This is a genomic window from Selenihalanaerobacter shriftii (genome assembly GCF_900167185.1).
Classification (GTDB): Bacteria; Bacillota; Halanaerobiia; order Halobacteroidales; family Acetohalobiaceae; genus Selenihalanaerobacter; species Selenihalanaerobacter shriftii.
This window is the reverse complement of the sequence record NZ_FUWM01000007.1, coordinates 57,672-115,342: the sequence shown is the minus strand read 5'-3', so window position 1 is coordinate 115,342 and position 57,671 is coordinate 57,672. Positions and strand designations below refer to the sequence as shown.

The 57,671-nt window shown below is 32.7% G+C and carries 61 protein-coding genes (2 of these 61 cut by a window edge); 59 read left to right on the top strand and 2 right to left on the bottom strand.

All coding sequences use genetic code 11. The annotated features are described in order from the left end of the window. Nucleotides 1-925 carry the 3' portion of an ABC transporter permease gene (locus B5D41_RS04940; protein ID WP_078809506.1) on the top strand. It extends 233 nt beyond the left edge of the window, so the window shows 925 of its 1,158 coding nt (coding positions 234-1,158); its start codon lies off the left edge, out of view; the stop codon is at nt 923-925. 20 nt (nt 926-945) lie between these two features. Next, the gene (locus B5D41_RS04935; RefSeq protein ID WP_078809505.1) at nt 946-1,590 is read left to right on the top strand and encodes an ABC transporter ATP-binding protein; all 645 of its coding nucleotides are present in this window, start codon (nt 946-948) and stop codon (nt 1,588-1,590) included. A gap of 232 nt (nt 1,591-1,822) precedes the next feature. On the opposite strand, the gene B5D41_RS04930 is transcribed toward B5D41_RS04935, so the two are convergent. Then, nucleotides 1,823-3,010: a M24 family metallopeptidase gene (locus B5D41_RS04930; RefSeq protein ID WP_078809504.1), complete on the bottom strand. Its 1,188-nt coding sequence runs from the start codon at nt 3,008-3,010 to the stop codon at nt 1,823-1,825. A 129-nt stretch (nt 3,011-3,139) separates the two neighbouring features. Here B5D41_RS04930 and nadE point away from each other — a divergent pair, with 129 nt between their 5' ends. Further along, a complete protein-coding gene (nadE, locus tag B5D41_RS04925) occupies nt 3,140-3,868 on the top strand; it encodes an NAD(+) synthase (RefSeq protein WP_078809503.1) in 729 nt (242 codons plus the stop codon). Between the two features lie 56 nt (nt 3,869-3,924). Here the strand turns inward: nadE and B5D41_RS04920 are convergent, their stop codons facing one another. Continuing rightward, a complete protein-coding gene (locus B5D41_RS04920) occupies nt 3,925-4,266 on the bottom strand; it encodes a hypothetical protein (RefSeq protein ID WP_078809502.1) in 342 nt (113 codons plus the stop codon). A 204-nt stretch (nt 4,267-4,470) separates the two neighbouring features. Between B5D41_RS04920 and B5D41_RS04915 the strand changes: the two genes are divergently transcribed. The 56 genes from B5D41_RS04915 to B5D41_RS04640 form a co-directional block, all read left to right on the top strand. Then, nucleotides 4,471-5,919 carry a sensor histidine kinase gene (locus tag B5D41_RS04915; protein ID WP_078809501.1) on the top strand — a complete coding sequence of 483 codons (1,449 nt, stop codon included), beginning with the start codon at nt 4,471-4,473 and terminating at the stop codon, nt 5,917-5,919. Beyond that, the gene (locus B5D41_RS04910) at nt 5,891-6,556 is read left to right on the top strand and encodes a response regulator transcription factor (protein WP_078809500.1); all 666 of its coding nucleotides are present in this window, start codon (nt 5,891-5,893) and stop codon (nt 6,554-6,556) included. The genes B5D41_RS04915 and B5D41_RS04910 overlap by 29 nt, the downstream gene beginning before the upstream one ends. Nucleotides 6,557-6,691: 135 nt before the next feature. Further along, nucleotides 6,692-7,591 (top strand): alkaline phosphatase family protein, encoded by a 900-nt coding sequence (locus tag B5D41_RS04905; RefSeq protein ID WP_078809499.1) that lies wholly within the window; start codon nt 6,692-6,694, stop codon nt 7,589-7,591. Nucleotides 7,592-7,716: 125 nt separating this feature from the next. Beyond that, complete coding sequence (glnA, locus tag B5D41_RS04900) at nt 7,717-9,048, top strand: type I glutamate--ammonia ligase (protein ID WP_078809498.1); 1,332 nt, start codon at nt 7,717-7,719, stop codon at nt 9,046-9,048. Between the two features lie 257 nt (nt 9,049-9,305). Then, nucleotides 9,306-10,295 carry an acyl-CoA dehydratase activase-related protein gene (locus B5D41_RS04895; protein WP_078809497.1) on the top strand — a complete coding sequence of 330 codons (990 nt, stop codon included), beginning with the start codon at nt 9,306-9,308 and terminating at the stop codon, nt 10,293-10,295. Next, nucleotides 10,286-11,371 carry a CoA protein activase gene (locus tag B5D41_RS04890; RefSeq protein ID WP_078809496.1) on the top strand — a complete coding sequence of 362 codons (1,086 nt, stop codon included), beginning with the start codon at nt 10,286-10,288 and terminating at the stop codon, nt 11,369-11,371. Before B5D41_RS04895 ends, B5D41_RS04890 begins: the two co-directional genes overlap by 10 nt. Further along, nucleotides 11,368-12,324 carry an acyl-CoA dehydratase activase gene (locus B5D41_RS04885; protein ID WP_078809495.1) on the top strand — a complete coding sequence of 319 codons (957 nt, stop codon included), beginning with the start codon at nt 11,368-11,370 and terminating at the stop codon, nt 12,322-12,324. Before B5D41_RS04890 ends, B5D41_RS04885 begins: the two co-directional genes overlap by 4 nt. A 79-nt stretch (nt 12,325-12,403) precedes the next feature. Then, a complete protein-coding gene (locus B5D41_RS04880; RefSeq protein ID WP_078809494.1) occupies nt 12,404-13,489 on the top strand; it encodes a hypothetical protein in 1,086 nt (361 codons plus the stop codon). 47 nt (nt 13,490-13,536) lie between these two features. Continuing rightward, nucleotides 13,537-13,983 (top strand): DUF441 domain-containing protein, encoded by a 447-nt coding sequence (locus tag B5D41_RS04875; protein ID WP_078809493.1) that lies wholly within the window; start codon nt 13,537-13,539, stop codon nt 13,981-13,983. A gap of 108 nt (nt 13,984-14,091) precedes the next feature. After that, entirely contained in the window at nt 14,092-14,517 is a 426-nt protein-coding gene (locus B5D41_RS04870) for a YwiB family protein (protein WP_159442887.1), read from the top strand. Further along, the gene (gene argS / locus B5D41_RS04865; RefSeq protein WP_078809491.1) at nt 14,510-16,192 is read left to right on the top strand and encodes an arginine--tRNA ligase; all 1,683 of its coding nucleotides are present in this window, start codon (nt 14,510-14,512) and stop codon (nt 16,190-16,192) included. Before B5D41_RS04870 ends, argS begins: the two co-directional genes overlap by 8 nt. 115 nt (nt 16,193-16,307) lie before the next feature. Next, a complete protein-coding gene (locus B5D41_RS04860) occupies nt 16,308-16,463 on the top strand; it encodes a XapX domain-containing protein (RefSeq protein ID WP_078809490.1) in 156 nt (51 codons plus the stop codon). 115 nt (nt 16,464-16,578) lie between these two features. After that, on the top strand, nt 16,579-18,174 hold the full coding sequence (locus B5D41_RS04855; RefSeq protein ID WP_078809489.1) for a CTP synthase: 1,596 nt from the start codon (nt 16,579-16,581) through the stop codon (nt 18,172-18,174). A 16-nt stretch (nt 18,175-18,190) separates the two neighbouring features. Then, nucleotides 18,191-18,484 (top strand): c-type cytochrome, encoded by a 294-nt coding sequence (locus B5D41_RS04850; protein ID WP_159442886.1) that lies wholly within the window; start codon nt 18,191-18,193, stop codon nt 18,482-18,484. Nucleotides 18,485-18,568: 84 nt separating this feature from the next. Further along, on the top strand, nt 18,569-19,108 hold the full coding sequence (locus B5D41_RS04845) for a hypothetical protein (protein WP_078809487.1): 540 nt from the start codon (nt 18,569-18,571) through the stop codon (nt 19,106-19,108). A 91-nt stretch (nt 19,109-19,199) separates the two neighbouring features. Further along, entirely contained in the window at nt 19,200-19,838 is a 639-nt protein-coding gene (locus B5D41_RS04840; RefSeq protein ID WP_078809486.1) for a hypothetical protein, read from the top strand. A gap of 50 nt (nt 19,839-19,888) precedes the next feature. Beyond that, on the top strand, nt 19,889-20,740 hold the full coding sequence (locus tag B5D41_RS04835; protein WP_078809485.1) for a class II fructose-1,6-bisphosphate aldolase: 852 nt from the start codon (nt 19,889-19,891) through the stop codon (nt 20,738-20,740). A 187-nt stretch (nt 20,741-20,927) separates the two neighbouring features. Continuing rightward, complete coding sequence (locus tag B5D41_RS04830; protein ID WP_078809484.1) at nt 20,928-21,932, top strand: sodium:calcium antiporter; 1,005 nt, start codon at nt 20,928-20,930, stop codon at nt 21,930-21,932. A gap of 27 nt (nt 21,933-21,959) precedes the next feature. Beyond that, nucleotides 21,960-23,213: a transcription termination factor Rho gene (gene rho, locus B5D41_RS04825; protein WP_078809483.1), complete on the top strand. Its 1,254-nt coding sequence runs from the start codon at nt 21,960-21,962 to the stop codon at nt 23,211-23,213. Between the two features lie 98 nt (nt 23,214-23,311). Beyond that, nucleotides 23,312-23,512 carry a 50S ribosomal protein L31 gene (gene rpmE, locus B5D41_RS04820; protein ID WP_078809482.1) on the top strand — a complete coding sequence of 67 codons (201 nt, stop codon included), beginning with the start codon at nt 23,312-23,314 and terminating at the stop codon, nt 23,510-23,512. Nucleotides 23,513-23,581: 69 nt separating this feature from the next. Next, on the top strand, nt 23,582-24,469 hold the full coding sequence (locus B5D41_RS04815) for a DUF1385 domain-containing protein (RefSeq protein WP_078809481.1): 888 nt from the start codon (nt 23,582-23,584) through the stop codon (nt 24,467-24,469). A gap of 209 nt (nt 24,470-24,678) precedes the next feature. Continuing rightward, the gene (gene prfA, locus B5D41_RS04810) at nt 24,679-25,755 is read left to right on the top strand and encodes a peptide chain release factor 1 (protein ID WP_078809480.1); all 1,077 of its coding nucleotides are present in this window, start codon (nt 24,679-24,681) and stop codon (nt 25,753-25,755) included. A 21-nt stretch (nt 25,756-25,776) separates the two neighbouring features. After that, a complete protein-coding gene (gene prmC, locus B5D41_RS04805; protein ID WP_078809479.1) occupies nt 25,777-26,664 on the top strand; it encodes a peptide chain release factor N(5)-glutamine methyltransferase in 888 nt (295 codons plus the stop codon). A 37-nt stretch (nt 26,665-26,701) separates the two neighbouring features. Then, complete coding sequence (locus B5D41_RS04800; protein ID WP_078809478.1) at nt 26,702-27,145, top strand: CBS domain-containing protein; 444 nt, start codon at nt 26,702-26,704, stop codon at nt 27,143-27,145. A gap of 195 nt (nt 27,146-27,340) precedes the next feature. Further along, nucleotides 27,341-28,615 (top strand): ArsB/NhaD family transporter, encoded by a 1,275-nt coding sequence (locus B5D41_RS04795; protein WP_143555663.1) that lies wholly within the window; start codon nt 27,341-27,343, stop codon nt 28,613-28,615. A gap of 172 nt (nt 28,616-28,787) precedes the next feature. Further along, nucleotides 28,788-29,843: an L-threonylcarbamoyladenylate synthase gene (locus tag B5D41_RS04790; protein ID WP_078809476.1), complete on the top strand. Its 1,056-nt coding sequence runs from the start codon at nt 28,788-28,790 to the stop codon at nt 29,841-29,843. 20 nt (nt 29,844-29,863) lie between these two features. Further along, a complete protein-coding gene (locus B5D41_RS04785; RefSeq protein WP_078809475.1) occupies nt 29,864-30,550 on the top strand; it encodes a low molecular weight protein arginine phosphatase in 687 nt (228 codons plus the stop codon). A gap of 74 nt (nt 30,551-30,624) precedes the next feature. Beyond that, entirely contained in the window at nt 30,625-31,062 is a 438-nt protein-coding gene (rpiB, locus tag B5D41_RS04780) for a ribose 5-phosphate isomerase B (RefSeq protein ID WP_078809474.1), read from the top strand. A gap of 31 nt (nt 31,063-31,093) precedes the next feature. Beyond that, a complete protein-coding gene (gene glyA, locus B5D41_RS04775) occupies nt 31,094-32,332 on the top strand; it encodes a serine hydroxymethyltransferase (RefSeq protein ID WP_078809473.1) in 1,239 nt (412 codons plus the stop codon). A gap of 20 nt (nt 32,333-32,352) precedes the next feature. After that, nucleotides 32,353-32,982 (top strand): uracil phosphoribosyltransferase, encoded by a 630-nt coding sequence (upp, locus tag B5D41_RS04770; RefSeq protein ID WP_078809472.1) that lies wholly within the window; start codon nt 32,353-32,355, stop codon nt 32,980-32,982. Beyond that, entirely contained in the window at nt 32,969-33,448 is a 480-nt protein-coding gene (locus tag B5D41_RS04765; protein WP_078809471.1) for a deoxycytidylate deaminase, read from the top strand. The genes upp and B5D41_RS04765 overlap by 14 nt, the downstream gene beginning before the upstream one ends. 87 nt (nt 33,449-33,535) lie before the next feature. After that, entirely contained in the window at nt 33,536-34,576 is a 1,041-nt protein-coding gene (locus B5D41_RS04760) for a glycosyltransferase family 4 protein (RefSeq protein ID WP_078809540.1), read from the top strand. 113 nt (nt 34,577-34,689) lie between these two features. Next, nucleotides 34,690-35,802: a non-hydrolyzing UDP-N-acetylglucosamine 2-epimerase gene (gene wecB / locus B5D41_RS04755; protein WP_078809470.1), complete on the top strand. Its 1,113-nt coding sequence runs from the start codon at nt 34,690-34,692 to the stop codon at nt 35,800-35,802. Between the two features lie 260 nt (nt 35,803-36,062). Continuing rightward, nucleotides 36,063-36,290, top strand: coding sequence for an AtpZ/AtpI family protein (locus B5D41_RS04750; RefSeq protein WP_078809469.1), 228 nt, complete (start codon nt 36,063-36,065; stop codon nt 36,288-36,290). A gap of 5 nt (nt 36,291-36,295) precedes the next feature. Then, nucleotides 36,296-36,697 (top strand): ATP synthase subunit I, encoded by a 402-nt coding sequence (locus tag B5D41_RS04745; protein WP_078809468.1) that lies wholly within the window; start codon nt 36,296-36,298, stop codon nt 36,695-36,697. 15 nt (nt 36,698-36,712) lie between these two features. Next, nucleotides 36,713-37,360 carry a F0F1 ATP synthase subunit A gene (gene atpB / locus B5D41_RS04740; protein ID WP_143555662.1) on the top strand — a complete coding sequence of 216 codons (648 nt, stop codon included), beginning with the start codon at nt 36,713-36,715 and terminating at the stop codon, nt 37,358-37,360. Between the two features lie 94 nt (nt 37,361-37,454). After that, nucleotides 37,455-37,712, top strand: a complete 258-nt coding sequence (gene atpE, locus B5D41_RS04735; RefSeq protein WP_078809467.1) for an ATP synthase F0 subunit C — start codon at nt 37,455-37,457, stop codon at nt 37,710-37,712. Nucleotides 37,713-37,843: 131 nt separating this feature from the next. Further along, nucleotides 37,844-38,344 carry a F0F1 ATP synthase subunit B gene (atpF, locus tag B5D41_RS04730; protein WP_078809466.1) on the top strand — a complete coding sequence of 167 codons (501 nt, stop codon included), beginning with the start codon at nt 37,844-37,846 and terminating at the stop codon, nt 38,342-38,344. Next, complete coding sequence (locus B5D41_RS04725; protein WP_078809465.1) at nt 38,341-38,904, top strand: F0F1 ATP synthase subunit delta; 564 nt, start codon at nt 38,341-38,343, stop codon at nt 38,902-38,904. Before atpF ends, B5D41_RS04725 begins: the two co-directional genes overlap by 4 nt. 4 nt (nt 38,905-38,908) lie before the next feature. Next, nucleotides 38,909-40,441, top strand: a complete 1,533-nt coding sequence (gene atpA / locus B5D41_RS04720) for a F0F1 ATP synthase subunit alpha (RefSeq protein WP_078809464.1) — start codon at nt 38,909-38,911, stop codon at nt 40,439-40,441. 52 nt (nt 40,442-40,493) lie between these two features. Then, a complete protein-coding gene (atpG, locus tag B5D41_RS04715; RefSeq protein WP_078809463.1) occupies nt 40,494-41,360 on the top strand; it encodes an ATP synthase F1 subunit gamma in 867 nt (288 codons plus the stop codon). A 33-nt stretch (nt 41,361-41,393) separates the two neighbouring features. Next, complete coding sequence (gene atpD, locus B5D41_RS04710; RefSeq protein WP_078809462.1) at nt 41,394-42,860, top strand: F0F1 ATP synthase subunit beta; 1,467 nt, start codon at nt 41,394-41,396, stop codon at nt 42,858-42,860. Next, complete coding sequence (locus B5D41_RS04705; protein ID WP_078809461.1) at nt 42,860-43,264, top strand: F0F1 ATP synthase subunit epsilon; 405 nt, start codon at nt 42,860-42,862, stop codon at nt 43,262-43,264. The genes atpD and B5D41_RS04705 overlap by 1 nt, the downstream gene beginning before the upstream one ends. 78 nt (nt 43,265-43,342) lie before the next feature. Beyond that, nucleotides 43,343-43,927, top strand: a complete 585-nt coding sequence (locus tag B5D41_RS04700; RefSeq protein WP_078809460.1) for a YueI family protein — start codon at nt 43,343-43,345, stop codon at nt 43,925-43,927. A 152-nt stretch (nt 43,928-44,079) separates the two neighbouring features. Beyond that, nucleotides 44,080-45,327 carry a UDP-N-acetylglucosamine 1-carboxyvinyltransferase gene (locus B5D41_RS04695; protein ID WP_078809459.1) on the top strand — a complete coding sequence of 416 codons (1,248 nt, stop codon included), beginning with the start codon at nt 44,080-44,082 and terminating at the stop codon, nt 45,325-45,327. Between the two features lie 169 nt (nt 45,328-45,496). Further along, nucleotides 45,497-46,360, top strand: a complete 864-nt coding sequence (gene spoIID, locus B5D41_RS04690; protein WP_234983892.1) for a stage II sporulation protein D — start codon at nt 45,497-45,499, stop codon at nt 46,358-46,360. 89 nt (nt 46,361-46,449) lie between these two features. After that, complete coding sequence (locus B5D41_RS04685) at nt 46,450-47,274, top strand: M23 family metallopeptidase (RefSeq protein ID WP_078809457.1); 825 nt, start codon at nt 46,450-46,452, stop codon at nt 47,272-47,274. A 192-nt stretch (nt 47,275-47,466) separates the two neighbouring features. Further along, nucleotides 47,467-47,736 (top strand): sporulation transcriptional regulator SpoIIID, encoded by a 270-nt coding sequence (gene spoIIID / locus B5D41_RS04680; RefSeq protein WP_078809456.1) that lies wholly within the window; start codon nt 47,467-47,469, stop codon nt 47,734-47,736. Between the two features lie 103 nt (nt 47,737-47,839). Beyond that, the gene (gene flgF / locus B5D41_RS04675; RefSeq protein ID WP_078809455.1) at nt 47,840-48,577 is read left to right on the top strand and encodes a flagellar basal-body rod protein FlgF; all 738 of its coding nucleotides are present in this window, start codon (nt 47,840-47,842) and stop codon (nt 48,575-48,577) included. A 111-nt stretch (nt 48,578-48,688) separates the two neighbouring features. Beyond that, nucleotides 48,689-49,477 carry a flagellar basal-body rod protein FlgG gene (gene flgG, locus B5D41_RS04670; protein ID WP_078809454.1) on the top strand — a complete coding sequence of 263 codons (789 nt, stop codon included), beginning with the start codon at nt 48,689-48,691 and terminating at the stop codon, nt 49,475-49,477. 16 nt (nt 49,478-49,493) lie between these two features. Continuing rightward, entirely contained in the window at nt 49,494-50,483 is a 990-nt protein-coding gene (flgA, locus tag B5D41_RS04665; RefSeq protein ID WP_078809453.1) for a flagellar basal body P-ring formation chaperone FlgA, read from the top strand. Between the two features lie 20 nt (nt 50,484-50,503). Then, on the top strand, nt 50,504-51,094 hold the full coding sequence (locus B5D41_RS04660; RefSeq protein WP_078809452.1) for a flagellar basal body L-ring protein FlgH: 591 nt from the start codon (nt 50,504-50,506) through the stop codon (nt 51,092-51,094). Nucleotides 51,095-51,123: 29 nt separating this feature from the next. Beyond that, nucleotides 51,124-52,284: a flagellar basal body P-ring protein FlgI gene (locus B5D41_RS04655; RefSeq protein ID WP_078809451.1), complete on the top strand. Its 1,161-nt coding sequence runs from the start codon at nt 51,124-51,126 to the stop codon at nt 52,282-52,284. A 21-nt stretch (nt 52,285-52,305) separates the two neighbouring features. Then, nucleotides 52,306-52,668, top strand: coding sequence for a rod-binding protein (locus B5D41_RS04650; RefSeq protein ID WP_078809450.1), 363 nt, complete (start codon nt 52,306-52,308; stop codon nt 52,666-52,668). A gap of 112 nt (nt 52,669-52,780) precedes the next feature. Continuing rightward, complete coding sequence (locus B5D41_RS04645; protein WP_078809449.1) at nt 52,781-54,748, top strand: SpoIVB peptidase S55 domain-containing protein; 1,968 nt, start codon at nt 52,781-52,783, stop codon at nt 54,746-54,748. 191 nt (nt 54,749-54,939) lie between these two features. Next, nucleotides 54,940-57,671 carry the 5' portion of a translocation/assembly module TamB domain-containing protein gene (locus tag B5D41_RS04640; RefSeq protein WP_159442885.1) on the top strand. It continues 1,555 nt past the right edge of the window, so the window shows 2,732 of its 4,287 coding nt (coding positions 1-2,732); its start codon is at nt 54,940-54,942; its stop codon lies beyond the right edge, outside the window.

Here is a 57,671-nt window from a genome sequence, read left to right as displayed (position 1 = left end):
GTTAAATAAGGTAGTTAATAAATTTGATGAGGACAAGTTAGTAGGCTATAGACCTAATTTATATGGTATAGCAGAAGCTACTTCTAAGGGAGTTTTAGATGCTAAAAAACCGGTAGTTTTAGTTGGAACTTGGTTTGATCAGGTTAAGAAAGTCAATCCTTATTGGAAAGTGAAAGGGCAGTTATTGGCAAATAAAAAAATTAGTGATGAGATAGTAATGGGGAAAGAAGCAGCAAGGAAATTAGGCTATAATATTGGTGATCAAGTTACTATTTCAGTTGAGGAAACCGGTGAGAAGAAAGAGTTTATAGTGAGTGGAATCATTACTACTGGAAGTAAGGCAGATAGTCGAGTCTTTGTTAATTTGGAAGTGGCTCAAAGGTTATTAGATAAGCAGAATGAAATCGATATTGCTTATTATAGTCTATTAGGACAGAATTTAAATTCTAAGGTGACAAAGATTAATAAAACGCTAACGGGACTTGAGTTAAAAGCGATTAAAAAGATTGCTAGTTCAGAGGGTAAGATTCTAACTAAGATTAAATCGTTAATGTATTTAGTGGTTATGATTATACTCTTGTCAACTTTATTATGTGTTTCTACAACAATGATGACCATAGTTACTGAGCGTAAAGAAGAGATCGGACTTAAAAAAGCACTAGGAGCTGAAAATAGTAATGTAATTATTGAGTTCTTAACAGAGGCGGCTATTTTAGGAGGAATAGGTGGATTAGTAGGTTATGGCTTGGGTTTTCTAGGGGCTCAAGCTATTGGTCAGAGTGTCTTTGATTCATATATATCATTTAGATTTATGGTTGTTCCAGCCTCTTTCATTTTTGCAGTTTTAGTATCTTGTTTTGCTTCTATTATTCCAGTTAGAATGGTAGTTGATGTAGATCCGGCAGTCGTTTTAAAAGGTGAGTAATTAAAGGAGGTAGAATAAGAATGGGATTAATAACTTTAGAGAATGTTTCTAAAATATATGGTGAAGATGTTAGAGCGTTAGATAATGTTGATTTGGAGATTAAAGAAGGAGAGTGGGTGTCGGTTATGGGGCCTTCTGGCTCTGGGAAAAGCACAATGCTAAACCTGATTGGTTGTATGGACACTCCTAGCAAAGGGATTGTTAAGATAGATGATATAGATATTTCTGAACTGGATAAAAAAGAATTAACTAAGGTTAGAAGAGAGAAGATTGGCTTGGTATTCCAGCAATTTCATTTAGTACCGTATTTGACAGCTGTAGAGAACATAATGGTGGCTCAGTACTATCATAGTATGGCTGATGAAAAGGAAGCTAAACAAGCATTAGAAAAAGTGGGTTTAGGTCATCGCGCTAATCACTTGCCTAAAGAGTTATCTGGAGGAGAACAGCAGAGAGTCTGTGTAGCAAGAGCATTAATTAATTATCCTAAATTAATTTTAGCTGATGAGCCAACAGGAAACTTAGATAAAGAAAACGAGAATATAGTTTTAGATTTATTTGAAGAGTTACATACAAATGGTCATACGATTATGATGGTAACTCATGATCCAAAAGTTGGTAAATTAGCTGAACGACAGATAAATTTAGATCATGGTCAATTGTGATTGAGGTTAATGTAGATGGTTGAGGTACTTCAGCTTCCAATGAAGCAAAGACTAACTGTCATACTTTTGAGTCTAAATCTTAAATTTGATTTTAGTTTTAATAAACAAAGCTCCCTTATAGACAGGGGAGCTTTGTTTATTTCGGTTAAAAGTATACTTTACTAGCTCAATAAAGTTCATCCACTCTAACAAGATGATATATTATTACTATTTATCTAAAAAGGAGTTTTTATTAAACAATAATTAATTCTTCAGAAGATGTAGTTAGATTTTGAGGTCCATCTTCAGTAATTAGATATGTGTTTTCAATACCAATGGCGCCTAATTCTGGAATTAATAGTTTTGGTTCTAAGGCTATAGTCATTCCAGGTTCCAAATCAATGTCTAAACCATCGGCTAAGAAAGGAAATTCATTTAATTCTAAACCTACTCCATGACCTACAAATCTAACTTTATTCTCACCATGGCCCATAAAATAATCAGCTACATCTAATTCTTCAGCAAGCCTTTTTCCTTGCTCATAAATTTCCTGCCAGGTATGTTGAGGAAGCAAATACTCACTCAATTTATCTAGAAGTTCTACTGATTTTTCATAAGTTTCTTGCAAATATGCACTTGGTTCTCCTAATACAGCTAAACGAGTTTGATCAACATGATATCCATGATGGTTACTAACAAAGTCTATTACAATTGGTTCACCTTCGATAATTTTCTTTTTAGAAGAACCGATTCCAATACTAGCATGAATCCCTGGGCCTCCACATAAAGCATCAGTTTTAAGAGGAACTTCAGCATTATCACCACTAACACAAACACCTATCGGCATTTCGTTGGTTAAACCTCTCATTCTTATTCTACCAGGATGTCCTTGTAAGCGGAGGTGTTCTTCAATTATAGATGATAATTCTAATTCGCTCATGCCTTCTTGTAAGTTACTTTTTATTAAAGTAGGGATTTTCTTTAATTGATTGGCTGCTCTTTTCATTAATATAATTTCATAATCAGACTTAATCATTCTTGATTGTCGAATTACCGTTGTAATATTAACTAATTTATCAGCTTCTAATATATGTTGTAATTTAGTAGCAACCTGATATGATAATACATCTAATTCTAATCCTAATTCTTCTGGTAGCTCAATATCTTCTTGAGTTAAAATGTTTGGGATTTCCCGTGAGCTTTTGAATTCTATTATTTTTTTAAAACTAGATTCTGCTTGAGCTCGTTCACTACCGCGACGAACTAGTAATACTGGTTCACCTTCTTGTGGAATAAATAAGTATTCAGCTTGAATGGTTCCTGAAAAATAGTAGAGATCAGCATTTTGAATGATTACGGCTAGGTCTGTTCCTTTTTCTTTTAACTTCTCTTGAAAGCCTTCGATTCTATGAAACAACTCTTCTTGTGGTATTGTTTTCAAATTTTTCCCTCCTATGATAGAGATTTTAAGGTTAGTATACCATATTTGGTAGAATATTAAAATAATGATTTTCTTATCTTTAAGTTAAAATTATTTGTGATATAATAGAAAACAAGAGGAGGTTCTCATATGAGGAATTATGCTAAATTAAGCAAAAGATTAATTCATTGGATAAAAGAGAAAGTAGAAAATGCAGGTTGTCAAGGAACAGTTATAGGACTAAGTGGAGGAATCGATTCAGCAGTAACTTCAGTCCTATGTAGAAAAGCATTTCCTAATAATACTGTAGGGTTGATCTTACCTTGTTATAGTAATTCAAATGATGCTGAAGATGCTAAATTAGTTGCTAATCAATTCAATATTGGTGTAAAGGTTATTAATTTAAATGAACCTTTTGATGTATTATTATCAGAAATAGGAGTGGAAGAAAGTAAGAAAGAGGATAATATGGCTATAGCTAATATTAAACCTAGACTAAGAATGACCACTCTTTATTATTATGCTGCAAAATTAAATAGATTAGTAGTAGGTACTGATAATCGAAGTGAATTAAAGATAGGTTATTTTACTAAACATGGTGACGGTGGAGTAGATATAGCACCATTAGGAAATCTAGTTAAAACTGAGGTTAGAGAATTGGCAAAGTATTTGGGGATACCAGATAAAATAATTAATAAACCACCTTCTGCAGGTTTATGGGATGACCAGACTGATGAAGAAGAGTTGGGTATTACTTATAAAGAATTGGATCACTACATATTAACGGGTGAAGCAGAACCAAAAGTTAAGAGAAAGATAGAAGAATTAGATGCTAAAAGCTCACATAAATTAGGTTTACCTCCGGTACCAGAGTTTTAATAGGTGAATAGTTCCGCTTCTTGCTTAGCAGTTAGCAAATTAATTAATTAGAATAATTACTTAACTTCAGATTGTAGCTGTGATAAAGGCTTAAACTTAATTTTTTGTTTAATTTTAGGTCCATAATTCAAATTAATGATTCTATCGAAGTTATAGACTTCTTCTTCTTTATTTTCAAGATCTTTTATCTGTAAATATTCTAATTCTCCCCCTTTATCTTTAAAAATTATCAATTCTTTTATATTATTTTTAATTATTTTACCTCCGCCTTCAATAGTAATTTGTAAACCAGGATTTTTAATCTGTTTATTGTTTATTTTATTTAGTTTATAGCTTATTCCTAAAATAGCTAGAATTACACAGATAAAGATTAATAAGTTAGTTAGGTTCTTTTTCAATTAATTCATCTCCCTTCCTTTTCTTTCTTTATTTCTTGATTGAAAAAATAGTTCCTTTATTTCCCGGAATTTTACTTTTAATATTAAAGCGTTTTGCAGGATTTTACGCTTGTTATCTAGAAAACAAGCTAATAACAGTAAGTTTTTATTTTAGGAATTTAATATTAGAATTTTTAATAATATTAGGAAGGGAAATACCCTTTAATGGAATTAATACAAAATTTATTAAGAGAAAATATGAATTTAATTTATTTTATTTATGGTTTAGTCTTTTTTATGTTAGGGTTTACTATTTTACTTAAAAATAGAACTAATAGCGATTTTAGATTAGCTAATAGTCTTATCTTCTTAGCTGGTTTTGGGATCTTGCATGGGATTTATGAATGGGGATATATTTTTATCCCTCTGCAAGCAGATAGTCTTTCAACAAGTATTATTAATAAAATGCATATTTTAAGATTATTTATGGAGGCTTTTTCATATGTTTTTCTTTTCTATTTTGGAGTACATTTATTTGTAAAAACTAAACAAAAATCTAGGAGACTATTAACTATTCCTTGGATTTTATTGCTATTTTGGATGATACTATATGCTCATTTTGAATCTGAATTATTAACTATGAATGTGAATTCTTGCTCAAGTTTTGGAGATATATGGGCTAGATATTTATTAGCCTTGCCAGGTACAATTATAACTTGTTATGCCTTGGTTTTGCAGAAATCTGAGCTAAAGGCTTTGCATAAGGGTAAAATATTGAATAAACTTTATGGCTTTATAGCTCTAATGGGGTTATATGGAGTAGTAGCTGGTTTAATAGTACCAGAAGGTATATGTTTTTTATCTAAATATGTTAATAATGATACTTTTCTTGCTACATTTAACTTACCAGTGCAGATATTTAGAACTATCATAGGATTAGGGATGACATATTTTCTAATAGGGATTTTAGAAATTTATAATTTAGAATACTATCATATATTAGAAAAACTTAAGAAGGAAAAGGCAGTCTTAAAAGATAGACAGAGGATTTGTAGAAATTTACATGACGGGATTATTCAATCAATTTACGGGGTAGGTTTAGGGTTAGAACATATTTCATATTTGATTGAGGAGAATCCTCCTAAGGCTAAACAGAGAATTAATGATAGAATAAGTGATTTAAATTCTATTATTGGTGAACTTAGGAAGTATATTATGGATTTAAAGCCTAAAATTTTAAAAGAAGGATTATTTTATGAACTATTAAAAGATATATTGGCTAATTTTGATTCGAATGATATAGAAATTCATTTTGAATATAATCTTTCTAAAGAGACCAAGCTCTTCCCGCAACCATTGGATAATATTTATCATATTTTACAAGAAGGTTTAAATAATATTAAGAAACATTCACAAGCGAATAAGCTTTCTTTAAAGGTTTACGAAAATAATGGACTAATAATCAAATTAACGGATAATGGAATTGGGTTTAATCAAGAAAATATTAATGGTAAATCTGGGAAACAACAAGGCTTAAAAAATATAGAAGAAAGAGTTAAAGCATTAGATGGTGAATTTATATTAGATTCACTTAAAGAAGAAGGAACAGAATTGATAATCAAAATTCCTTATGAGGTGATAAAAAATGTCTGCAGTAAAAATAATGCTAGTTGATGATCATGAAGTAGTGAGAACTGGTTTAGCTGTTTTACTGGAGCGGAAAGCAGAGTTTGAAGTTGTTGCTCAAGCCGGTTCTGCTGATGAAGCTGTTAAGAAGGCAGCACAGCATGAACCTAATGTGGTACTGATGGATATTAGAATGCCATCAGGTAATGGGGTTGATGCCTGTCGGGAGATCTGTAATAATCATCCTAATATTAAAGTTGTAATGTTAAGTTCTTATGCAGAAGACGAGGCTATAGTTAAATCTATTATGGCTGGTGCTAGTGGTTATATATTAAAAGAAATAAATAGTCAAGAATTAATAGAAGCAATAGAAGCGGTTAGTCAAGGAGAATCATTATTAGATTCTAGAATTACTCAAAAGGTTTTAGAACATATGAGACACTCGGAGGATGAATTAGAGAAAGAGAATAAGTTAACTGATAGAGAAGAAGCAGTTCTTAATTTTTTAGCAGAAGGTTTAACAAATCGAGAAATTGCCCAGAGAATTCATTTAGCTGAAAAGACAGTTAGAAATTATGTAAGTAATATTTTAAGAAAATTAGATTTGAATAATCGAGTAGAGGCTGCAACTTATATTACTAGGAAAAGAATGAAGGAGAAATTACATAAACAGTTAGGGATTTAGATATAAATAGAATTTGATGTAAGACAAATGGGCTGCCATTTGTCTTTTTTAATATGCAAGTAAGTTAAAATTATTAAACTAAATCAAAATACAAAGTAGTTTTTTAGGAAATAATACTAAAAAGGAGTTAAAATTATGACCAAAATAATTATGATATTTATTGATGGACTAGGTTTAGGTCAAAACTCTAGTAAATTTAATCCACTAGTTGCTGCAAACACACCAGGTTTGAATCGTATATTAGGTGGTTTTGATTTAACTAAAGAGATAGGAAATCATAATTCAGAAATAGCTACCTTAATTCCTACAGATGCTTCTTTGGGTGTTGATGGATTACCACAAAGTGCTACTGGACAGACAGCTATTTTTACAGGAGTTAATGCTGCCCAAAAGCTAGGGAGACATATTAGTGGTTTTCCCACTCCTACTTTACAAAAGATTATTAAAGAGGAAAGTATATTTAAAAAGATTAATAAAATGGGTCTAAAGACCCATTTTATTAATACTTATACTAACGATTATTTTGAAAAGACAAGATATCATTCAGCGACTACATTGGCAGCCATGGCTGGAGGAGTAAGGTTTAATAACGTGGAAAATTTATTGTCTGGGGAATCATTATATCATGATCTTACTCAACAGATATTAATAAATAAAGGTTACGATTTACCTAAGGTTACTCCAAGGGAGTCAGCTTCTAGACTGGTTAATGCTACTAAAGAATATGATTTTATTCTATTTGAATACTTTCGATCAGATATTGTAGGTCATAAGCAGGATCTAGAAGAATCAATACAAGTTATTGAAGATTTAGATGAGTTTTTGTTGAATTTATTTAAACGCTTAGATTGGAATACTACTTTATTGGTGTTAACAAGTGATCATGGAAATATTGAGGATATTAGTTCTAAGACTCATACTAAAAATAGAGTGCCAACTATTCTTATTGGGGATTTTAAAGAAGAAATAAGGAAATCTATTTTTGATTTAACTGATTTAGCACCTATGATAGTTGATTCATTCAAAAGCATGTAAAATAAGTGTTAAATAACCTGACATTAACTTGACATACAATTCGATGTTTGTTACAATTGAAAAGAAGAATTTAGTGATTATATTTAAAAAGGTGAGAATGAAGATAATTAGGAGGTAAGAAGAATATGTCATTAACTAAGGAAGAAATTTTACAGAAATCAGAAGAATTGAATGTTAAGTTTATTAGATTACAGTTTACTGATATTTTAGGAATTACGAAGAATGTTGCTATTACAATAGAACAGTTAGAGGATGCTTTGGATGGCGAAATAATGTTTGATGGTTCCTCTATTGAAGGGTTTACTAGAATCCAAGAGTCTGATATGTATTTAAAACCTGATTACGAAACATTTACAATCTTTCCTTGGAGACCACAAGATGATGGTTCAGTAGCAAGATTAATTTGTGATGTTTATACTGCTGATGGAGAACCGTTTTCAGGTGGACCAAGAAATATTTTAAAGAAAGTAATCGAAGAGGCTGAAGAATTAGGCTATGAAATGTTTGCTGGCCCTGAACCTGAGTTTTTCTTATTTGAAACTGATGAGAATGGTGAGCCAACTACTAAAACTAATGATAAAGGCGGTTACTTTGATTTATCACCAGTAGATTTAGGCCATAATACAAGAAGAGATATTTCTTTAGCATTAGATGCTATGGGGTTTGAAGTAGAGGCTTCACATCATGAAGTAGCACCTGGACAGCATGAAATTGACTTTAAGTATGCTGATGCATTAAGAACAGCTGATAATATAGCTACATTTAAATTTGTAACTAAAGCTATTGCAAAAGATCATGGTTTACATGCCACTTTTATGCCAAAACCTATCTTTGGAGAGAATGGTTCAGGTATGCATGTTAATCAATCACTATTTCAAGATGGTGAAAATGCATTCTATGATCCAGAAGATGAACGTGGATTAAGTGAAATAGCTTATTATTACATTGGTGGTTTGTTAAAGCATGCTAAAGCTATTGCGGCAATTACTAATCCTACGGTTAACTCTTATAAGAGGTTAGTACCAGGTTATGAAGCGCCAGTTTATATCTCTTGGTCGGGTGCTAATAGAAGTGCTTTAGTTAGAATTCCAGCTTCTAGAGGTATTGGGACAAGAGTAGAGCTTAGAAACCCTGATCCGGCTGCAAATCCATATTTAGCTATGGCTGTTATGTTAAAGGCAGGATTAGATGGAATCAAGAATAAGATTGATCCCGGTAAAGAAGCGCTTGATAATATCTATGATATGACTGCATCTGAGAGGAAGGATGCAGGAATTGAAAGTCTACCAGGTGATTTAACGGAAGCAATCACTGAATTACAACAGAATGAAGTGATTAAATCTGCTTTAGGAGATCATACTTATAATCATTTTGTTAAAGCTAAGACAATAGAATGGAATGTTTATAAGACTCAAGTTCATCAATGGGAGTTAGATCAATATTTAGAGACTTTCTAAAAAATTAGAAACTTTCTAAAGAATTAGAAGCTTTCTAAATAAAATTCAGAGATATAATTAAAGTTATATGCGAGTATCTATTATAGATGCTTGCATATTTTCTATTTTAGAGTTAAAATTATTCATTTAATTAGGCAGGAAGCTTGATAATTAATAACGAAAAATATATTATATAGTTAATGAGTAATAATATGTAAAGAGAGTAAATCGTGTATTAATTATATTTAATTAATCTAGTAGGAAGTGGAGTGGTAGAGATGGTAGTTAAAATTGGGGTTCCTAAAACACTATCTTATTATGCTTATTATCCTTTGTGGGAGAAATTCTTTACTGAATTAGGAGCAGAGGTAATTCCATCCAAGAATACCTCTCGAAATATAATTGATGATGGGGTTAAGAAGACTGTTAATGATGCATGTGTTCCTATTAAGTTATTTCATGGTCATGTTTTAGATTTGAAAGATAGAGCTGAATATATTTTTATTCCAAGGTTAGTTAGTACTAACGGTAAGCAAGTTTATTGTCCTAAATTTTTAGGGTTACCAGATATGATTGAAAATAGTTTAGATGATCTACCTGAAATAATTGCGCCAAGGGTAGACTTAAGAGAAAGTGAGTTTGAATTATTTAAGGTTATCTATCGGGTAGGATCATTATTAACTAAGAACCCTTTAAAAATTTATTTAGCATTTAAAGAGGCAAAGGATTATTTTGCTAGGTTTAATCGTTTATTAAAGCAAGGGTATACATTTATAGAGGCAATGCAGAAATTAAAGGGAGATGATGTAAATTTAGACTTTAAACCTAATAAAGACTTACTGAAAGTAGCAGTGTTAGGTTATCCGTATATTCTTTATGATCCATATGTTTCAGTTGGAATGATACAAAAGTTAAGAGAATTTGGATTAGAAGTAGTTACAGCTGATATGTTAACTAAAGATCAGTTAGATAAGCAAGGTCATAAATTAAAGAAGCCACTCTTTTGGACATTTAGTGATCAAATAGTTAAAGCAGGATATCATTATTATGAAACTGGGGAGATAGATGGTTTGATTCACATAACAGCTTTTGGATGTGGTCCAGATTTCATGGTAAATAAATTATTACAATTAGCTGCTAAAGATAGAGAAGATATAGCTTTTATGACTTTAACTATTGATGAACATACTGGTGAAGCAGGGTTAGTCACTAGATTAGAAGCATTTGTAGATATGTTAAAGCTAAGGAGGGAGCGGCAATGCAGGTAACTTTTCCTTATATGGGGACATCTAATATTGTTTTTAAATCTATCATGGAAGAACTAGGACATGAAGTTATTGTTAAACAGCCTAGCAAAAAGACATTAAGTTTAGGTGCTAAATATGCACCAGAATTTGCTTGTGTACCTTTTAAAATATTGTTAGGAACTTATATAGAGTCATTAGCAGAAGGGGCTAATTTAATAATAACTTCTGGTGGTAGAGGGCCATGTAGAGCTGGACATTATGCTCAATTACAAGAAAAAATCTTGAAAGATTTAGGATATGAATTTGAAATGGTAGTCTTTGAGGCCTTGACTGATAGCTTTAAAGGTTTCTTTAATAATATTCGAAAAGTTGCTGGACCACATTTGTCTTGGTGGCAAATATTTAAGTTAATCAAGAAGGAATGGTATAGGTTAATGGTTTTAGATGAGGTAGAACGGTTAAGTCATAAAGTTCGTCCCCGAGAGCTAAAAAAAGGGGACACGACTAAAGCATTTGCTAAGGTTAAAAGAGTCCTTACAGCCGCTAACACTAAAAAAGATATTAAAAATGCTAAAGAGAAGAGTTTGCAATTATTAAATGATGTTCCTCAAGATCATAATTATGATCCTTTGAAAATAGGCATTATTGGAGAGATATATGTTGTTTTAGAGCCGTTTGCTAATCTAGAGATTGAAAAGACTTTAGGTGAGATGGGAGTTGAAGTAGATCGTTCAATTTATTTAACTGGATGGACTAAAGATCATACTTTCTTTATGCCAGGAGAAGATGAAGTGGTTAAAGCTGCTAAGCCTTACTTAGATCAGTTAGTAGGTGGTCATGGGCAAGATTCAGTGGGGAATACTATCTTATATGCTCAAAATGATTTTGATGGAGTAATTCAGTTAGCCCCATTTACTTGTATTCCGGAGATTGTAGCCAAAAGTATTTTGCCTCAGGTTAGTAAAGACAGGAATATTCCTTTTTTAACTCTATTTTTAGATGAGAAAACAGGAAAGGCAGGGGTTAATACGCGTTTAGAAGCATTTATTGATCTATTAGCTAAAAAAAGAGATAAAACGGGGGAGAAGATTTCATGAAAGGATATCTAGGAATAGATGTTGGTTCAGTTAGTACTAATTTAGTTGTGATAGATTCTAAAGGTGAAGTATTAGATAAATTATATTTACGTACTCAAGGGCAACCAATTGATGTTGTGCAGAGAGGTCTAAAAAAGCTTAAAACAAGATTGGCCGATGAGCTAGAGATTAGAGGTATAGGGACTACTGGTAGTGGTAGAAACTTAACCAGTGTAATAGTTGGAGCAGATACAGTTAAGAATGAAATTACGGCACATGCTGTAGCTTCATCTCATATTGTGCCAGATGTTCAAACAGTTTTAGAAATCGGCGGACAAGATTCAAAGATAACTATTCTAAGAAATGGAATAGTAGTTGATTTTGCTATGAATACTGTCTGTGCTGCAGGAACAGGGTCATTTTTAGACCAACAGGCTGCTAGATTAGGTATTCCTATTGAAGAGTTTGGAGATATGGCTTTGAAATCAGAAAATAAGGTTAGAATTGCTGGAAGATGTTCGGTCTTCGCAGAGTCTGATATGATTCATAAGCAGCAGATGGGACATAGTTTAGAAGATATTATTGCCGGATTATGTGAGGCATTAGTTCGTAATTATCTCAATAATGTAGGGCAAGGTAAAGACATATTAGCTCCTGTTGTCTTTCAAGGAGGGGTAGCAGCTAATGCTGGGATTAAAGAGGCTTTTGCTGAAGAATTAGAAACTGAGATTATAGTTCCTAAACATCATGATGTGATGGGGGCTATTGGTGCAGCATTATTGGCAAAAGAAGAGGTTGCTAAAAAAGGTGGAAAGACTGACTTTAAAGGCTGGAATGTAACAGAGATAGATTATACTCCAGCTAGCTTTGAATGTGATAATTGTGCTAACTTATGTGAAGTAATAGAAATTAGAATGAATGGAGAATTAGTTTCTCGTTGGGGATATAGATGTAATAGATGGGATTTAGCTTAAGTTTATTCAAGTATGTATTTTCTCTTAATCAATTGTTAATAATAACCATAAAATTAATGATTAATTAGGAGGAGAGATGATGAAGGTAACATTTCCCCAGATGGGGAGCTTAAGCATTCCATTACAGAGTTTTTTAAGAGATCTTAAGATAGATATGATAGTTCCACCGCCATTAACCAAAAGAACGTTAAATTTAGGAACTAAATATTCTCCAGAGTCAGCATGTTTACCCTTTAAATTTGTGTTAGGTAACTTTATTGAAGCATTAGATTTAGGAGCAGATGCTTTAATTATTGCTGGGGGTAATGGTCCGTGTCGTTTTGGGCATTTTGGAGAACTAGCCAATGATATTTTGAAGGATTTAGGATATGACTTTGAAATATATATATTAGAGCCACCGATAAGCTCAATAATTGAAGTCTTCAGGACGCTTTCTTCCGATTTTAGTTTAATTAAAGCGGGATTTGTCTTAAGGTTAGCATGGGCGAAGTTAATCCTGCTTGAAGAGTTAAAAAAGTTTAAGTTAATGGAAAGTGCCTACTTATCCAAGGGAGTGAGCCAAAGGTTAGATAATAAGTATTTGGAATTGATTTTAAAAGCTAAGGGCCATAAAGAATTATCTAGAATTAAAGAAAAATTTAAAATAGAGCTATTGGAAATAAGACCTCAACAACCAAATAACTTACTAAGAATAGGTATAGTCGGCGATATATATACTGTTTCAGAGTCCTTTGCTAATTTAGATGTAGAACGAAGGTTAAACGAATTAGGAGTTAAGATAGATAGGGCTGTCTTCTTAAGTAAATGGGTAAAAAATAATTTGATCTTTGGTGCGTTAGGACTGACCAGTAATCGACAAGTGATTAATGCTGCTAAAGATTACTTAAAAGAAGGAGTCGGAGGGCTTGGACTAGAAACTATAGGAGAGACTGTATTATATGGAGAAAAAGATTATGATGGTGTTATACAATTGGCACCATTTGGTTGTATGCCGGAGATTATAGCTAAAAGTTTATTTACAAAGATAGAAGAGAATTTAGAAATTCCGATTCTAACTTTAATTTTGGATGAACATTCGAGTGCTACAGGAGTCCAAACCAGATTGGAAGCCTTTGTTGATCTATTACAACAAAAAAAGAAAAATCCCAAAACATTCCTAGCCTAGGAATGTTTTAGTTATGCTTGGTTTGTCGATATGAAAGGAGCGTAAAGATGGCTCAAATAAATTTAGTATTATTTATATTACTTATTCTAGGAATAATATCTAAGAATAATTCATTGATTATATCTTCACTCCTATTATTGAGTTTAAGAATACTTAAACTGGACAACATTTTTCCGATTATTGATAGATATAGCATTAAATTAGGAATTATTTTAATTATGCTAGGTGTATTGAATCCAGTGGCTACTGGAGAAGTTGATCTGTTAGAGATTGTAGAGACTATCAAGAGTCCTATCGGGATAATTTCAGTAATTATGGGAGTTTTAGTGACTCAATTTACAAAAGAAGGGTTAAGTTTAATGAGTACTTCTCCTGAAGTGATCCCTAATTTGGTAGCTGGTATTATTATAGGAATAGCATTCTTTAAGGGGATGCCCAGCGGTCCATTAATTGCTAGTGGTATCACAGCCGTGTTAATTAAATTATTTAAATGATTTGATTATTCTTTTATATTAGAGTAGAAAAGATTTCTTGAAAAATTAAATTTAAACAGATATAATATAATAATGTTGAAGTCGAAAGTTAAGTCGGGGGTAGATACTTTGCAAGTAGTAGTAAATGTGGAGAATATTCAAACTGATGATGTAGGTAATCAAGAAAGACATTCTTTTGCTGTTGATGGACAGCTTTATAAAAAAAAGATAGGGTACTATCTAAGGTATAAAGAAGAGTTAGTTGAAACGGAAGATACAATTACTACTCTTAAAATTCAGGAAGATATGATTACTTTAATTCGTGATGGTGGGGTACGAATGAAACAGGAGTTTAAAGCTGGCGATAGTAGTCCTTTTGACTATGTGACTCCTTATGGGAAGCTAAGCTTTAAACTAGTAGTAAATGAGGTTGAGATTAAGACTGATGCCAATAGCGGAGATATTAAGTTAGAATATGTTTTAAAGGATGGAAATGATAGATTAATCAGTCAAAATCAGTTAATTATTACTTATGAGGAGGATCTTAATGGCTAATCTAGTCAATCAGGTTAGGAGTAAATTAGCAGAAGAAATAAGAAGTGCTATTAATGAGGCTATAACAGCAGGTGAACTTGACCTAAAAAATGTACCAGAGATTATGTTAGAAGTTCCACGAGAAGAAGCTCATGGAGATTATGCTACTAATATTGCAATGGTACTAGCAGGACAAGCTAAAATGGCACCGCGAGATATTGCTCAAATTATAGTTGATTATTTAACAGAAGTAGACTTGATTTCCAAAGTACAGATAGCAGGACCTGGTTTTATTAATTTTTATTTAAGTAATGAGTGGCTATATGAAGCAGTTGGGTTGATTTTAGAACAAAAAGAGAGTTATGGAAGTAGTGATTTTGGTCAAGGTGAGAAAGTACAAGTAGAGTTTGTAAGTGCTAATCCAACTGGGCCATTGCATGTAGGTCATGCTCGAGGTGCAGTAGTAGGAGATGTATTAGGTAGTATTATGGCAGAGGTCGGATTTGATGTTACTAAAGAGTATTACATAAATGACGCCGGTAATCAAATGGATTTACTAGGTAAATCAGTTGCTTTACGTTATAAAGAATTGACTGGATCTGAGGCTGAATTACCAGAAAATGCTTATCATGGTGAATATATTAAAGATATAGCTGCTGAGATATTTAATGTGCATGGTGAGAAATATTTAACTACTATTGAGTCTGGTGATTATGAATACTTTAGAGAAGTTGCTTATGAAGAATTATTGAATAACATTAAAGAAGATTTATTAGGGTTTGGTATTGAATTTGATAATTGGTTTAGTGAAAGAAGTTTACATCAAGAAGGCAAGATAAATGAAGTAGTTGAAGAACTAAAGAATAATGATTATATTTATGAAGATGAAGGAGCTCTTTGGTTTAAAGCTACAGAATTTGGAGATGATAAGGATAGAGTTGTGATTAAAGATGACGGATCTCCTACTTATTTGGCTGCAGATGTAGCTTATCATAATGATAAATATGAACGAGGATTTAAGGAAGTAATTAATGTTTGGGGAGCAGATCATCATGGCTACATTGAACGAATGAAAGCTATTGTAGAAGCTTTAGGCTATGATCGAGAGATGTTAAGGGTAATTATAGTTCAAATGGTTACTCTATTAAGAGATGGTAAGCAGTTTTCTATGTCAAAACGAGCAGGAAATTTTGTTACATTAAAAGATGTAGTTGAAGAAGTAGGACGAGATGCTGCTCGGTATTTCTATACTATGCGTAATACTGATAGTCATTTAGATTTTGATTTGGAATTAGCTAAAAAAGAATCAACTGAAAATCCTGTTTATTATATTCAATATGCACATGCTAGAATTTGTAGTATTTTAGATCAATTAGCAGAGCAAGAAGTTACAGTTGCTAATCTTTCAGAAGTTAATTTAGAGCAGTTAGATACAGATGTGGAGTTAGATTTAATTCAAGAATTAGTTAAATATCCAGATGAATTAGAAAAGAGTGCTCAAAGTAGAGCCCCTCATCATATGGCCAGTTATGCTCATGATTTAGCTGCTAGATTTCATAGTTTTTATAATAAATGTCGGGTTTTGATTGAGGATGAAGAATTGATGCAGGCTCGTATTCAGTTATTGTTAGCTACAAAACAAGTTTTGCTTAATCTGTTAAAGGTATTAGGTATTTCAGCACCAGAGAATATGTAGATATAAGATAATATATAATAAATATGCAAATGAATTCAGTAGAAAACATATCCTAGTCATTGAAATAAATTAGATATACAAGGGGATAAACTAATTATTAAGGAGGTTTAGTGAGTTGAAATTAGCATTGTTGTCAACTCTATCAGGATTCATATTAGGCAGTATCTTTTCATTTCTAAATCTTCCAATTCCGGCTCCTCCTAATTTGGCTGGGGTTATGGGGATAATAGGCATTTATCTAGGTTATTTAGCTATTAATACTTACTTTTAATAGTGTTTAAATTTAATTTGGGACTAGGAATGCTCAGGGCATTTATCCCTAAAATCTCCTAGTCTTTTTTCTTGAAAAGATCCATTTTTATTAATTCATCCAAGGGAGTGTTTTTATGACAAAATATATCTTTGTAACCGGAGGAGTTGTTTCTTCTTTGGGAAAAGGAATCACTGCTGCTTCGTTAGGGAGGTTACTTAAGGCAAGAGGGTTAGAAGTAAGCATTCAAAAATTTGACCCATATATAAATGTTGATCCAGGTACTATGAGTCCTTATCAACATGGAGAGGTTTTTGTAACTGACGATGGAGCAGAGACAGATTTGGATTTAGGACATTATGAAAGATTTATTGATATTAATTTAACTAAGAATTGTAATGTAACTACAGGCCAGATCTATCAGTCAGTAATTACTAAAGAAAGACGCGGTGACTATCTCGGAGGTACTGTGCAGGTTATTCCTCATATCACTAATGAAATTAAAGAGAGAGTGACTAGAGTAGGAAAAGAAAGCAATGCTGATGTAGTAATTACAGAGATTGGTGGTACTATTGGTGATATCGAAGGCTTACCATTTATTGAGGCAATTAGACAGTTTAAAGGAGATTTAGGTGCAGAAAATGTTATGTATATTCACTGTACTTTGATTCCATACTTGAAGACGGCCGGAGAGTTAAAAACTAAGCCAACACAACATAGTGTTAAAGAATTAAGGAGTATTGGGATTCAACCTGATGTAGTAGTCTGTAGAACAGGTCGTGACTTAACTGAATCTGTTAAAGATAAGATAGCTCTTTTCTGTGATATTGACAAAGAGGCGGTTATCCAAGTTATTGATGCTGAATGTATTTATGATGTTCCTTTGATTCTAGAAGAAGAAGGGTTAGCTAATATTGCTACTAATAAATTGGGTTTAGAGGCTGGAAAGCCTAATTTAGAAGAATGGCAAGATATTGTAAATAAGATTAAGAATTTAGAAAAAGAGACAACTATTGCAATTGTTGGTAAGTATATAGAATTACAGGATGCCTATATTAGTATTGTAGAAGCATTGCAACATGCTGGTATTGCCAATGATTCTGATATTAATATAAGGTGGATTTATGCTGAAGATTTAGAAGATGAAGCGGCTAAGGACTATTTAGAGGATATTGATGGAATTTTAGTACCAGGTGGCTTTGGTGATCGCGGTATTGAAGGTAAGATTAATGCGATTCGCTATGCTCGGGAAGAAGAAGTTCCGTTTTTAGGTATCTGTTTAGGAATGCAGTGTGCAGTGGTTGAGTTTGCCAGAAATGTTTGTGGTTTTCAAGGGGCTAATAGCTCTGAATTTAATGATATTACTTCAGATCCAGTAATTGATATTCTACCAGAGCAAAAGGATATTGAAGATAAAGGTGGAACTATGAGATTAGGTACTTATCCATGTAAAGTTAAAGAAGATACATTGACAGATGCGGCTTATCATAATGAAATTATTTATGAAAGACATAGACATCGGTATGAATTTAATAACCATTATCGTAAACTTTTTGAAGAATCAGGGATGATATTCAGTGGTGTCTCTCCTGATAATAAGTTAGTAGAGATTATCGAGCTAAAAGATCATCCTTGGTTTGTGGCTAGTCAATTCCATCCAGAGTTCAAATCTAGACCTAATCGACCACACCCATTATTTAAGGACTTTGTTGAAGCGGCTTTAAATTCTTAAGTAGAGGTGAATGAAAATGTCAAAAAAAATGATGATCGTTATAGCACTTCAAGTTTTATTACTTGTAGTAGGTATAGTCTGGTATCAGAATAGAACTATTAGTGATTATCAAGCGGTTGGAAGAGCTGGTAAACAGATATACGATGAAGCTTGCATATCATGTCATCCCATAACAGAATTTGATAATCGAAACTTATCAGTTGAATATACTAAAAAATTGGTTATAGAAGGTAGAGGCGTAATGCCTAAATATCCAGAAATTCAAGAACCGGAGTTATCTAGATTAGCTGAATATGTAAATCAATTATAATAAAAATAAAGACTTCTCCATGTATAATTTGGTTATTATTGGAAATAATATTTATATAACCATAACACATGGAGGGGTATTATTATGAAATTAATTATTAAGTTTACACTTTGTTTAATGATTATATTACTCATGTCTCAAATAGCAATGGCTGTCAATGTAGATAAAACAGTTAAAGGTAAGATAGTAGCTGTTAATAGTCAACAGAGTATATTTTTGTTAGAGAATGAGGAAGGCGTTAGTCAATATCAGATAGGTTTAGATACTAAATTATTACGTAATGGTAGATCAGTTTCTTTAAATGCTTTACGCCCTATTACAGCACAAGATTTTCAATCAGCTTTAATTAAGTTAAACTCACAAGGGAATGTAACTAAGGTTGTAACTGAATATGAAGTATTACCTATAGAAATTATAGAGGTTAATGAAGAGGAATCTGGATTAAAGATTCAGGTATTAAATTCTAATCGGTTATTAAATATTAATTTTGCTGATGAAATTGATTTAATGAGAAATAGTCAACAAGTAGGTTTTAGTAGTTTACAAGTAGGAGATCAAGGGTTGATTATCTTAGGCCTCAATAACCAGATTGTTAAAATTAAAGTAAAACATTATGAGTATTAAATAATGTAATTCGATTAGTTAATATTTCTAGTAGTCTAAAGGAATTTTTTATTTAACAGAGAATAACATTAGATAAAGGAGGTTAAGATAGATGTTAATCGATTATAAAGCCACTTTAGCTCTACGGTGTCCTATTTGTGGTGAAATTGGTCTGCATTCATTCACTATATTTGATTTTTCTGGTGGTGAAAATTTGCAGATAGAATGTGAATGTGGATTTAATAAAATGGTTATTGGAACTAATAATTATAAACAGTATTGGTTACAGTTTGCTTGTGTTATTTGTGAAGTAGAGCATATAACTTTCTATAAAGGTAATGAATTATGGTCATCTGATATTAAAGAAATTTCATGTTTAGAAAACGAAATAGAATTAGGTTATTTAGGTTTAGCTGATAAAGTGAAAAAAACGATAGAAGAAGAAGAAAAAGAGTTAGAATCAGTATTAGATGAAGTAGGTTTTGAAAATTATTTTAGTAGCCCAGAAATTATGTTATCTGCATTAAATTTACTTCATGATATTGCTGAAACAGGGGGTCTTTCTTGCCAATGTGGGAATGATGATATTGATATAGATATGTTTCCTGGTAAAATAGAATTACTTTGTAATCAATGTGACGGATTAACTACAATTAATGCAGAGACTAAGGCAGATTTAAATTTCTTAAAAAATATAAAAAAGATTGAAATGTTAGAAGGGGTAGTTAGTGCATTAGAAAAAAGGAATTAATTTAAAATATAATTAATTTAAAATATACATAATACAGGAGGTTTTATAGAATGTCATTAGTACCAATGAGTGATATTTTAGAAAAAGCTAATAGAGAAGGATATGCAGTTGGTGGTTTTAACATGAATAACTTAGAGGCATTACAGGCTATTATCGAAGCTGCTGAAGAGGAAAAATCACCAGTCATTGTTCAAGCCAGTGAAGGAGCGATTCGTTACATTAATATGGAATATGCTGTTGCCTTAGCTAAGGCAGCTGCAGATAAAGCTTCTGTACCAGTGGCTTTGCATTTAGATCATGGGGGCAGTTTTGAAAAAATAATTCAATGTATTCGAAATGGATTTTCTTCTGTAATGATTGATGGTTCTAAATTACCATTTGCTGAAAATATTGATTTAACTAATAAAGTTATTGAATCAGCACATGCTGCAGGAGTTACTGTAGAGGCTGAATTAGGTAAGATTGGTGGAACAGAAGATGAGCATACTGTAGAGGATAAAGCCGCAACTATGACTGACCCTGATGAAGCGGTAGAATTTATAGAGAAAACGGCGGTTGATGCTTTAGCTATAGCTATTGGAACAGCTCATGGAGTCTATAAAGGAGATCCAGAATTAGATTTTGGTAGATTAGAGGAGATTAATGAGAAGGTTGAGATCCCATTAGTCTTACATGGAGCTTCTGGAGTATCAGATGCAGATATTGCTAAAGCTATTGATTTAGGAATTAATAAGATAAATGTAAATACTGCATTTCAACAGATATTTACTGCTAAGATGCGAGAAGTGCTAGAAGACCCTGAAGTTTATGACCCTCGTAAAATTTGTGGTCCAGCTAAAGATGCAATGAAAGAGAAAGTAAAAGAAAAAATTAGATTATTTGGTAGTAATAATAAAGCATAATTAGTATTTTAAAGATAACAGTTATAGATAAATAATTTTAATACTAAAAGGTGCAGGATAATATTCTGCACCTTTTCTATACCTTTTTATCTCTTCCTGTTAATGTTGACTTTCAAAAGGAATTAGTGATATAATAGAAATGTTGTAGCTTGCTATATACAATTTAATAGTTAGGAGGCTAATCAAGTTGATTAAATTATGGAGTGTTTTTATCATTTCAGCATTAGCAATTATAATTGCTGGAACTAAACTGTCAAAGTACGGTGATGTAATAGCAATTAAGACAGGTTTAGGTCAGGCTTTGGTTGGTAGTATTTTAATAGCCGGGGCAACTTCATTACCCGAAGTAGTAACTAGTGCTACAGCTTCTTTAATTAATTCTCCAGATATTGCTATTGGTAATGTTTATGGTAGTAATACGTTTAATCTTATGATTTTAGCAGCAGTTGACCTTCTCCACGGGACAAGTCCATTTTTGTTGAATGTGCGCTCTAAACATATTCTTTCTGCTCTATTAGGAATTCTACTTTCAGCTATTGGAGTTTTATCTATCCTATCAGGAAGTTTTCTCAACCATAATTTTGATATATTAGGAATAGGAATGGGAAGTATATTTATTTTAATTACATATATTATTGGAGCAAGGCTAATCTATCGATATGAACGTAAGAATCAAGTTGCAGAAGAGGAAGAAGAGATAGATGGTGATATGTCTTTAAAAGAAGCAATCATCAAATTTATGTTAGTAGCTGTAATTATCATTGTGGCTGGTATTAAGTTAAGTCAATCAGGGGATCAAATTGCTGCATTGACTGGGTTAGAACGAACATTTGTTGGGAGTATTTTAGTGGCAGCAGCTACATCTTTGCCAGAGGTTGTAGCCTCATTTGGTGCTATTAAGATTAATGCCTATGATATGGCAGTAGGGAATGTATTAGGAAGTAATATTTTTAATATGGTAATTATTCTTGTTGCTGATTTATTCTATCGACAAGGTCCGGTTTTGGCTAATGTTTCTTTAAATCACACAGTTACTGCCTTGATAGGTTTAATTTTAAGTTCTGTTGTAGTGATTGGTCTTTTCTATCGTTCTAAGAAGACCTTTTTTAATATAGGCTGGGATTCTTTTGCGAATATTTTTATTTACTTAATAGGAGCATATTTATTATTTAATTTAGGGATTAATTTTTAAAGGATTTAAGGGAGGAAGTTTAGTTTGATGAATATTACTGAGTTAGAAGCAAAAACAATTACTGAATTACATGAAGTGGCTAAAGACTTAAATATTAGTGGTTATACACGTTTAAAGAAGAAAGAATTAATTTTTGACATATTAAAGAAAGAAACAGAGAGAGGAGGCCTGATCTTTGCTGAAGGTGTCTTAGAGATTCTTCCTGATGGATATGGCTTCTTAAGACCGACAAAGTACTTACCTAGTTCCGATGATATCTATATTTCGGCTTCACAAATTAGGAGGTTTGATTTAAGAACTGGGGATGTAGTTTCAGGACAAGTAAGAAGACCTAAGGATAATGAACGTTACTTTGCTTTACTACGGATTGAAGCAGTAAATTATGGAGGTCCAGAGTTAGCTAAAGAACGAGCTCATTTTGAAGATTTGACTCCTTTATATCCTGAAGAAAGAATCGTTTTAGAAGACTCTCCAGGGAATGTTTCAACTCGTTTAATTGATGTTATAGCTCCTATTGGCAAAGGACAGCGGGGTTTGATTGTAGCTCCACCTAAAGCTGGTAAAACGGTGTTATTAAAAAAAGTAGCCAATAGTATTGCTAAGCAATGTCCAGATGCTAAATTAATGATGCTATTAATTGATGAAAGACCAGAAGAAGTTACAGATATGAAAAGGTCAGTAGATGCAGAAGTTATTAGTTCTACCTTTGATGAGCCACCAAAGAATCATATTAAAGTTTCAGAATTAGTTTTAAAGAAAGCTAAGAGGTTGGTGGAACAAAAGCGAGATGTAATTATTTTATTAGATAGTATTACCCGTTTAGCTCGAGCTTATAATGTCAGTGTTCCTTCAAGTGGTCGGACATTATCTGGTGGGTTAGATCCTACTGCTTTGCATAAACCAAAAAGATTCTTTGGAGCGGCTAGAAATATAGAAGAAGGTGGTAGTCTCACTATTTTAGCTACTTCTTTAATTGAGACAGGTAGTAGAATGGATGATGTAATTTACGAAGAGTTTAAAGGTACTGGTAATATGGAATTACATTTAGATAGAAAATTAGCTGAGAAACGACTATTCCCAGCTGTTGATGTTACGAGGTCAGGAACCCGTAAAGAGGAATTATTATTAGGTGAATCTGAATTAGATACTATGTGGACTTTAAGAAGAGAGATTAATAATTTATCAAAACCAGAGATTATACAGTCATTCATTAAACATATCAAGAGTACAAAGTCTAATGAGCAGATGTTAAGTTCATTAAGTAAAGCATTTAAAGGATAACATAGTTGAAATCAATTAATAACTATGTTATAATATAACAGTTGAAATCTGAATAAATAAGAAATAGCCTGGATAATTAAGAAAGAGGTGACATAATAATGAAAAAGGGTATTCATCCAGAATATAATGGATCAGAAATTACATGTGCTTGTGGTGAAACTTTTGAGACTAAGTCAGTAGAAGGTGACTTACGTGTAGAAATTTGTTCTAACTGCCACCCTTTCTATACTGGTAAGCAAAAGAAAGCTACTAAGGGTGGAAGAGTTGAAAGATTCAAGAAGAAATATGGCATTGAGTAATCATAATAGGCAGAGCACTTGTGCTCTGCTATTTTCTTTATAATTTTTATTTTAGAAAGGAGGAGTAAAATGGCAGATGATGATCAATGTAATCACCAGTACGGTGGTCAAGCAGTAATTGAAGGTGTGATGATGAGAGGGAAGAAGAATCTGGCTATAGCTGTTAGAAAGAATGAAGATGATATTACTTTGCATACTGAAGTTATTAACTCTATTACTGATAAATTTTCTATCTTAGGTAAGCCTTTTATTCGTGGAGTTATCGCTTTGTTTGAATCAATGATAATGGGGATGCAGGCGCTAACCTTTTCTGCTAACCAAGTTGCTGAAGAGGAAGAAGAGGAATTAACTACTTTTGAATTAGTTATTACTATTGTGGTAGCTTTAGGATTAGCTATTCTATTATTTGTTGTATTACCAGCAACAGTGATTAAATTCATTGAAGCACATATTGATTCTAATTTGCTTTTAAATTTTATTGAAGGAATAATTAAAGTATCAGTTTTCTTATTATATATTATAGGAATTTCTCAATTGAATGATATTAAGCGGGTTTTTCAATATCATGGTGCTGAGCATAAGGTGATTCATAACTATGAATCAGGTTTACCATTAACTGTAGATAATGCTAAAGAACATACTCCACTTCATCCTCGATGTGGAACTAACTTTTTATTAATAGTAATGGTTACTAGTGTATTAGTTTTTTCATTTTTTGGACGTCCTGATTTTATAAATCGGATATTGATTCATATTGCTTTACTTCCTGTAGTGGCTGGTTTGTCATATGAAATTATTAAACAAGCAGGTAAAAGTGATGCTAATCGAATTATTAAATTAGTTGCTACTCCGGGGCTGTGGTTGCAGAAGTTGACCACTAGAGAACCAGATGAAGAACAGATAGAAGTAGCTATTAAGGCTTTAGAAGAAGTTTTAAAAATAGAAGAAAAGATTTAATCTTTAACCACCCTTTTTACAGGGTGGTTTTTGTGTAATTATATCATCTAATATTTACTAATGTTTTATAAATATAGAGTCTTGATTGAATTAATGTACAAAAAGTGATAAAATGTATAGATAGTATAGTACAGACAGTATTAAATTTGAATAAAAATAGTAATGGAGGTGAGGAAAACCTGTTTGGAGTATAATAAGCAGGTTAATTTATGTTTAATTTAAAAGAGGCATTAGAAGAAGCAGAAGCTAGATATATAAAATTAGGAAAGATGCTAAGTGATCCAGAAGTAATTAATGATCAGCAAAAATTCAAGAAGTTAGCTAAAGAGCATGCTAATCTTAAAGAATTAGTTGCTAAATATAGAGAATATAAAGAAATAATAGTTGGAATTGAAGAAGCTGAGGAATTATTAGAATTAGATGATGATGAAGAGACTATTGAATTAGCTAATATGGAGCTTGAAGAGTTAGAACCTAAAAAGGAAAAACTTGAAGAAATATTACCACTAATGTTAATTCCTAAAGATCCTAATGATGAAAAGAGTGTAATTGTAGAAATTAGGGCTGGAACTGGAGGAGATGAAGCAGCTCTTTTTGCTGGAGATTTATATCGTATGTATTCTCGTTACTCTGAAAATCAAGGTTGGAAGGTAGAAGTGATGAGTTCTAGTTCATCTGGAACAGGTGGATTTAAAGAAATTATTTTTGTTGTAGAGGGTAAGGGAGCATATAGTCGCCTTAAGTATGAAAGTGGTGTGCATAGAGTACAGCGGGTACCTAGTACTGAGTCCAGCGGCAGAATTCATACCTCTACAGCTACTGTAGCTGTTCTACCAGAAGTAGAAGATGTGGATATAGATATTAACCAGAATGATTTAAGTATTGAGACATATAGATCCAGTGGCCCAGGAGGTCAGAGTGTAAATACTACTGATTCAGCAGTAAGAATAACTCACGAACCAACAGAAATTGTTGTTTCTTGCCAGGACGAAAAGTCACAGCATAAGAATAAGCAAAAGGCAATGCGTATTTTACGTTCAAGAGTTCAAGAAAAAATAGAGGCAGAACAACAAGCAGAAGTAGCCAAAGAAAGAAAGACTCAGATTGGTAGTGGAGGTCGTAGTGAGCGAATTAGAACTTATAACTTCCCACAAGGTAGAGTAACAGATCACAGAATTAATTTAACTACACACCAAATGGATAGTATTTTAGATGGAGATATTGATGAAGTAATCGAGAGTCTAATTGCAGCTGATCAAACAGAAAAAATAAAACAGATGTATTAGTCAGGAAGCAGGTGGATTCTTTTGCAAGAAAGATTGAATATTAAAGAAATTTTAAACAGGACTACAGAACATTTCGAAGAATATGGTATACAGACTCCTAGATTAGATGCTGAAGTTTTATTATCTAATTTGCTTGGTATAGAGAGAATAGAATTATATGTTAATTTTGACCGTCCATTAGAAAAAGAAGAGATAGATGAATATAGGCAAAGGGTTATTGAACGTTCTAAACATATACCAGTTGCCTATATAATTGGTCACTGGGAGTTTATGTCACTTGATTTTAAAGTTAACCAAGACGTATTAATTCCTCGACCAGAGACGGAGCATTTAGTAGAAACAATTAGTCAGCATATTAGAGATAATACTAAGGAAAGTTTGACAGTTGTTGATCTCTGTACAGGCAGTGGCGCAGTAATAATTAGTTTAGCAGTCGAATTAAAAGATACAACTAAGCAGATTAATTATATAGCTACAGATATTTCAGAAGAAGCTTTAAAGATAGCTAAAGAGAATGCTAAACATCATGGAGTTATAGGTCAAATTAAATTTCTACAAGGAGATCTGTTAAAACCAATTAAAAATTTAGATGAAGAAGTAGATATTTTACTTTCAAATCCACCTTATATTCCTGATGAAGAGTTACAACAACTGCAACCTGAACTTGAATATGAACCAGAGATTGCTCTAAAAGGTGGAGAAGATGGATTAGAATTTTATCGTCGTATTATTGATCAATCAGCTAATATATTGGCTGAAGATGGTTTAGTAGCTTTAGAGGTTGGAGATCAGCAGGCTACAGATGTACAAAAGTTATTATTAAAGAAAAATTTCACTCGTATAAAAGTTCTTGATGATTATGCAGAGATTCCTAGGGTTGTTTTAGGTCATAATAATTTAGAAGATTAGTAGAGAGGGATGATTTGCTATTGAATTAAAAGATATAATGACTACAGACGTTATTACTGTTGGACCTACGGCTACTTTGCGTGATATAGCGTATTTATTGGTTGAGGAAAGGATTAGTGCTGTGCCGGTTGTTGACCCTAAGGAAGGTTTGCTAGGGATGATTAATGAAAGGGCCTTAATTAAGATGCCTTTACCTAGCTGTTTAGAATTATTAGGAGATAACTTTTATCTACCAGATGTAGATGTATATCGTAAGAAATTATTAGAAGGATTGAGTGAAAGTGTTTTAGATCATCTTATAGAGGCCCATACATTTAGTTATGATACTCCTATAACTCAGATCGCTGCGACTATGATTAGTAAAAATATAAGAGAAGGAGTAATTATGAAGGAGGCTGAGATTGTAGGCATTATTAGTAAATCAGATATAGTCAGAGCTATGATTAATGCTAACCAATCTAATAATGGTATAGAAGAATAAATGCTCATCTATATAACTTAAATAAGTAATTATATAGAACTGAAAGTTAATAACTTTCAGTTCTATTAGGGCTCTAAAATATACTAATAAATAGAATGCTAAGAGGGATTAATACTTTTGTGGAGGTTATTAATTACTAACCTAGGTAAAAGTATTAATCTTGATTGGTACCAAAAAATATAGGAGATGATAAAAATGGAAGATGCAATGTTAGCAACCATAATCTTCTCTGGAACTTATTGGTTTATAATTACAGAGAAGTTACACAAAGCAACTATTGCTCTATTTGGTGCTGCATTAATGGTGCTATTCAAGATTTTGACTCAAGAGGAAGCGTTTCATTATGTGGACTTTAATACTATTGGGCTTTTAATCGGAATGATGATTATTGTAGCTATTACTAAGAGGACAGGTCTTTTTCAGTATTTAGCTATTAAGGCAGCTAAATCAGCAAATGGTGACCCGGTCAAAATTTTAGTAAGTTTTTCTATAGTTACAGCGATTTCTTCAGCTTTATTAGATAATGTAACTACTGTTCTTTTAATGGCTCCGGTTACTTTGTTGATTACGGATTCTTTAGAGGTTAACCCTACTCCTTATCTTATTACACAGATATTAGCTTCAAATATTGGAGGAACAGCTACCTTAATCGGTGACCCTCCTAATATTATGATTGGGAGTGCAACAGATTTAGGGTTTTTAGATTTCGTAATTAATTTAGCTCCAGTAGTGATAGTTATTTTCGTAGTGATTATTCTTATTCTTAAAAAACTATATGGTAAAGATTTATCAGTCTCTGAAGATATTAAGAGAAAGATATCTGAATTTGATGAAGATAAAGCTTTACAAGATAAACAATTATTAATTAAATCAATTGTGGTGCTAGGTATAACAATTTTAGGTTTTGCTTTTCACCAAACGTTGGGATTAGAATCAGCTATAATAGCTCTTTTTGGAGCATCTTTACTTTTGGTTTTAAGTAATTTAGATCCAGAAAAGGTATTAGAGGATGTTGAATGGCCGACTATTTTCTTCTTTGGTGGATTATTTGTAATAGTAGGCGGTTTAGAAGCTGTAGGGATTATTGAAGAAATAGCTTATCAGGTCATGGAATTTACTCAAGGTGATTTAGTTTTAATGGCTTTATTAATATTATGGGTATCAGCTCTTGCCTCTACAGTTATTGATAATATTCCTTTTGTTGCTACTATGATTCCTATAATTAAAGCAATGTCTGAAGTAGGGGCTGGTCTTGAAACAGAACCGCTTTGGTGGGCTCTAGCTTTGGGAGCATGTTTAGGAGGAAATGGTTCACTAGTAGGAGCTTCAGCTAATGTAGTGGTAGCTGGAATAGCTGATAAGCATGATAATCCTATTTCATTTACTAATTATCTAAAAGTAGGTTTTCCTTTAATGCTACTGATGATAGTTATTTCATCAATTTATATCTATTTAAGATATTTAATTTAGTATGAGTTGATATGCAGCATAAGGATAAAGTAGTGATAATTAGGTAATATTATAAGTGATATTTATTTTTTTATAGTATATAATATATTATGTACAAGAGAGACCCACTAATTTTAATTATTAGTGGGTCTTTAAAAGATAAAAATTGGAATAAGGGAGATATAGTGATTAAATGGAATTTTTAAAAGGGACAAAGATATTTAAAGTAAATGATTCTAATGCTATACTAGAGTGTAGTAATATTCTAAGAGAAGGGGGAGTAGTGGCTTTCCCCACTGAAACAGTATACGGTTTAGGAGCTAATGCTTTAGATTCTAAGGCAGTAAAGAGAATATTTAAAGCAAAGGGAAGACCAGCAGATAACCCGTTAATAGTACATATAGCAGATTTAAAACAATTAAATGACTTAGTAACAAAAATCCCTAAAGAAGTTAAATTATTAAGCCAAAAATTTTGGCCAGGGCCCTTAACTTTAGTTTTAAAGAAAGAGGATGTAGTACCTGAAATAACTACAGGTGGACTAGATACAGTGGCTATTAGACTTCCAGGTCATGATGTAGCATTAAATTTATTACAGAAAAGTCAGCTACCGATAGCTGCTCCTAGTGCTAATCTTTCTGGCCGTCCGAGCCCTACTACAGCTCAACATGTTATTGCAGATTTAGCAGGAAGGATTGAAGCTGTTATCGATGGAGGACCAACAGGAATAGGAGTGGAATCAACAGTAATTAGCTTAGTAGAAGAACCTCCCACTTTATTAAGACCAGGGGGGATAACTTATGAAGAGCTTAAAGATCTATTAGGAGAAGTTGATATCGATTCAGCAGTAGAAGCTGAAATAGAGGATGAAAATAGGCTAGCGTTATCTCCAGGGATGAAGTATAAACATTATTCCCCAGATGCTGAAGTTTTAGTAATAGAAGGGCAAAGAACTAAAATAGCTAATGAGATTATGACATTGACAGATCAATATTTAGAAGAAGGATTAAATGTAGGAGTTATGGCAACTAAAGAAAACTCAGATTCTTATACTAAAAGTCAGGTAAAAGTAATGGGGAATCGTAGTAACTTAATGGAAATAAGTTCCAATATTTTTAGACTATTAAGAGAATTTGATGAGATGGAAGTAGATATTATTCTGGTGGAGGGGTTATCTACTATAGGTCTAGGTTTAGCTATCATGAATAGATTAAGAAAAGCAGCTGGGTATCAAATAATTAATGTTTAGATAATTATGGGGGTAGGATTGTGGAAACTAAAATCTTATTTGTTTGTACTGGAAATACTTGTCGAAGTAGCATGGCAGAGTATATATTTAATCATTTAGCTAATAATGAAAAATACGAGGTTGAATCGGCTGGAATTTCAGCTATTGAAGGTGCAACTGTATCTGCCCAAGCTGAACAAGTGATGGGTGAGAAAGGAATAGATATTTCTGATCATGAAGCACAAAAAATAAATGAAGAGTTAATAGAAGAAGTAGATTTAATATTAACTATGACTCATCAACATAAGAATTCTATTTTAAATATGGTACCAGAGAGTAGAAGGAAGATATTCACTTTAAAAGAATTTGTAGAAAATACAGAGAAGTTAGAAGAGACAACTGAAGAATTGCAAAAATTATATAGTCAGATTAATCAAACAAGGGAGAATTTTTTAGAAGAAAATGGTGTTAAGATTGAACGATTAAGAAAGAGACATAAAGAATTAATGCAAGAAATTGGAGAAGTTGAGGATGAATTAAACAGATTAGAAGAGAAATTATCTAAAAAAGTTAATAAGGATAAAAGAGAACTAAAAAGATTGCAAAGTGAAGTGCAGGATTTAGATATTAGTGATCCTTTTGGACAGCCTGTTTCTATTTATCGTCAATGTGCTAAAGAGATCCAAGATTATATTGAATTAGCAATTAAAAAGTTAGAGGATTTTTAGGGGATGAATAATTCTAATTATGAGCAGGAGAATACTCATGCTTAAAGAATAAATATATGGAGGTGGCATAAATAATGAAAGTAGCATTAGGAAGTGATCATGGAGGATATGAAATAAAAGAAGAAGTAAAAACTTATTTAGAAGAAGTAGGAATTAAATATAAGGATTTTGGAACTTATTCTACAGAATCAGTTGATTATCCAGATGTTGCTACTCCAGTAGCAAAGGCAGTGTCCAACGAAGAGTTTGATAGAGGAGTTTTAATCTGTGGGACAGGCATTGGGATGTCAATTACTGCTAATAAATTTAAAGGAGTTAGAGCAGCATTATGCCACGATTTATTTTCAGCCAAGGCAACAAGGAGTCATAATGATTCTAATGTGTTGACTATGGGTGAAAGGGTTATAGGTAAAGGTTTAGCATTGGAGATAGTTAAAGTTTGGTTAGAGACAGAATTTGATGGTGGAAGACATTTAAGGAGAATTAATAAGATTACAGAGGTTAGAGATTAAAGTAAGAGAGTGGAGTAAGGAGTGTTATATAATGGAAGAGATAAAAAGAACAGATTCTGAAATAGCGGATGTTATCCAAAAAGAAGAGAAGAGACAGAGAAGTCATTTAGAACTAATAGCATCGGAAAATTTTGTTAGTGAAGCAGTACTAGAAGCTATGGGGACTGTTTTAACTAATAAGTATGCTGAAGGATATCCAGGAGCTAGGTATTATGGTGGATGTAAGCATGTAGATGTAGCTGAAGAATTGGCTATAAAGCGAGCTAAGAAATTATTTGGAGCAGACCATGCTAATCTCCAACCGCATTCAGGTTCCCAAGCTAATGCAGCTGTTTATTTTACTGCTTTAGAATCTGGAGATACAGTTTTAGGTATGGACTTATCCCATGGTGGACATTTAACTCATGGAAGTAAAGTGAATTTTTCAGGAAAGCAATTCAACTTTATTTCGTATGGAGTGAATAAAGAGACTGAAAGAATAGATTACGATCAACTTTTAGAATTAGCTAAAGAACATCAACCAAAATTGATTGTAGCCGGAGCTAGTGCTTATTCACGAAAGTTAGATTTTGCTAAATTTAGAGAAGTTGCTGATGAGGTAGGAGCTTATTTAATGGTAGATATGGCTCACATCGCTGGCTTAGTAGCAGCAGGATTACATCCTAATCCAGTACCTTATGCAGAATTTGTAACTACTACTACTCATAAGACTTTAAGAGGGCCAAGAGGCGGAATGATTTTTTGTAAAGAAGAGTTTGCTAAAGGTATAGATAAAGCTATATTCCCAGGGATTCAGGGCGGTCCTTTGATGCATGTGATTGCTGCTAAAGCTGTTGCACTCAAGGAAGCATTAGAGCCAGAGTTTAATGATTATCAACAACAGATTATAGATAACGCTAAAGTTTTATCTGAAGAAATTAAAGCAGGTGGTTATAGATTGGTCTCTGGAGGTACGGATAATCATTTAATGCTAATTAACTTGACTGATAAAGATATTACTGGTCTAGCAGCAGAAGAGGCTTTAGATAAAGTAGGAATTACAGTTAATAAGAATACAGTTCCTTTTGAGACTAGAAGTCCAAAGGTTACTAGTGGAATTAGAATAGGTACTCCAGCTGTTACTACTCGAGGAATGAAAGAAGCAGCAATGAAGAAAATTGCTAAATTTATTGTTAAAATTTTAAATAATCCAAATAATAAGAAGGTAAAAGAAGAAGTTAGAGCAGAATTAAAAGAATTAGTTATTAAATTTCCATTACATAAAAAATAATTCAAGGAGGCAGTTAACTAATGAGTGAAGTACACATTATTGATCATCCTTTAATTCAGCATAAGTTAACTCATATTCGTAATAAGAATACAGGGGCAAAAGAGTTTAGAGAATTAGTAGAAGAAGTATCAACTTTAATGGCCTATGAAGTAACTAGACACCTACCTTTAAAAGAAATTGAAGTAGAAACGCCGGTAATTAAAGCTAAATCTAAAGTTATTGCTGGTAAGAAATTAGGAATTGTACCAATTTTAAGGGCAGGTCTAGGGATGGTAGATGGTATTCTAAAATTAATCCCTACTGCTAAGGTAGGACACGTAGGACTATACCGTGATCCTGAAACATTAGAACCAGTGGAATATTACTGTAAAATGCCTACAGATATTGAAAAAAGAGAATTAATTGTGGTTGATCCTATGTTAGCTACAGGAGGTTCAGCAGAAGCAGGTATTCAGTTTGTTAAAGATAGAGGTGGCAAAAAGATAAAATTTGTTTGTTTAATTGCTGCTCCAGAAGGAGTAGAGAGGATCCAAAAAGCTCATCCTGATGTAGATATATATACTGCGTCAGTAGATGAAAAATTAAATGATCACGCATATATTGTTCCAGGTTTAGGCGATGCTGGGGATAGGCTTTATGGTACTAAATAAATTAGAGCCTAATATTTCAGATGGTAGACCTAGCTGGGATGAATATTTTATGGAGCTAACTTCAGTAGTCGCTAAACGTGCTACTTGTTTACGTAGAAAGGTAGGAGCTCTTTTAGTTAAAGAAAGAAGGGTTTTAGCGACTGGTTATAATGGGGCTCCTAGTGGTTTAGAACATTGTGGAGAAGTAGGTTGTATTAGGGATGACCAAGAAGTTCCATCTGGAGAAAGGCATGAGCTTTGTCGTGGTTTGCATGCTGAGCAGAATGCAATTATTCAGGCAGCATTACATGGGATTTCTATTGATGGTGCTACTCTATATTGTACTCATCAACCTTGTGTACTTTGTGCTAAAATGATAATTAATGCCGGTGTGGATCGGATAGTATTTGGGGGTTCTTATCCTGATGAATTATCACTTAGCATGTTAAAGGAAGCGGGAATTGAACTAGAAGAGTTTGCTAATTAACATAAAATGGCATAGGGATATGGTTGACAATTCCGGCAGTGCTTTATAGAATAGGGGAGAGGAGATAGATTAGAAGGGATGATTAAGATGTTAAAGTATATTGTTGCTTTTGCAATAGCATCCTTAATAACTTATGTTTCTACCCCTATAGTTAAAAAGTTAGCGTTTTTAATAGGAGCTGTAGATGAACCGAATGCTCGTCGAATAAATAAGCACCCAATTCCTAGTTTAGGTGGAATTGCTATCTATGTTGGTTTTGTATTGTCAGTAATGCTATTATTAGAGCATGATATAAAATTAGTTGGAATTATAGCAAGTAGTACTCTTATTTTAATTGTTGGCTTAGTTGATGACATAAAGGGTATTTCACCTAAAAGTAAATTCATATGGCAAATCATGGCTGCTATAGTACTGACATCATTCGGGATTAAGATTCAATTCATTACTAATCCTTTTGGTGGAATATTATATTTAGGAAAGTTAAGTATTCCTTTTACGGTATTATGGTTAGTGGCTATTACTAATACTGTTAATTTAATCGATGGCTTAGATGGATTAGCTGCAGGAGTTTCCAGTATAGCTGCTTTAACTTTATTTGCTGTAGCTATGCAGGAATCTGAATTTATAGTAATGGCTTTAGCTATTGCTATAGCAGGAGCTTGTTTAGGATTTTTGCAGCATAATTTCAATCCAGCTCAGATATTCATGGGGGATACTGGGTCGTTATTTTTAGGGTTTTTATTAGCCACGATTTCAGTTATTGGATCCTTAAAAGGGGCAGCAGCTATGACATTGATAATCCCTATATTGGCATTAGGTGTTCCAATTTTTGATACTATGTTTGCTATTATTAGGAGACATCAAAAAGGTAAGCCTATCTTTAAGGCTGATAAGGGTCATATCCATCATCGATTATTGGAGTTCGGTTTGAATCATAAACAGGCAGTAATAGTTGTATATTTGGTGAGCATATCTTTAGGGATGGTAGCTATTGCTATTAATAGTGCTTCGGAATTACAGGCTTTATTGCTTTTAATTACTATTGTTGTTATATTGCTTTATGGTTCTTATAAATTAGATATTATTAATTTGAATTCTACTAATAAGAATTATGAAAATATAAGTTGATGATTATGCCGACTAGTTTAAATTTAAACTAGTCGCTTTTTCATACATATATTGTTAATAAATGAATATAATAATTAGTGTTTGACTGATTCTTTTAAAGGTGGTGACCGGTTATTAAGAAGATAGCTATTATTTTTGGGACTAGACCAGAAGCAATTAAAATGGCACCGGTTATTAAAGAGTTAAAAAAATGTCAAGATATTAAACCATTAGTGATTACTACAGCTCAACATAGAGAATTATTAGATCAAGTATTGGAGTTGTTTCATCTTAAACCAGATTATGATCTTGATATTATGCAAACAGAACAGAGTCTAAATCAAATTACCATTAGAATATTGCAGCAACTAGATCCTATTTTAGAAAAAGAGAACCCTGATATGCTTTTAGTTCATGGGGATACAACAACTACCTTTGTTACTTCATTAGCTGGATATTATAATCAACTCCCTATTGGTCATATAGAGGCTGGTTTAAGAACATATGATAAGTATAGACCATTTCCTGAGGAGATGAATAGACATTTAACTGGAGTATTATCTGACCTTCACTTTGCACCAACCGGCGATGCAAAAGACAATCTTTTAAAAGAAGGTATACCAGAAGAAAGAATTTTTGTGACTGGTAATACAGTAATTGATGCTTTATTAAAAATATTCAAAGGAAATTATAAATTCACTAGTAAAGTATTAAATAATATTGATTTTAAGAAAAGAAAACAAATCTTAATAACAGCACATCGAAGAGAAAATTTAGGACAACCTTTAATTAAGATTTGTCAGGCGGTTAAAATGATTTTAGAACAATTATCAGACGTAGAGGTAATATTTCCTGTTCACCCTAATCCAAAGGTGCAGAGAATAGTTAATGAATCTCTAGGTGAAGAATCTAGAGTATATTTGATTAATCCTTTAAGCTACAATGAATTTGTTAATTTAATGGGTAGAGTGGATATTATTTTAACTGATTCTGGTGGTATTCAAGAAGAAGCACCGTCATTAGGTAAACCGGTTTTAGTCTTAAGAGAGAAAACTGAAAGACCTGAAGCTGTTAATGCTGGTACTGTTCGACTAGTAGGGCATAATAGCGAGCAAATTATTAATGAAAGTATTAAGTTGTTAAATGATGAAGATGTATATTCGCAAATGGCTCAAATAAAGAACCCTTATGGTGATGGAAAAGCAGCTAAATATATAAAAGAGATATTAATTACATATTTTAGATAAATATGATTATAATATATATTATACTTAAACTTGCTTTTTATGCATTTTTTTGGTATTATAGTAATTGTTGCTTTAAATGTGATTTTATTATTATTTAAATCTTCTGAAAAATAAGTCATTAAAAATATAAAAGCTAATTTTATGGTTCTTTTATGAAGGAGAAGCACTTTTTATATAGAAAGTTATCTATGAGCATAAATATATAAGGCAGTATGTTATTTTTAACATTAAGCTGATGAAAATAGTGGTGATTTAATTATATGTTAAATAAGGATGATATCAAAGATATCTTAAAGATGCTAAGTATGGTGAGCCAATTAGGATTGATTATGGTAGCTTCTATTGGTATTGGGTTTTTTATAGGCAGATTTATTGATAGAATTCTTAATTTAACTTTTATTTTTACAGCAATCTTCATAATTTTGGGAGTGCTGGCAGGATTCTGGAATATATACAAGAGCATTTATTCTATATTTGATAAGGAGTGACCTGATTGCAGCAAGCAGTAAGAGAAACAGAAGCTGAAGTTAGAAATAAAGTATTAAAAGTAACAGGATTCGTTACCATTGCTTTAGCTTTAAGTTTACATACAGATTGGTTATTAGGATATTTATTTGGGACAATTACTTCTTTATTAATGTTTAAATTATTAGCAATCACTGTTGATGAAGCAATTGAAAAAGAATTTAACGGAGCTAGAGCACTGGTGCTTAAGAGATATATTATTCGTTATTTAATTTATGGAGTAGTGCTTTATGTAGCGTTACAAAGAAGTTATTTAAATTTAATAAGTATGCTTGTAGGTTTATTTATGGTTAAAATGGTGATTTTAGGTGATAGTATATATAACAAGTTTAAGGATTACTTAGATAGTTTAGTGGAAAAAAACTATTAAAGGAGGTGAGGTCAATTGGGAGCTGGTCCACAGGTGGTATTACATTTATTTGGAATCCCAGTTACTGATACAGTGGTAGTTTCTTGGGTAATTATGTTAGTGTTATGGGTATTTGCTATCTCTGCTAGCAAGAGCATAGAATTGGTTCCAAGCGGGACTCAGAATGCAGCTGAGTTATTTATTGAAGCGATTATAGATTTGATTGAAGGTATGATGCCTGATGAAGGCAAAAGATTTTTACCTTTAATAGCCACTATTGCTTTATTTATAGGGCTTGCCAATTTGGTAGGAATAATTCCATTAGTACCCAATCCAACTGCTGATTTAAATACAACTTTAGGTATTGCTTTAATTGTTTTTGTGGCTACACATTTTTATGGGCTAGAGGAAAAAGGATTTACATATATAAAAGAGTTTACAGAACCATCAATTGCTTTATTACCACTTAATCTTATAGGTGAGCTAGCTAAACCTATTTCGCTCGCTTTCCGTTTGTTTGGTAATATGGCAGGGGGAGGAGTTATCTTAGGAATTATTGCTATGTTTGTGCCGTGGGTAATTCCTGTTCCATTAATGGCTTGGTTTGATGTATTTGTAGGTATAATTCAAGCTTTCATCTTTACGATGTTAGCTATTGCTTATATTTCTGTAGCTAGAGGATAAACTAAATTAGTTATGAGAGCCTTTAAAAATAATATGTAGGCTTTCTAAATAGTAAAGAAAAAATAGGTTTTTCATTAGAAAGGAGGGGAAAGGTATGGCCTTAGATGCTAATACGGTCATTAGTGCTGCTTCTGCTTTAGGTGCAGGTATTGCTATGATTGCTGGTATTGGTTCTGGAATTGGTCAGGGTTATGCTGCTGGTAAAGCTACTGAAGCGGTAGCTAGACAGCCAGAAGCACAAGGTGACATCACTAGAACTATGCTTTTAGGTCAGGCGGTTGCAGAGTCTACTGGTATTTATGCTCTTGTTATCGCACTTGTTTTAGTATTCGCTAATCCGTTCCTTGGTTAAAATATAGGGGCTGAAAGTTTGTTGATATTTTAAAACTTACTAGGGGAAAGAAAAGTACCATGCTTTTCTTTCCTTATATTTCCTTAGATTATTTTCAAATATATTGTTTCTGGAAAGGAGGGGCTTAAAGCATGGTAAGTCTTGATTGGGGATTATTTTGGCAAATAGTCAACTTCTTTATTTTGTTGTTTTTATTAATTAAGTATCTCTATAATCCACTTACAGAAGTCTTAGATAAGAGATCAAATAAAATTGAAAATTCATTATCAGAAGCTGAAAGAGAACGAGAGAAAGCCAAGGAATTAAAAGAAAAATATGAATCTGAATTGGCAAATGCTCGTCAAGAAGCTCAAGAAATTATAAATAAGTCACGTCAACAAGGAGAAGAAGAAAGAACAAAGATTATTCAAGAGGCTAATGAGGAAGCAAATAGAAAGATTAAAAAAGCCGAAGATGAAATCAAGAGAACTCAAAAACAGGCTGTGGCAGAGCTACGTGATGAGGTAGCTACTATGTCTGTTTTAATTGCTCAGAAATTAATTGAGAAATCAATTGACAAGCAAGCTCAACAGCAAATTATAAGTGAGTATATTAATAAATTAGATGGTGAAAAGATAGGTGAGGTTAAATGATAAATAATCAGATAGCTAAAAGATATAGCCAAGCTCTATTTGAATTAGCTGTTGAGAAGAGCAAAGTAAAAGAGTTACAAGATGATTTAATTGAAGTATTAGATACTATTGAAGAACATGAAGAATTAAATGAGGTCATATACCATCCTCGTATTTCTAGAGAAGATAAAAAGAGTTTATTAGATGAACTTTTTGGTTCAAAGATTTCTCAAACTTTATTGAATTTCCTTAAGTTATTAATAGATAAGAGGCGTGAAAAAACTTTAGAAGCTATTTTAGATCAATATATAGAGTTAGCTAATCAAGAGAATAAAATTTTAGAAATTGAAGTTGAAACAGCCGTAGAATTATCTGATGATAATTCAGTAAAATTAAAAGAGAAATTAGAAGAATTAACAAATACAGAAGTTATATTAGACATTAAGATTAACCCAGAGTTAATAGGTGGTTTAGTACTTAAGATTGGAGATAAAGTTATTGATGGTAGTCTTCATAAGTATCTTCAGGTTATGAAAGATAACCTTACTAAAATAGAAGTAAGTCAGTTAGGGGTGAATTAATTCGATGAATCTAAAACCGGAAGAGATTAGTTCCATCATTAAGCAGCAGATTGAAGGATATGAAAAAGAGTTACAGACGGTTAGTGTTGGGACGGTATTAAATGTAGGTGATGGTATTGCCCAATTACATGGATTAGAAGATGCAATGGCTGGAGAGTTATTGCAATTTTCTAGTGGTGTTTATGGAATGGCATTAAACTTAGAAGAAGATAGTATCGGTTGTGTAATTTTAGGTGATGAGACTGAAATTGAAGAAGGAGATACTGTTGAAAGGACCGGTAAAGTTGTTGAGGTGCCGGTAGGAGAAGAATTAATGGGAAGAGTTGTTAATGCTTTAGGTCAACCAATTGACGGAAAAGGACCAATTGATACTGATAACCAGAGACCAGTTGAATCAGGAGCTCCAGGAATCATTGAGAGACAACCGGTTGAAATACCGTTACAGACTGGATTAAAAGCGATTGACTCTTTGGTACCTATTGGTCGAGGACAGCGGGAGCTAATTATAGGTGACCGTCAGACTGGTAAGACAGCTATTGGAATAGACACTATTATTAATCAACGTGATAATGATGTGATCTGTATTTATGTTGCAATTGGACAGAAGGCATCTACAGTTGCTCAGGTAGTACAGACATTAGAAGATAATCAAGCTATGGACCATACTATTGTAGTTGCTGCTAATGCTAGTGAAGCATCTGCATTACAGTACATAGCACCTTATTCAGGTTGTGCTATGGGTGAAGAGTATATGTATAATGGTAAAGATGTATTAGTTATCTATGATGATTTATCAAAACATGCTGTTGCATATCGTGAAATGTCATTACTTTTACGTCGACCACCAGGACGAGAAGCTTATCCAGGTGATGTATTCTACTTACACTCTCGTTTATTAGAGAGAGCTGCTAAGTTAAATGATGAGATGGGAGCAGGTTCTTTAACAGCTTTACCGATTATTGAAACTCAAGCTGGTGACGTTTCTGCTTATATCCCTACAAATGTTATTTCCATTACTGATGGTCAGATATACTTAGAAAGTGAATTATTCTATTCAGGTGTAAGACCAGCTATTAATGCCGGTTTATCTGTATCACGAGTAGGTGGTAGTGCGCAGGTTAAGGCTATGAAGAGTGTAGCCGGTACATTGCGTTTGGACTTATCACAGTATCGTGAATTAGAGGCATTTGCGCAGTTTGGTTCTGATTTAGATGAAGCAACTCAGCAGAAGCTGGCACGTGGAGATAGAATAGTAGAAGTTTTAAAACAGCCTGAGAATAGTCCAATGGCTGTAGAAGATCAGGTAATTAGTATTTATACTGTAACTAATGGACATATGAGTGATGTGCCAGAAGATGATATTAAGCGTTTTGAAGAGGAATTAATAGGTTTTATGCATAGTAATTATTCTGAAGTTCCGGAATCAATTAAAGAAACCGGTAAATTAGATGATGAAATTGCAGAGAAATTAGTTGAAGGTATTAAAGAATTTAAGAAAACATTTGTAGCAAGCGATAAGAATGATGAGACTGCTTAGATAGATTAGATTTAAAGTTAAGTTGATCTCCTAAAAAAGTGAGGTGATCATAATGCAAAGTATGCGGGATATTAAACGAAAGATTGGTAGTGTAGAGAATACTAAAAAGATTACACGAGCAATGAAGCTGGTAGCAGCAGCTAAATTAAGAAAGTCTCAAGAACGAGCTGAGGCAGCAAAGCCTTTCTTTACTAAGACACGAGAAACTTTAGTAGATGCTGCTAGTAAATTAGATGGTGAAATGCATACTCTTTTAGAAGAAAGGGAGAGCATAGATAGAATCGGTTATGTAGTTATTACTGGAGACCGAGGTCTTTGTGGACCTTATAATGCTCGGGTATTAAAAAAAGTTAGTGCCCATATTGAAGAGCATGCTAGAAGTAACGATGAGGTAGGAGTAATTTCTGTTGGTAAAAAAGGGAGAAATTATTTTAAAAGAAATAAGATAGAGAATGTTTCTGAATATCTACATATAGATGATGAACCATCAATGAGAACAGCACAGAATATTTCTAATGAAGTAGTTGATTTTTATGAAGAAAGAGTTTTTGATAAGATTCATTTAGTTTACACTCAATTTGAAACTATACTTGCTCAGGAGGCTAAGATAGTACAATTATTACCAGTTAAACCTGAAGGTATGGAAGAAGAAGGATTACAGAGTGAATATATTTATGAGCCTTCTCCAAATAAAGTGTTGGATGTGATTTTGCCTAAATACATCCGAAATATCATGTTTGGTGCTTTATTAGAATCAACGGCCAGTGAATTTGCTTCCCGGATGACTGCTATGGATTCAGCTACTGAGAATGCTGAAGAAATGATTGAAGAATTAACTTTGTCATATAATCGAGCTAGACAGGCCGAAATTACACAAGAGATTTCTGAGATTGTTGGAGGGGCAAACGCTTTAGATTAAACTTGGTTTGAATGATGCGAAGGAGGTATTAAGATGAGCGAGAATCAAGAGCAGAATATTGGACGAGTTGTTGAAGTTATCGGTCCAGTAGTAGAGGTCGAATTTGATGCTGGTCGACTACCAGAGATATATGGTGCTATTAAGATTGTTGATGAAGAGCGTGAAGCGCCTAAAGGAGATGGACCAAAAGATGAAGAAATTGGTGATCCTATAGAGGTTACAGTAGAGGTAATGCACCATGTTGGTGATAATCGTGTTCGTGGTGTAGCTATGTCTTCTACTGATGGTTTAGTAAGAGGTATGAAAGTGCTAGACTTAGGTGGTCCTATTTCTGTACCGATAGGTGAAGAATGCTTAGGACGAATTTTTAATGTATTAGGAGAGCCTATTGATGAAGCAGGAGAAGTAGATACTGATAAGAGAAATCCTATTCATCGGGAGGCGCCACAGTATGAAGTGCTAGAACCATCTGTTGAACTTTTTGAAACTGGTATTAAAGTAATTGACTTATTAGCACCGTATTCTGAAGGTGGTAAAGTTGGTCTATTCGGTGGTGCCGGTGTAGGTAAGACAGTATTGATTATGGAGTTAATTAATAATATTGCAACTGAGCATGGTGGTTACTCTGTATTCTCGGGTGTAGGAGAACGTACTCGTGAAGGTAACGACCTATGGTTAGAAATGAAAGAATCTGGAGTATTAGACAAGGTTGCTTTAGTATATGGTCAGATGAATGAACCACCTGGAGCTCGTATGAGAGTAGGTTTAACTGGATTGACAATGGCAGAACACTTCCGTGATGATTTAGGTCAGGATGTATTACTCTTTATCGATAATATTTTCCGATTCATTCAGGCAGGTTCTGAGGTTTCAGCTTTACTTGGCCGGATGCCATCAGCGGTAGGTTATCAGCCAACATTAGCAACTGATATAGGAGCTTTACAGGAACGGATTACCTCCACTAATAAAGGATCAATCACATCTGTACAGGCGGTTTATGTGCCAGCAGATGACTTGACAGACCCAGCACCAGCAACTACTTTTGCGCACTTAGATGCGACAACAGTATTATCAAGACCTATTGCTGAGAAAGGGATTTATCCTGCAGTGGACCCATTAGATTCAACTTCTAGAATTCTTGATCCAAATATAATTGGTGAAAAACATTATGAGATTGCTCGTAGAGTACAGGAAACATTACAGAGTTATAAAGACTTACAGGATATCATTGCTATCTTAGGTATGGATGAATTATCACCAGAAGATAAATTAACAGTAGAGAGAGCACGTAAAATTGAAAGATTCTTATCACAGCCATTCTTTGTAGCAGAGCAGTTTACTGGAACTCCTGGTAAGTATGTACCGATTAATGAAACTATTAATGGATTTGAAGAAATCTTAGATGGTAAGCATGATGATTTACCTGAAGAGGCTTTCTATATGGTAGGTACTATGCAAGAAGCAAAAGAAAAGGCGAAAAGCTTAAAGGGAAGTGAGTAATGATGTCTACTATTCAACTTGACATCGTGACTCCAGAACGGGTTGTATATAGTGAAGAAGTAGAAATGGTTGTAGTTCCTGCTATGGATGGAGATTTAGGTATTTTACCTAAACATGCTCCTTTAATTTCAGGATTAAATGTAGGTAAGATTAGATTCAAAAACCAAGGCAATGAGACTGTTGTTGTCACTAGTGGTGGATTTTTAGAAGTGAAGCCAGATCAAGTAAATGTTTTAGCTGACACAGCTGAGTTTCCTGATGAGATAGATATAGAAAGAGCTAGAGAAGCTAAGCAAAGAGCAGAAAAACGTTTAGAACAGAATAGTCCTGATGTTAATGAAATTAGAGCTGAGAATGCTTTAAAAAGAGCTATAAATAGAATGAAGGTAGCTAAAGGAGAGTAAGAGAAGACCTCTTACTCTTCTTCTTTTTGTATGTAAATATAAATAATTAGGTATTATATAGCAAGGGAGGGAAAGTAATTGAAATCTAAAGATGAAGAAATAGAAGAAGAAGCAGTTTTGAATCAGAATAAAAGTAAATTAGAAAAGACTATTTCTGCCGGAATTCATGGTGGATATGAGTTTAAAAAAGGTGAGAAGAATCAATTTCTTGGAGAATTTAGAGAGAGGATAATTAGAGTATTGAATTTTAAGCAGATCATTGAACCAGGAGTTTATCCTGAAGTTTTAGAAGCAATTAAAGATTCTGAGGCTAAAAAGTTAATTATTAGTAGAAAAGCTAACTTAAAAGCTGCTAAAGATTACATTGAACTAGCAAATCAAAATAATCTTTCCTTCAAAAAGGTAGACTCACCAGAATTCAAAGGAGATATAGGTTTAGCAGTAGTTAGTGATCATGCGGTACATCATGAAGAAATTATAGTAATTGATAAAGAAGAGAAATTCAAAGAAATAGGTTTACCTGTAGAATTATTACAAAAAGCTGGCGAAAAAATTTGTGCAGATTGTTATCATAAGATAGAAGAAAATGCTCCTGAAGAATTAATTAACTTTGAGAAAATGAGTTGGATTGATAGTTTATTTAACTCCTCTTGTGTCTGTTAAGAGTGAATTCAAATAAATATTACTTTTATAAGCAGGATATTAAGTTTCCATCTAGAAAATAAAGATGAAGCAATTTAATATGTTAATATAAAAGACATATGGATTCATATAGATTAATTGTTAACAAATTCACAACAGGAGGATATAAAGTAATGAAGAGATTGTTGGTTAGAGAAACTAGAAATTTGAATGGAAGAATTGCTGTTAATGGTGCAAAGAATGCTGCGTTACCGATTATTGCTGCTTCTTTATTGGGAGAAGGAGAGAGTAAATTAAAAGGAATTCCAAATTTAAGAGATGTTAATAACTTAGTCAAGCTCTTATCAGATTTAGGAGCTAAGGTAGATTTTTCTGGTAATGAAATAGAGGTTAATGCTGATTTAGTCAATAAATATAGTACTCATAATGAGTTAGCCAGGAAGCTGAGAGCATCATATTATACTTTAGGTGCTTTATTAGGAAGATATGGTCAAGCTCAATGTGCTTTGCCGGGAGGTTGTGAAATAGGCAATCGTCCAATAGATTTACATTTAAAGGGCTTTACGGCTTTAGGTGCAGAGGTTGAGTTAAACCATGGTATAGTTAAATTAGAGGCAGATAAATTAATTGGTGCTAAGATTTATTTGGATTATCCTAGTGTAGGGGCTACAATGAATATTATGTTAGCTGCTGTTAAAGCAGAGGGTGAAACGGTTATTGAAAATGTTGCTCGAGAACCTGAAATTATAGATCTAGCTAATTATTTAAATATAATGGGGGCTAAAGTTAAAGGTGCTGGAACTGATGTAATTAAGATTGAAGGTGTTGAAGAGTTAATAGGAGCGGATTATACAATCATACCTGATCGAATCGAGGCTGGTACTTATATGATGGCTGCAGCTGCTATTGGTGGAGAACTTGTAATAGAGAATGTATTGGTAGAACATGTTAGAGCTTTAATAGCTAAATTAAAAGAAATGGGAGTAGAAGTAATAGAAGATGTTAATCAGGTTAAAGTGACTGCTCCTAACAAATTAGCAGGTGTAGATGTTAAAACTATGCCATATCCAGGATTTCCAACAGATATGCAATCACAATTCATGACATTATTAACTCAAGCTGAAGGTGAAAATGTAGTCATTGAAACAGTATTTGAGAATCGTTTTGGCCATGTTGATGAATTAAGAAGAATGGGAGCTAAAATAAAAGTAGATGGTAGAAGTGCTGTAGTTGCTAAAGCTAATTTAGAAGGGGCTCAAGTTGAAGCTACCGACTTGCGAGCAGGAGCAGCTTTAATTATTGCTGGCTTATTAGCTAAGGGAGAAACAGAAATCTATAATGTTCATCATATTGAACGTGGTTATCAAAATATTACTAGAAAATTAAGAGATATCGGTGCCAATATAGAATTAATTACGTAATAGTTTTTCCGCCTATCACTAAAATAGTGGTAGGTTTTTTTGTATATAATTTCCCTTATTAGCATAATGTTTAATAAGTTTTAGCTAAAGGAGGGGGTTAACGATAAAAGAGATAATAACATTTGTTTTAATTTTGAATTTTCTTATTTTAATTTTGGTACCAACTATTATGATTAAAGGTTGGGATAGTATAATAGATGATAAAAATAATCAAATTAGAGTTAAAATTATAGATTCTAATGAAGAAGTAATTGAACTTCCTTTAGAAGAGTATATAAAAGGGGTAGTAGCAGCAGAAATGCCAGCTAATTTTGGAATAGAAGCTCTTAAAGCACAAGCTGTAGCTGCTAGGACTTATACTTTAAGGAAGGTACAGGGAAATAAAAGCAGAATAATTGAAATGACTACTGATATTAATTCTGATCAAGCTTGGATAGATAAAGAAGAAATGATGAAAAGATGGGGCAATTTAAAATATTGGTTTAAGATAGCAAAGGCTGTTGATTCTACAGAAGGTATTTTTTTAACTTATGAAGGTAGGATAATTTCTGCGGTATATCATTCAGCTAGCGGAGGAGTTACTGCAGCTGCTAGAAATGTATGGGGTAGAGACTTACCTTACTTAAAAGTGGTTAAGAGCCCTTATGAATCTAATTCTCCTTATAATCATTATGTCCAAGAGTATTCAATCAGAGACTTTGGTAAAAGATTAGGAATAAATAGATTAAATAAAGCTGAATTAATATATAATATGAAAATTTTAGAAAAAAGTTCAAGTGGGAGAGTATTAAAAATTCAAGTATTAGATCAGATCTTAACCGGAAGGGAGTTAAGAACTAGGCTAGGTCTTAAATCAACTAATTTTAGATATAAACTACAAGGTAGTCATATTAAGTTTATTACTAAAGGGAATGGACATGGAGCTGGAATGAGCCAATATGGAGCTAATGGAATGGCTAAAAAGGGTTATAATTACTTGGAGATTTTAAAGCATTATTATCCTGGAACAAAATTAAAAAGGATGACATATTGATTAAGGCGTTTAAGAAAATAATAGAATATAAGTAAATAAGTGTATAATTATTTTACCTCTGGATATAATAAGTTGTGGAGGTGAAATAAATGTCTAAAGATGATAAAAAAGATGATAAAAAATTCCCTTTTTCTATTAAAACTGATAAAGAAGATATTAAACTAAAATTGACAAAGAATGTTCAGGATTTAGCAGATAAATTTTCTTGGCACAAGTTTTTAACTAGAGTTCTGACTAATAAAAAAATAGTATTCTTAATAATAGCCATAATAGTAGGAGGAGCTTTACTTTTACCTAGGGTATATAATTCTACTTTAAAAGAAGATACTTCATATGAAGATAAAGTTGTAATTTATGAAGATGTTCCTGGGCATGTTAATAAAGGAATAGAAAAGAATTCAGAAGTAACAAAGCCCCCTATTAAAGTTCAAACTAAGTCAAACAATAAAGCACAAGAAAATAGAGAAATAAAAGATGAAACAACTAAAGAGAACAAGGAAGTAGCAGAACCAATAAATGCCCGTCCAGAATTTTCATTACCTGTTAAAGGGTCTAAAATTGAGCGGCAGTATGGTTGGAGTAAAGACCCAGTTTTAGAAGATTGGCGTTTTCACCAAGGTATTGATATTGCTGCTGCTCAAGCAACACAAATTAAGTCTGTTGCCAATGGGAAGGTAGAAAAAGTTAGAGAAGATGATTATTTAGGATTAGTTTTGGTTATTAAACACTCTAACGGTTATAAGACAGTTTATGGTCATGCTCAAAAATCTTACTTGGAAGAAGGCCAACATGTAAAAACTGGACAGGCTATAGGTGAAGTAGGAGATTCTGGATTAGTTATGAAACCGACTCTACATTTTGAAATTTGGAAAGAAAATAAAAGTATAAAACCTTCGGAATACTTAAATTTATAATTTGATCAATATGATTTTTGTCTGCTCTAATTATATTAGGTTTATACATATATGATTTAAGGAAGCCCATGTATCTTTTAAAAGATACATGGGTTTTTTCTTTCTTTACCCTTTCTCTTCAATCTAAAAACATATTTTTATAATTATAGCATATATATTTATCAAGGGATAAATGGGTAGGAGGGAAGGTTAATGAAAGATTATATTTATCAAAGAGTTATGGAAGTAAGTAATTATATATATGAAACTAAGGCAACGGTTAGGCAGGCAGCTAAGGTATTTGGGGTTAGTAAGAGTACTATTCATAAAGATGTAACAGAAAGGTTAGAAAAGATCGATAGCAGATTAGCTGATCAAGTTAAGAAAGTTTTAGAATATAATAAGGCTGAGCGTCATATTCGAGGTGGTGAGGCTACTAAACGAAAATATTTATCTAATTATGAAGAGATGAATGAAGATTAATGTTCAATTTTTCACTTACAAAACAGGAGATTAAGTATATATATAGAATATAGTGAATAAGGCAAAAATTAAATGTAAATACGAGAGTGAGGTGACGGGGTTAATGCTTAGAGGAATGTATACAGCAGCATCAGGTATGAATTCAGCATTAAAACGAACTAATATAATTACAAATAATCTAGCTAATGTTAACACTACTGGTTATAAAAAAGATAATACTATTAATAAGTCTTTTTCAGAGGTTTTATTAAGGCGCTTGCCAGATGGTAAATTCATTGGGGAAGCAGGTCAAGGAACAGAAGTAGAGGAAACAGTTACTGATTTTAGCTTAGGTAAAATACATAAAACAGATAATCCATTTGATTGGGCAATTAATGGCGAAGGTTTTTTTGCAGTCCAAACATCAAAGGGAATTAGATATACTAGAAATGGTAATTTTAATCTGAATCGAAATGGACAAGTAGTTACCCAAAATGGCAATTTAGTTTTAGGACAAGGTGGTCCTTTACAGGTTTTTGGTGATAATGTACAATTAGATAATCAGAATAACTTAGTGGTCGATGGACAAATTGCTGGTCAAATTAGATTAGTAACTTTTTCTAATTCAAATGGCTTAGTCAAGGAAGGCAATACATTGTATCGGGCTACTCCAGATGTTGGTAACCAATTCATGGCTACTGGAGAAGTAAGTCAAGGGTATTTAGAGTCAGCAAATGTTAATGTTGTAGAATCTATGACCAATATGATTGAAGCAACTAGACATTATGAAGCTAACCAAAAAATCATCAAGACTTATGACAAAAGTTTAGGTGATGCAGTTAATTCTGTAGGAAAAGTATAAAAGGGCTGGACTTTTTAATAAGAGGCCTGAATCGTGGACTGATTGAAGCGATTTATAGAATGAAGTTATTAAATTAAATACTGATTTTTAATATATAGGAGGTTAATATCCATGATTAGATCATTGTGGACAGCAGCAACTGGAATGAAGGCACAACAGTTAAATATTGATACTATTTCTAACAACTTATCTAATGTTAATACTAGTGGTTTTAAGAAAAGTAGAGTTGGTTTTCAAGATTTAATGTATCAATCATTACGAGAAGCAGGAACCCCTAATAATCAAGGTTCTCAAGTCCCGACCGGGATAGAAGTAGGACATGGTGTTAGGCCAGCTGCTACACAGAAATTATTTTCCCAAGGAAGCTTTCAAAAAACCGGGAATCCTTTAGATATTGCTATTGAAGGTGATGGATTCTTTCAAGTATTGCAGCCAGACGGTAGAGTAGCTTATACCCGTGATGGATCATTAAAGAGAGATAATAATGGGCGATTAGTAACTTCTGATGGATATCCAGTTCAACCTGAAATAACAATTCCTGAGGATGCAGTTAATGTAACAGTAACTGTTGAAGGTAATGTTTTAGTTAAACAACCAGGTAGTGAAGAATTAAATGAAATTGGACAACTTGAATTAGCTCGGTTTTCTAATCCAGCAGGATTAAAGAGTCTTGGTAGAAATTTATTTATGAAGACACCTGCTTCTGGAGAACCTACTGTAGGCGTTCCTGCCGAAAATGGTTTTGGAACTTTGAGTCAAGGATACTTAGAGCAGTCAAATGTAAAAGTAGTTGAAGAGATGGTAAATATGATTGCAGCTCAACGTGCTTATGAAGTTAATTCTAAAGCAATTAGAGCTTCAGATGAGATGTTACAGCAAGCTAATAATTTAAAAAGATAAAGTGAGCTGATAGATAATGATTAAAAGGAAGCAGTTACCACAATTGAAATTAATTGTTGGAGTATTGGTTCTGTTGTTAGGTTTAAGCTCGGTAGCTGTTGCTCAAAATAGAGTGACTATTAAAGTAGATTATAAAGTCAAAGTAGATGGTCCTAAATTGACTTTAGGAGATATAGCAGTTATTAAAGGGGGAGAACCTCCTAAAATAGAGTTAGCGAGCATTAACTTAGGTAGAGCGCCACTTCCAGGTTATACTAGGGTTTTAAAACAGGAATATATTATTGCTGCCTTAAGAAGAGCTGGTTTTACTCTTAATAACTTTTATTATCATATTCCTAAACAGGTTAGGGTTACTACTCGATACCAAACACTGGATGGACAGCAGCTAGCTCAAAAAGTTAAGGAATATATTCCTCAAAATATTGATTTTAAATCAGAGGATATTGATATTAAAATCCAACAAGTTGCTAATAAAATTAAATTACCTGTCGGTAAAGTACGGTTACAGGTTGGGAATTTATATTCTCGAAACCTATTAGGGAGACAGACGATTCCTATACATATATATATAAATGGAAACTTAGCTAGAAAAAAATATATACAAGCAGAAGTTAAGGTCTATCAACAAGTTTTGGTAGCAAAAGATATGATTAAAAGGCATCAAAATTTATCTAAGGATTTATTTAAATGGAGAAAAAAGTTAGTCTCTAATCGTTATGGTAATCAACCTTTTACTAAGTTAGAATCTATTCAGAATTTTAGACTTAAAAGAACACTTAATGCAGGACAGGTATTAACAGACAATGTAATAGAAACTCCTCCTTTAGTTAAAAGACGTGAAAGAGTAAAGATTATTGCTAAGGTTAATGGAGTTAGGGTTAGTACAGTGGGAATTGCTTTAGGATCCGGAGCTAAAGGAGATATTATTGAGGTTGAAAATTTAAATACCGATAAGAAATTAATGGCTGAAGTTATAGGTAAGGATACTGTAAAGGTTATCTTATAAATTATATTGAGGTGTGGATTATGAATAAATTTCACCAAAAGTTTTTGATGATAGTCATGGTTATGTTCTGCTTTATTTTTCTAATGTCGGCTTCTAGTTTGGCTGTTTCTTTATATGAAGATGCAGGTTCACTATATGATGAACATAAAGCTAAGAACATGGGTGATATTTTAACTGTTATTATTCAAGAACAATCTGCTGCTACTCAAGAGGCAGACACTGACACGGAGCAGAGTAATGAGTTAGAAGTAAGTCCTGGTGGTGGACTCTTAGATTTTATTAAGATGCTTAGAATGAGTCAAGAGGATTCTTCATCCGCCAGTGGGAGTACAAGCCAAAGTGGAAACTTAAGTGCGCGAATGACTGTACAAGTAGTTCAGGTTTTAGCTAATGATAATTTGAGAATTCATGGCGTTAAAGAAATTACAATTAATGAAGAGACTCAAAAAATAGAATTATCAGGTATCGTTAGACCTGAAGATATCACTGTTAATAATACTATTGATTCTACCCAAATAGCCAACGGCAAGATTACATATGATGGTGAAGGAGCTATAGGAGATAAACAGCGGCCAGGTCTGTTCACTAGGGTGTTAAATATATTATTTTAGTCTATTATTTTCTGTGAGGTGTGCATAGTATGCGAAGGAATAAAGTAGTAACTATATTAATTATGGTTTTAGTTTTACATTCATTATTATCTCTGCCGCTGATAGCTAAGGTACAAGATAGTTACCTTAATAATCCATTAGTTAGAGTTAAAGATATTACTAGAATTCAAGGAGTTAGAGATAATCAGTTACTCGGTTATGGTTTAGTAGTTGGCTTAAGCGGGAGTGGTGATAGTAGTAGTTCTGAAGCTACTGTACGTTCAATTGCTAATATGTTAAAGAAATTTGGAGTTAATGTTAATTCAAATCAAGTTGAATCTGAAAATATAGCTGCTGTAATGGTGACAGCTGAGTTGCCGCCTTTTAGTAGACCGGGAGATAGGGTAGATCTAAATGTTTCCTCTATTGGTGATGCTGAAAGTTTACAAGGTGGTACTTTATTAATGACTCCATTAACTGGGCCTAATCAGAAAGAAGTTTATGCAATGGGCCAGGGACCAATATCCATTGGAGGATTTAATGCCAGTCAAGGAGGAAATTCTGTTCGAAAAAATCATACTACTGTAGGAATGATCCCTAATGGTGGTATTATAGAACGAGAAGTTAGAACTGATTTTATGAATAAAGGTGAAATAACTTTATTATTAGATAATCCTGATTTTGCAACTGCTCAGCGAATTGCTGAAGCAGTTAATCAACGTTATGGGTATAATTCGGATGGTAATAACTTTGCTCAAGCTTTAGATCCAGGTCGAGTTGAAGTTACAGTACCTAGTTATTTTAAAGATAGATCGGTTAGTTTCATAGCTGAGATTAATAAATTACCGGTTAGGCCAGATACTGAGGCTAAAGTAGTGATTAATGAAAGAACTGGTACTATAGTAATGGGTCATAATGTAAGAATTTCTACTATTTCAGTAGCCCATGGGAATTTAACAATTACTATTTCTACGCAAGAAGAGGTTGATCAACCTCCTCCATTATCAGAAGGTGAGACTGAAAAGACTCAAAATACTGATGTTAGTGCTAAAGAAGAGAAGAGTAATTTATTAGTGGTTCCTAAAGGTTCTACTATTTCAGATGTAGTCAAGGCTTTAAATGGGGTAGGTGCTACTCCACGGGATACTATAGCAATTTTACAGGCTATTAAGCAGGCTGGCGCTTTACATGCTAAGTTAGAAATTATGTAAATTAAGTGAGGGATTGAAGATATGAAAATCAGTAGCAATCAAAGCTTAAGGTTATTACAGACAAAGAATGATTTACAACGGAGTAAAAGGGAAGTAAATAACTTTAAGCAAAGCTTACAGAAGGCAGAACAAGTAATGCAAAGTGAAAAAGAACGGGAAACTAAATTGAGAGAAGTTAGCAAGAAATTTTCTGCTCTCTTTGTTGGTCTAATGTTAAAGGAAATGCGAAAGACGATTCCGAAGTCTGGATATTTAAATGGTGGATTAAAGGAAGATATATTTAGAGAAAGATTGGATCAGAAGTATGCACAGGAGATTTCTCGTTCTCAGCAGTTGGATATGGCTGAAGTACTCTATAAACAGTTAAACCAAAAAATAGAGTAGGAGATTCTTTAGTTGACTTTAGTATAAACTGTGATTAATAATAATAATGATACATAGTAGTGGATAGTAAATAGCTAGGGCTATCCAGTTGTTAGGAAGGGAAGGGATATAATTGTATAAACGGTGGTTTATAGTAATTGGATTAGTAATTTCTCTTTTAATTTCATTACCGGCTTTAGCAACAAATAAACCCATTAAGCGTAATATTATGCCTGTTAATCAAGTTAAAAGAGATATGACAGGGATTGGTAAGACGGTAATTTCTGGGACAAAGATAGAAGAGTTTAACGTTAAAGTATTAGGTATTTTAAAGAATCAAAAGGTTAATCAAGATTTGATTTTAGTTAAAGTTAGTGGTGATCTGATCGAAGAGACTGGAGGAATAGCCGCTGGAATGAGTGGTAGCCCAGTCTATATTGATGGTAAATTAATTGGAGCCATTGGTTATGGTTGGCAATTAACGGAACATAAGATTGGTATGGTAACTCCTATTGAAGATATGATTAATATTTGGAAGTTAGATAAGATTAATAATAAAAAGACGGCTTTCTTATCAGATCCAATAAAAGTTGCTGGCCAAGTAAAGACTAAAGTTCGGTTTATGAATAAAGAACCTAGAAAGATAACAGAGCAAGCAGATAACGAGTTATTAGCTTATCCTGCTAAGACACCACTATTAGTAAATGGTTTAGGAAGAGGGGCCTTAGATTACTTGAGTAATGAACTGCAGGATTATGGTTTAAAACCGGTTCAAGGTGGTGGAGTAACTCAAAGTCAAAAAAAGAAAATAGATGATGAATTAAAACCTGGTAGTGCTATAGCAGTTCAATTAGTTCGAGGAGATATTGATGTTTCAGCAATTGGAACTTTAACTTATAAGGAAGATGACCGGGTTTTAGGATTTGGTCATAGATTTATGAATAAAGGTGAGAGTAATTACTTCTTATCTTCTGCTTATATTCATCAAATGATTAAAAGTTTAGAGATGCCTTTTAAATTAGGTGCTCCTTTGAATTTAAAAGGAATCATTACTCAAGATCGTACTGCAGGAGTAGGAGGTAAAGTAGGAGAGTTTCCTAAAGTTGTCCCTTTAGAAGTAAAAGTGACGGATCAAGACTTGAATAGGACGAGAGATATTAATGTACAATTAGTTAGAGATGAAGATTTAATTCAACCTTTAGCAGGTTCAGTAGTTTATCAAGCTATTAGTAGCACTATTGATAGGCAAGGAGGAGGAACTGCTGAAGTTGAAATGGAAATTATGGCGAATAACTTAGATGAAAAAATAATTAAAAGAAAGAATATATTTTATAATCGTGGTGATGTAGCCGCTGTTGCTTTAAATGATTTTTTAAAAGGTTTAGCTCTAATTACTCAAAATCCATTTCAAAAGATTAATTTAATTGATATTAAATTAAATATTAAGATTAAAGAGGAACCACAAGTTGCTTTAATAGAAGAAGTTAATTTTTCACAACAAAAAGTTAAACCAGGGGAAGAAATAGAATTCAAGGTTAAGCTAAGACCATATAGAAAAGAATCTATAGTTGAAAAATATAGCTTTAAAGTTCCCGAAAATATTGATGCAGGGAAAGTTAATATAGAAATAATTGGAGGTCGTGAGGCAAACTTTACTTCTCAACAAGAGGTTACAAAAGAAGAAACTGAGTATGGTCATGGTAAAAACGAGACATTTAAAGATTTAGAAGAAGTAATTGACACTTTTAAAGAACAAAAGATTAATAGCGAATTGGTAATCAGGGTTTATCCAAGTTATGAGGAAGAGGCAATACCAGTTAGTGGTGATAATAATTCAAAACAGAGTCAGATTTCTCACCAAAGAAAAGAGCTATCCTCTAAAGCAAGTGATAATATTGAAAATGAAGGTAGTAATGTTAAGGCTAATGAAGAAATATTTGAAGAATCATTTTCTACTAACTACATTTTAGAAGGTAGAGTGGATACGGAATTAGAGATTCAACCTAAGGATAAGAATAAATCTAAAGACAAAGAAGGTAAAAAGGTAACCAAACCTCAAGTCAAAAATAAAGATAAGGTTAAGAGTGGGCATAAAAGTTAATAAAGTTAATGTAATTAAAGGCAAGCCTCAAGAGGCTTGCCTTTAAACAGGACACATTTTAACGATAACAGTAATTAAATTCCAAAATTATAAGGAAATAACTGATTATAACTGTTGCATCTTTTAATAAAATATATTATCATAAGAGTAGTCTGAGGTTAAGAATTGAATTGAAAATTGGAGGCCATATGATGATTTCGGTAAATAAGAAAGTGAAAATAGTGCTTCCTATGGTTTTGGTTCTTTGTTTATTAGGTTTTGTCATTTTCACATTATCTTCTAATTGGGTGAATTTTTCTGCTCAAATTAAAGAGAAGATGGTTTCTATAGTAAAGGATAAGTATGGTTATCAAATTGATTTAGCTAAAATTGAGATTAGTGGAATTAATCAATTATTAATTAAGGATTTATATCTAGATGACGGCAGGAAATATCAATTAACTGCTAATAAAGTTGAAATTTCCTATAATATATTAGATGTATTATTACAGAAAAGTGATATGATAAGTAGTGTTCGTCAAGTTGAATTATTTTCACCAAAACTTGAAGTAACTAAGGTTAAGGATCCTGATATAAATATTATTCCTATCGTTAATCACTTTACAGGAAAAATTATTGTTAAAGAAGGAACCTTAAGTGGAGATATTGATGCCATAAAAGGAATTAATAGATTAGAAAAGATTAATGGTAAGGTAAAATTGAATAAAAAAAGTATGAAATTCAATTTAAATTCTCGTCTACCAGATAATAATGGCCAATTTATAGTAGAAGGTATAGCTGACTTACGAGAGTTTCAGGTGAGTATTAATTTAAATGACTTAAATTTGAATCTGTTCGCTAGTGAATTACAAAATACATTATCGAAGTCCAAGATTAAATTAAAAGATGGAAGAGTAAATGGGACATTACATGTGAAAGGTAATACAACAGTTAATTCTTTAGCTGATTTAGATTATAATGGTGAATTGGAGATTAAAGACAGCATACTTAAGCATGATGATTTTTCTTATGGAATTAAGATAGTAAATGGTAGATTAAATATAAACAAACAGGGTTTAATTATTAAAAAATTAATAGCTGATATTAATGGATCTAAATTAGACTTAGCGGGTGTAGTTAAAGGTTGGCAGGATTCTAAGTTATATTTAGAGTTTAGTAGCTCTCACTTAGATTTAAATATATTAACAGATTTATTGCCTTCACAGTTAGTAGTAGATGGGAGTGCTAAGACTGTTGGACAGATAAGAGGCTCAGTAAGTAATCCTGAAGTTAGGACTCAAATTAGATTACCAGAAGTAGAGATTAATGATTTTAAATTTAAAAATTTCAGATTTGGTTTAAGGTATAAAAATAATTTAATTACTTTAAGTGGATTTAAATCTAAAGTGGCTAATGGAACTTTAAGTGGTCGTGGAACTATTAGTTGGTCTAAAGATAATCCACTGGTGTATACAGCCTCGTTAGAATCTAAAGGAATTGAATTAAAGAGGTTAAAACCAATTAGTCAATCTTTAGATTTAACAGGTAAATTAAATGGGAGTTTAGTAATTGGGGGTCAGGAGTCTTTTGAAAGTTTAACGATGTTTGGTAGCATTAAAGTTGACAGTGGCGCATGGAGAGAATATAAATTTGATGGAATGAATAGTAATTTTTGGTTTAACGATACTCAATTATTATTAAGTGATATAACTGTAAAATCTGGAGAAAGTCGTTGGAATGCTAGAGGAGTGGTCAATACTGATCAAACCTTAAGTTTAGATATTACAGCTAAAGATGTTAAACTTTCTGAATTGACAGGGTTACATAATTATCGGACCCTGGTGGGGTCTGCTAATTTACAAGGAAAGTTATCAGGAAAAATTAGTTCTCCTCATTTTTCAGGTGATATTAAAGGAGAAGAAATAAGTTATAAAAATAGAGAGTTAGAAAAAGTAAAAGGAAGATTAACTTATGGTAACGAAAGAATTATATTAGAAGATATGGTTATAACAGATCAATCTTCTAATTATGAATTAGTTGGAAGTATACAATTGGCTAATAAACCAAAATTTGACCTTAATTTAAAGACTAAGGCAGGAAAAATTAGAGACTTATATAAATTTATTATTAGTCAGGAATTAAAAGAGGTCGATGGGCAGTTTGCTGGTGGCTTGAATATTAAAGGAACAGTTGATGATTTTCAAGCTGAAGGAAGACTGAGAATATTAGCTGGTCAGGTAAGAGGGATAAAACTTAGTTCCGGTTGGTTAACCCTTAATTGGCAAGATAATAAGTTGCGAATAGAAAACTTGCAATTATTTAGTGATGATTCAAAATTAATTGGACAGGGTATTGTTAAAAGAAATGGTGATTTAGATATTACATTAAACGCAGAAGATGTAAGTATATCTGAATTAGATTTATTTCCTATAGGTTTTGGAGAATTACAAGGAAGTTTAGATTTTACTGGTCATTTAAAAGGGAATCTTTCTAATCCTAATTTAATTGGAGATGTTGATTTGAATGAAGGTGTAGTAGCTGGACATGATTTGCAGAATATAACAGGGAATATTAATTATATGGACCAAATTATTAGTCTGCAAAATTTAGAAATTAATAGACAGGAAACCGAATATGAAATAAATGGGGATCTTGATTTAGAAAAGAAAGAATTTAAGGAACTCCATTTAGAGATGGTCGACGGACAATTAGCTGAATTAGCAGAAATATTACCTTGGGAAGTAAAAGAAAAAATACCACATAGTTTCTTTGGACAATTAGTTTTTAATGGTGCATTTAAAGAGCCTAAGGTTAAAGGACAGATTTTAGTAGGTGATATTGATCGTGATGGATATTTAATTCTTAAGGGGAGTTATGATTATAGATTAGGTGCTGACCTTCTTTTGCAGACGAAGAACTTTGCTTTAGCTCCTTTTGATGGTTC

Excerpts from the sequence above, each read along its gene's own strand:
- B5D41_RS04935 (WP_078809505.1), top strand. The coding sequence starts at position 946 with ATGGGATTAATAACTTTAGAGAATGTTTCTAAAATATATGGTGAAGAT.
- nadE (WP_078809503.1), top strand. The coding sequence starts at position 3,140 with ATGAGGAATTATGCTAAATTAAGCAAAAGATTAATTCATTGGATAAAA.
- B5D41_RS04915 (WP_078809501.1), top strand. The coding sequence starts at position 4,471 with ATGGAATTAATACAAAATTTATTAAGAGAAAATATGAATTTAATTTAT.
- B5D41_RS04910 (WP_078809500.1), top strand. The coding sequence starts at position 5,891 with ATGTCTGCAGTAAAAATAATGCTAGTTGATGATCATGAAGTAGTGAGA.
- B5D41_RS04905 (WP_078809499.1), top strand. The coding sequence starts at position 6,692 with ATGACCAAAATAATTATGATATTTATTGATGGACTAGGTTTAGGTCAA.
- glnA (WP_078809498.1), top strand. The coding sequence starts at position 7,717 with ATGTCATTAACTAAGGAAGAAATTTTACAGAAATCAGAAGAATTGAAT.
- B5D41_RS04895 (WP_078809497.1), top strand. The coding sequence starts at position 9,306 with ATGGTAGTTAAAATTGGGGTTCCTAAAACACTATCTTATTATGCTTAT.
- B5D41_RS04890 (WP_078809496.1), top strand. The coding sequence starts at position 10,286 with ATGCAGGTAACTTTTCCTTATATGGGGACATCTAATATTGTTTTTAAA.
- B5D41_RS04885 (WP_078809495.1), top strand. The coding sequence starts at position 11,368 with ATGAAAGGATATCTAGGAATAGATGTTGGTTCAGTTAGTACTAATTTA.
- B5D41_RS04880 (WP_078809494.1), top strand. The coding sequence starts at position 12,404 with ATGAAGGTAACATTTCCCCAGATGGGGAGCTTAAGCATTCCATTACAG.
- B5D41_RS04875 (WP_078809493.1), top strand. The coding sequence starts at position 13,537 with ATGGCTCAAATAAATTTAGTATTATTTATATTACTTATTCTAGGAATA.
- argS (WP_078809491.1), top strand. The coding sequence starts at position 14,510 with ATGGCTAATCTAGTCAATCAGGTTAGGAGTAAATTAGCAGAAGAAATA.
- B5D41_RS04855 (WP_078809489.1), top strand. The coding sequence starts at position 16,579 with ATGACAAAATATATCTTTGTAACCGGAGGAGTTGTTTCTTCTTTGGGA.
- B5D41_RS04850 (WP_159442886.1), top strand. The coding sequence starts at position 18,191 with ATGTCAAAAAAAATGATGATCGTTATAGCACTTCAAGTTTTATTACTT.
- B5D41_RS04845 (WP_078809487.1), top strand. The coding sequence starts at position 18,569 with ATGAAATTAATTATTAAGTTTACACTTTGTTTAATGATTATATTACTC.
- B5D41_RS04840 (WP_078809486.1), top strand. The coding sequence starts at position 19,200 with ATGTTAATCGATTATAAAGCCACTTTAGCTCTACGGTGTCCTATTTGT.
- B5D41_RS04835 (WP_078809485.1), top strand. The coding sequence starts at position 19,889 with ATGTCATTAGTACCAATGAGTGATATTTTAGAAAAAGCTAATAGAGAA.
- rho (WP_078809483.1), top strand. The coding sequence starts at position 21,960 with ATGAATATTACTGAGTTAGAAGCAAAAACAATTACTGAATTACATGAA.
- rpmE (WP_078809482.1), top strand. The coding sequence starts at position 23,312 with ATGAAAAAGGGTATTCATCCAGAATATAATGGATCAGAAATTACATGT.
- B5D41_RS04815 (WP_078809481.1), top strand. The coding sequence starts at position 23,582 with ATGGCAGATGATGATCAATGTAATCACCAGTACGGTGGTCAAGCAGTA.
- prfA (WP_078809480.1), top strand. The coding sequence starts at position 24,679 with ATGTTTAATTTAAAAGAGGCATTAGAAGAAGCAGAAGCTAGATATATA.
- B5D41_RS04800 (WP_078809478.1), top strand. The coding sequence starts at position 26,702 with ATGACTACAGACGTTATTACTGTTGGACCTACGGCTACTTTGCGTGAT.
- B5D41_RS04795 (WP_143555663.1), top strand. The coding sequence starts at position 27,341 with ATGGAAGATGCAATGTTAGCAACCATAATCTTCTCTGGAACTTATTGG.
- B5D41_RS04790 (WP_078809476.1), top strand. The coding sequence starts at position 28,788 with ATGGAATTTTTAAAAGGGACAAAGATATTTAAAGTAAATGATTCTAAT.
- rpiB (WP_078809474.1), top strand. The coding sequence starts at position 30,625 with ATGAAAGTAGCATTAGGAAGTGATCATGGAGGATATGAAATAAAAGAA.
- glyA (WP_078809473.1), top strand. The coding sequence starts at position 31,094 with ATGGAAGAGATAAAAAGAACAGATTCTGAAATAGCGGATGTTATCCAA.
- upp (WP_078809472.1), top strand. The coding sequence starts at position 32,353 with ATGAGTGAAGTACACATTATTGATCATCCTTTAATTCAGCATAAGTTA.
- B5D41_RS04765 (WP_078809471.1), top strand. The coding sequence starts at position 32,969 with ATGGTACTAAATAAATTAGAGCCTAATATTTCAGATGGTAGACCTAGC.
- B5D41_RS04760 (WP_078809540.1), top strand. The coding sequence starts at position 33,536 with ATGTTAAAGTATATTGTTGCTTTTGCAATAGCATCCTTAATAACTTAT.
- B5D41_RS04750 (WP_078809469.1), top strand. The coding sequence starts at position 36,063 with ATGTTAAATAAGGATGATATCAAAGATATCTTAAAGATGCTAAGTATG.
- atpE (WP_078809467.1), top strand. The coding sequence starts at position 37,455 with ATGGCCTTAGATGCTAATACGGTCATTAGTGCTGCTTCTGCTTTAGGT.
- atpF (WP_078809466.1), top strand. The coding sequence starts at position 37,844 with ATGGTAAGTCTTGATTGGGGATTATTTTGGCAAATAGTCAACTTCTTT.
- B5D41_RS04725 (WP_078809465.1), top strand. The coding sequence starts at position 38,341 with ATGATAAATAATCAGATAGCTAAAAGATATAGCCAAGCTCTATTTGAA.
- atpA (WP_078809464.1), top strand. The coding sequence starts at position 38,909 with ATGAATCTAAAACCGGAAGAGATTAGTTCCATCATTAAGCAGCAGATT.
- atpG (WP_078809463.1), top strand. The coding sequence starts at position 40,494 with ATGCAAAGTATGCGGGATATTAAACGAAAGATTGGTAGTGTAGAGAAT.
- atpD (WP_078809462.1), top strand. The coding sequence starts at position 41,394 with ATGAGCGAGAATCAAGAGCAGAATATTGGACGAGTTGTTGAAGTTATC.
- B5D41_RS04705 (WP_078809461.1), top strand. The coding sequence starts at position 42,860 with ATGATGTCTACTATTCAACTTGACATCGTGACTCCAGAACGGGTTGTA.
- B5D41_RS04695 (WP_078809459.1), top strand. The coding sequence starts at position 44,080 with ATGAAGAGATTGTTGGTTAGAGAAACTAGAAATTTGAATGGAAGAATT.
- spoIID (WP_234983892.1), top strand. The coding sequence starts at position 45,497 with ATGATTAAAGGTTGGGATAGTATAATAGATGATAAAAATAATCAAATT.
- B5D41_RS04685 (WP_078809457.1), top strand. The coding sequence starts at position 46,450 with ATGTCTAAAGATGATAAAAAAGATGATAAAAAATTCCCTTTTTCTATT.
- spoIIID (WP_078809456.1), top strand. The coding sequence starts at position 47,467 with ATGAAAGATTATATTTATCAAAGAGTTATGGAAGTAAGTAATTATATA.
- flgF (WP_078809455.1), top strand. The coding sequence starts at position 47,840 with ATGCTTAGAGGAATGTATACAGCAGCATCAGGTATGAATTCAGCATTA.
- flgG (WP_078809454.1), top strand. The coding sequence starts at position 48,689 with ATGATTAGATCATTGTGGACAGCAGCAACTGGAATGAAGGCACAACAG.
- flgA (WP_078809453.1), top strand. The coding sequence starts at position 49,494 with ATGATTAAAAGGAAGCAGTTACCACAATTGAAATTAATTGTTGGAGTA.
- B5D41_RS04660 (WP_078809452.1), top strand. The coding sequence starts at position 50,504 with ATGAATAAATTTCACCAAAAGTTTTTGATGATAGTCATGGTTATGTTC.
- B5D41_RS04655 (WP_078809451.1), top strand. The coding sequence starts at position 51,124 with ATGCGAAGGAATAAAGTAGTAACTATATTAATTATGGTTTTAGTTTTA.
- B5D41_RS04650 (WP_078809450.1), top strand. The coding sequence starts at position 52,306 with ATGAAAATCAGTAGCAATCAAAGCTTAAGGTTATTACAGACAAAGAAT.